We start from the raw sequence: 57,671 nt of genomic DNA, 5'->3' as shown, positions 1-57,671 counted from the left end.
CTTTGATTTTTCCCAGCTTAAATTGTTGTTACCGATATTAGCGATGGATGTACCGGGGGTAAGCACTCCGTTAAAGCTGTAATTGGTTGTTTGCGTGTTAGGTATAAAGCCATAGTTTTGAATGTTAAAGTTACCGTTAACACCATAACCTGCACGCAGTTTCAGATCGGATATTGCCGGGATGTTTTGCATAAATTGCTCCTGAGAAACATTCCAACCCACAGATACCGCCGGGAAATTACCATATTTAGTATTGGGCGCAAAACGGGATGAACCGTCTCTTCTGAATGATGCAGAAACCAGGTATCTATTTTTGTAGTTATAGTTTAAACGTGATACAAAGGATGCCAGCGACCATTCCTGGATGCTTGTTGTTGGCGTATTAAACTGTGTAGCAGCCGCCAGTGACGGTATATTATCGTTAGGAAAACCAAAGCCCGATTGGGAGTTAAAATCCTGGTGATATTTTTGGGCGGTATAACCTACCAATACGTCAAAATTATGATCGCCAAAGCTATGTTTGTAATTCAGGGTATTCTCTGCCAGCCATGAGTAGTAAATGTTACTATATGCACTTGCAGAAGCCTGATTTGGCGGCGGGGCAAACAAACCGCCCGATGTAGATGGGCTCCAGGTTTGGTTTTGCTCATTAACATAATCGATATTCAACGAAGTACGGAAATTCAGATCTTTGATAATCTGGATATTAGCATAACCATTAGATAACAAACGCCCTTTTTGTGTATTGTTTTTGTTTTCTGTTGCAACGCGGTACCAGTTTGGGTTACCAAAAAGGCCGGGCGACTGCGAGGTTAAAGTAAGCGAACCATCAGGATTCCTCACAGGCGATATTGGAGAGCTGGTAATCGCATTTTGAATGATACCACCTCCAAAAATATTACCGTCAGTGTTGGTGTTGGCAAGCTTTTCGTAAGTTGGCGCTACATTCAACCCTACCGTAATTTTACTGTTAAACTTGTACTCCGAATTGACACGCGCAGAGTATCTTTTGTAGTTGGAAGCAACCAGCACACCATCCTGGTTGAGCACACCTATTGTAGCGGTAGTTGTGGATTTTTCCGTTCCGCTGTTTAATGCCAGGTTGTAGCTTTGAATTGGTGCGTTTCGTAACAAAACGTTATACCAATCGGTACCCTTGCCTGCATATTGCGACGGGTTTTGGTACTCGACAGGGATGGCTACTCCTGTGCCTCCATTCGCACGGTTTATCCGGTCCTGCTCTTTAAATACATCTTGCTCATACTGCGCAAATTCAACGGCATTCATTACATCAGGCCGCCCTTTTTGCGGCACAGTTTGTACACCGTAAAATGCGTTGAAGGTTAATGAATTTTGCCCGGCTTTTGCATGTTTAGTAGTGATGATGATAACACCATTGGCAGCCCTTGAACCATACAAAGCGGTAGATGATGCATCCTTCAATATGGTGAACGTTTCAATTTCATCGGGGTTAATGTTGTTGATATCACTCACAAGTGGAACGCCATCAACTACATATAAGGGCTGAGAGCTGCCACTACCAGAAAATGTTACCGCTCCGCGGATACGGATAGACATGCCCTGGCCCGGTATACCTGTAGTTTGGTTTACCTGCACACCGGGGGTTTTTCCTTGTATCATTTGCGTGAACTGGGTTACCGGCGCATCTTTTACATCATCAGCTTTAATTGACGTAACAGCACCTGTGATGTCACCTCTTTTTTGTGATCCGTAGGCTACAACAACAACTTCGTTGAGTTTTCTTTCGTCGTTTGCCAATTTTATATTAATAACTGCGCTGTTGTTCACGGCCACCTCTTTGGTTTGAAAACCGATATAGCGTACCAACAGCGTTGCATTGCCATCGCGCACGTTTAATTTGAATTTGCCGTTAACATCGGTAGACACACCATTGGGAGTCCCCTTTTCGCTCACAGTTACACCAACCAGCACTTCGCCGGTTTCTGAAGTAACTGTTCCGGAAACTTCAAATGCAATTGGGTTTAGGTTGTGATTAGCTACCAATGCCTGGGCACTATTTACTATCAAAGATAAAAGAAGTAAAAAAGTACAGGCAATACGGATGCTTGCCCCCGTGTAGGGAGTTCTTTTTGTAAAAAAAATCATAATTTTGAATTAGGTTAATTAATGGATTAACTAAATGATTGCATTATCTATTCCAGCAGGCAATACAACTCATTGGATTAAGCAGGTATAACAATACCTGCTTATTTTTTTCCTTATTCCTTCCCCATACGTTAAATTAAATTAATAACATGTTGAATGATCAATTAAAATGGTGGCAATAAAATTTATTATAATTGGCTTACTAAAAAAGTGCCACTACAGATCGGGCTACTTCGTTCTTTTCAAATTTAAGATAGTGTAAAGGCAAAAAGGATATATAAAATGGCAATTCAATTGTATAAAATGATATAACTATTAAATTTTAACACCGATAGTGTATCCGCAGTACTATTATCACTCACCACAAACTACGCTCAAGCCCTAACCTCAATCTTAACAAACCTGTATCACATCAATATTAAGAAGCTGGCCAAGTTTGTGCAGCTTGCTGCCGATATGGCCAACACCCACGGCACAATGATGCGCCGGGCCGTAACTGTTCCAGTTATTTACAAATTTACGCGCCCCGATATCGAATTTATAACGGCTGTTGGTGTTGCCTATTTCCAAGATAGGCCCCGGTACCGATTCGCCCTCAGCAACCAGCAGCATGAGTTTACCGCCGGCCTGCTCTACTACAGATAGTAATGTAACCGGGCCATTCTTTACAGACATTTCTACCGATAAGCCCTTACCTACTTTACCGTGGTACACTTCTAATGGCCTTACCTTTGTTTTACCCTCTGCAATGGCGATGTGGCCGGGCCCATCATGACCCATTAGTACTACATCGGCAGCAAAATCCATGGCGTAATATTCTGTGAAAGATCCGCCCGCGCCAAAGCTGTCCATTATCTTCATGGCTTGTGCATTCTTTATTTCATACTCGCCTGCTACCGGGATGCCCCTGGCAGTAAGTAAAGAATTACCCAAAATAATGGAGCTGATGCTATCCTCATTATCGGCATTACCGGTGCCTTTATAATAGTAGGCCAACGACCCTAATTGATGATTTTCAACCAACTGATCGAGCGCCAGCGAGGTACGGGCGGCTCGTTCCAGTTCTTCCTGGGTACAGCCGTCCATTATTTCAAACTTATCGCCAAATAGTTGCACCCGTTCCCTGATAGCGGCATCACTGATATTACGGCGCAAAGCAGCCAGCTCATCTACTTCAAGTAATTCGATATGGCCGCCAAAAGCAGCGTATTGCTGGGTTAGGTCAGTATAAATATCCAGCATGCCGCTATAATAATGCCCCATGCAACCCAGGCGGTTAAAAGCCATGGTATGGGCCACGCGGGCAGCTTCTATCCATTCGGCTACTTCATCCCAGCATTCAGGATCGTGGTGCAGCATACCTGTAACCTGGTGGAATTTGATACCCGTTCGGTTAAAAACATTAGCCAGCTCTGGCACTGGGCAAGCCGAGCAATAGGCCAGCCACTCCCCTGTCATTTGCTTCCGATCATTCATGCTATTAAAGGCCTGGTAATCGATCGCGGCTTCGGGCGAAAGGTTTAGAATGATCACGGGTACTTTTGCCCGCTGCACTACAGGTAAAACCGTGGCAGATAGCGCGTAGGTGGTGACGTATAAAAATATGATATCAACGTCTTCCTTTTTAAATGTAACACCCGCAGCAAAGGCTTTGTCGGGCGAGTCTACCAGTCCCAGATTTACTACCGCCGGATGAACCTGGCTGATTTTTGCTTCCACAACGGCCAGATACCCTTCCAATCTTTCTTTCAACCCATTAAACTGTTCCCAATAAACCTCCAGGCCGATGCCGAACAATCCAATTTTTAAAGTACTTTGCTGCATATACGTTTATATATAATCCTTATTTGCGTACTCATCATTTTCAAACCGATAGCCTGATCTGAATGTGATGGCTTTACCAAGTGTTATTCTTTAATAGTAAAATTATAACTACCAGACTTTAGCTGATAAACAAGGACTCCTTTGTCCTTTTTCAGGAGGCTTATGCCCTCCGCACCTGCTATATTCCTATCGCCTTCCATTATATTTTTTTCGTTCGAAGTGGGCAGATAAATGGTTGCCAGTGTGTTGGGCGGTACGGTAACTGCTATTGTTACCGCATCATTAGCCCTTTTCCATTCGCATTTTATATCACCGCTTACAGCTGTATATGATCCTCTTACCCAATCCAGCTCTTTTAATAAAGCCGGTTTGATCACAAATTGCCTAAAGCCGGGGCCGGCTTCGTCTGGTCGGATCCCGATCAGATCGTTAAAGAACCATTCATTGATCTGGCCCGACATAAAATGATTTTGCGACCCAAAGTTACCCACCCCTGCATCCCACTTTTCGGTAAGGCTGGTGGCACCCATTTTTAACTGATAGCCGTAGCCGGGCCTGTCTGCCTGGTTGTTCATATCGAATACTACGTCAGACCGGCCTTCATCTGCCAGCGCCCGCAGTAAAAACCGATAGCCAACTTCGCCCGTGGTAAAACTGTTATTGTGGCTGCGGATATCCTTTACCAATGCATTTAACAGGTGCGGCCGGTTCTGCGGTTCTGCTATGTTAAAAAACAAGGGCATAGCCGCGCAAGTTTGCGATCCGGTAGCATAAACGCCGGTTTGCGCGTTGTAAAAGGTTTTGTTAAAGGCAGTCTTTATATTTTCTGAAAATGTTTTGAATGCTATAGCATCCTCCTTTTTATTTAACCGCTCTGCAATGCGGTACATTATCCAGTTATCGTAATAATAAACAGCGGTGCCGGTAAAAGAAACAGGTGTAAGCTGCGACCCCCAAGGTTCTTTTGGCCCTATATCATACCAATCGCCCAAGCCTATAGGTATAATATCGTCTTTGGCTGCTGCAGATAAGAAGCCGAGATACTTTTTCATCCGGCTGTAATAGCGTTCTAAAAGAGAGATATCTCCCGAAAAAAGATACTGCTGCCAGGGCACGATAATAAAAGAACTCCCCCACTCGGCCGAGTTACGGAAAGCATTGGTAAGCGCAGGCGAGCCCGCGATAAAATACTCAGGTGCAATATTAGGTACCAGGCCGTTATCCAGTTGCGCATCGGCCATATCATTCATACTTTTGCGAAACAGCGGGGCCATATCAAAATTATACCTTAAAGCAGGGCCGTTTAAATGATTCTCTTCCAGCCAGCCCATTTTTTCGCGCTGCGGGCAATCGGTCATAAAGCTCATCATATTACTGCGCTGTGCCCAGCGTACCAGGCTATATGTTTTATTAAACAGCTCGTTCGAGCTTTTAAAGCTACCGACAGGCGTTGACGCGGAGTGGACGATTACATCATTTAACTGTTCTATCTGAGGCAGGCCGCCATTTGCCGAGGGGTAAAGTTCTACCTGCAGATAGCGGGCACCTTGGTAAAAGAATTTGGGAAACCAGCTCTCGGCACCGTTGCCCGCTAAAGTGTACTGCCACCAGGCGGGCCGTACACCATCCTGCGTGGCCGAGCGGCGATCTGCCAGTCCGTCCGTGCCCAATAACTCCGTCGGGATCAGCCGCACGTATGACCGTTTTGGCCCACTAACTTTAAGTGATGGCATCATGGAAGCATTCTGGCCAAAATCGTAGATAAAAATGTTTGCATTTACCTTTGTGATCTTAAAAGGTTTTAAAGTATCTATTGCGGTTATTGGCGGTGCCGAGCAAGATAGCCCCTTTAACACACCGCCGGGGCCTTCAGTTTCTATCGCTTTACGCCAGCTGGTGGTTGTTTTAAAGCCGGGCTTATCCCAACCTTTCGGCTGTAAATTGGCGTTATAATCCTCGCCGCCATACAAATTGCTGTAGGTTACCGGGCCGGGTGTTACCTGCCAGGTTTTGTCGGTGTTTACCCACTGCACAGTTTTATCCGCATACTCCAATCTTAATTGGGCGATAGCCTTTGCCGGCCCGAACGTGTTGATGAACTTTACATAGCGCAAAGTATCGGGCTGAATATTGTACATACCGTTACCTAATATGATGCCCAGCGCGTTTGAACCACTTTTTAGTTGGGGGGTAACATTATAAGTGTCGTACAAGACCGTTTTTCTATAGTCCGTCCACCCGGGGCTGAATAAATTTTTACTTACCTTTTTGCCGTTAACCGTTAACTCAAAAGCCGACAGGCCGCTAACGCATACAACTGCACTTACCAAACGAGGCTTTACTTTAAAATCTTTACGTAACAGTATGGAGGAATAATTAGGAGAAGCTTTTTCATCCCGCACGCGGTCGGTAAGCCTGCTTTTATTAAACCCGTTACTTTCATCACTGTCTGTGGCTTTAATGGGCCGACCCGATGCGATATTCTGACCTGCGGACATCACCATTAGCTGTCTTAAGGCGAAAGCAAAGCCATCATTAATGCGGGCCAGTTTGGTCACCGCAACCCTAACGTACCGCGCCCTGGCATAGCCTTTATAAACATGCGCCGGCGCATACCGTGGTACGTTAAAATCGGCACCTGTAAAATCTGCAATGGTTTTTGCTGTTTTAAACTCAGGGTCATTTGCAACTAATATTTTAAACCGGCGAGGAAAGCCATAGCCACCCCTATCAGCATAAAAAAGCGGATACAATAAAATTTCAGAAAAGGCTTGTAAGCTACCCAGATCTACCTGTACCCATTTTTCAGCACCTTCAGTTGCAGCATCTGCCGATTTATACCCCACTGGGCTTAAAGCATATTTATCGGCACCGGCGGCACTTATCCAGCGTGCTTTCCATTCGGTACGTTGTAATATGCCCATTGTAAAGCTGGCAGGGCTGCTCCAGGCAGATATCCGGCCTTTCTCATCCCAGATACGCACCTTCCACCAGTACCGCAGGCCAGACAATAATGGCTTTCCCGCATAACGGATGTAGGCCATCTGATCGGTGTCGATCCTCTTTGAATCCCACATGTTGTTACCGGCTTTGAAATCAGGTGTACCGGCAACTATCACCTGGTAGGCTGTTTGTACAACGCCCCGGCGGTTGTCACCGGCTTTAATAACATAACTGAAGGTAGGATTTTCAACATCTATCCCCAGCGGCTCGTTACGCAGCTCGCAAGCCATCTTTACGGGAAGTAGCTGACCATAGGCCACAGCGCTAATCCCACAGAACAGGGTGCATAGTAAAAATATCTTTTTAGCTACTAAGCGCATTTGATTTGATAAAAGCCGGGCAATATTTGGTTGACATGCACCTATACCGGCAGGTAAAAATTTTCGATTAAATAATTTGATTCAGTGCAGGTTAAGCCCGGAAATACATTGGTTTACAAGATCAAATTTATTAAAATAGCTTGCGGGTTAAATATCCATTTTGATAAAACAATTGTACAAAATGACAATCTGTTAAAATAGCCGCGGGTATTTACCATATTTGAGCGATTTGCCTGTACACGGCTGTTATAATGTGCTTTTTTATAAATCGTGGTAACGGAAACCGGGCATAATAAGTGTCGCTAAAATATAACATTCAACCTAAACAATATCCCTAAAGAATGACGTATCACAGGTATAAAAACGTAGTTTGTTCCGGTGTCGGGCTCTTATTGTTCGCATTTTCGATGGTGGCAAACGCACAAGACAGGGTTTCAAAAATTCTGGATAAAAGTTATATCTGGAATGCAGTCGACACTACTAAAAGGGGGGATCTGCATGTAGTTTTTAGAAAAAGCTTTACCCTCACCGATACCAAAGCGCCTGCAACACTTAACCTATTCGCCTATAATCGTTTCGCAGTTTTTATTAATGGAGAATACCTTATGCGCGGCCCTGTCCGTTTTGAAAACAAAGGGCCACAATACGCCAACGCTAATATATCATCCTACCTTAAAAAAGGCACCAATACCGTTGTAGTTGTAGTACACCGCTTTGACCACACCGGGCAAATAATGGCTCATGAAGCTGGCTTTACCGCGCTGATAGAACTTAAAGGCGCTACCAACCGGCAAATAAAAACGGACGCGAGCTGGAAGGTAATGCCCGAACTATCTTACACCGAGCGGCCCTTTGCATGGTCATCAATCCGTGAGAATATTGATGCCCGTAAAATGCCTACAGGTTATACCTCAGGCACGTTTAACGATGAGCTGTGGGACAATGCTGTCAAAGTTAAAAACGTGGCTAATTTCTTTCCTCTTCGTAAGCAGGAACTCCCCTTTCAGCAGGAAACGGTAATCAGTAATTTGACTATTAATGGTAAACCAGCTAATGGCCAACTGCCGCTAACCATAAAAAAAGGCGATACGCTCAAAGTAACCCTGCCCGATTATTACCAGGCCTACCTGAATTTAGATCTGGATGCAAAAGAAGGGGTCGTTTTGCGCTTATTTGATAAAGATGGCGAGCTGAACAACTCATACACTACTCGCAACGGATTGCAAAATTATACCACCTACGATACATACGGCATCAAACACTTTACTATTTATACGGCCAATGGCGAATTAAAATTAAACAGGCTGAGCGTAACCGAGCGGCGGTATCCATTTAAACGTACCGGCAGCTTTACCAGCAGCGACAAAATGCTCAATACCCTTTGGGACAGGCTCACCCGGTCGTTACAGATATTGAGTGAAGATGCTTACGATGATTGCGCCGACCGCGAAAGAGTAGAGTGGATGGATTGCGACCCGCCTGCCTTCGACGTAACCCGCACAGCCATGCAGGGCCCCGATCTTAACGGAAAGAAAATGTATGCCGATGCCCGTTTGTTAAAAGAAATGCTGCGCCGTACCGCATTAACCCAAACGCCCGACGGACGGGTGAAAGCGCATACAGCATCAGACCGATGGGATATTCATGGTTATATGGAAGACAGGACCTGCGACTGGGTAGAAGGTGCCCGCAGATATTATGAAACTACGGGCGATAAAGCCTTTATAAAAGAATTATGGGTGCCCATAACCCGGCAGTTAAACTGGTTTTTGGCGCGCCGTACAGTACGCGGCCTAGTTAAGGCAAGGGAATGGGAAGTATCTACCAACCCCTTACGTTACCAGGTTTGCGAAGGCACGGGTTTAAATGCTTTTATATATAAAGCACTTGCAGATGCCGCCTACCTGGGCATAGTGATAGGAAAAAACAAAGAAGCTACGTTTTTAGCCAATGCGGCAACCAAACTTCGCGTGGCTATAAACAAGCATTTATGGGATAAAAGCAAAGGCACTTACTACAGTGGTTATATGGATGATGAGGCAGCTGCAAAAAAGCTATTCGCGGCGCAGCACATGAACATCAGCATAAAAGACGGTTACGCCGAGCCAACCTTTGAAGCAGCCGTTTTTGCTGTAGATCAGGCTGTTGTACCGGCGGCACGTTTAGATAGTGTGAAACAATTTATGAAAGGCAAATGGGATAAACCATATTGCTTTATGACCTATTACTACAGTTTTAAACAGATGTATGCCGAAAACAAGGTTAAAACTGATGAAAAGGTCCTGGATATGATACGTGAGCGCTGGCAGCCCGCGCTTGATTACGACTGGCAAACCGCCTGGGAACATTATTTTGAAGAAGGCAGTAAAGTTCATATATATGGTATCCACCCGGCCTATTTCCTGAGTTCGTATGTTTTAGGCGTAAGGCCCGATGGCCCGGTTTGGACCAAAAAAATAGTTATAGAACCACACCTGGGCGATCTAAAATATGCCAGTGGAAATGTGGGCACTGAATTTGGCAATGTAGCCGTTGCCTGGACAAAAACTGATACCGGAATGACTTTTACTGCAGATGTGCCAAAGGGCGTAACGGCCACGCTAAAACTTAACGGAGAGCATGAAATAGCCCGGCTTGAATTAAACCACAAAAAAGCAGCACTTAAAAAAGCAGGCGATCAGTACACCACCATATTAAGCGGCGGCAAATGGGTGGGTACGGTCGATTATAAAAATTAAATGGATAATCCCTTGAAAAAACTATTTACCTACGTTGAACTCCATTTATAGCGGTGCACTAAAGCTTTAATTACCTGATATACTGATTTAAAAAAATAACCAGCCCGTATTTAGCTTCTTTCCATTTTTGGTCAAGTTGCGGCGGTACGCTGCCGGGGCTTTGGGCAAAATTACCGGCGATAATATCCATATCGCCGTCGCCATCAATATCTGCCTTCTCGAGCGTTAGGCTTTTTAAGGGTACGTTGCTTTTTAAAATGTACGATTTAAAGTTATAATTAACCCCGCCCTTGTTTTCCAGGTAAATAAAAGATTCATCTATCAGCGGCCCAAAATCAGGAAAAAAGGCACTGGCGGCAAAATCAATATCTCCGTCTTTATCAAAATCGTCTGCTACTACTCGCGTTCCCCCATACATGGGGTAAAAATATTTTTCGGTAAAAACACCATTGCCCTGGTTAATATTCAAGCGGATGCCGTGATAAGATTTTAAAATATTGGAGTAGTCGGCATTATCGCCATGCACGGTTACAATATCGGTAAGGCCATCATGGTTATAATCTACCAAAACCATATCGGTAGTGCCGTAATTAGGCGGGAACCGTAAAACTCTTTTGGCCTTGAATTTCAGTCCGGGCTTCTGGTAAAAGATGTAAACACTTTCGTCGCCCTGCGAAAACATCGCGATGATATCTTTCTTACCATCACCATCCATATCCTGTACAAAGCACTTAATTGCACCTGCTACAGGCAGTAAAACCTCTTCAGTATATTTGCCGGTTTTTTGCTTCTTAAAAAGCGATAGCGAGCCCGTTTTATTGCCAAAATTGCAAATCACCACTTCGGGTACACCATCGTCGTCCAGATCGTCCATCACGGTATTTACAGGCCGGTGTAAGTTGTTCAGTATAGGCGTGCCAACCTGTCCATCCAGTTTAGCGTAGCTGCCGGTACTTAATTCGGTAGGATATAATTTTCCTATTTGGGTAAAGTAAGTATCGCCTTTGTAAAAATTAAAATCAACTACCGGGCTTTTGCTTTCGATGGTTTTGGTTACCCCCGCTTTGTAATCCCAGCAAAACACAGTATTGAAATAATTGCCTATCCAAAGTGTTTTCGTTTGATCGTTGTATTTTAACCCGGTGATCAACGACGGGCTTTGCAGATCAACCTGTACATCTTCCCTTGTGAATTGTGTTAAGGGAGCGTTTCTTGTAATCCGAGACGGATCGGCAATCACCGTATCGGGCGCGTTGCTGATCACGTATTGCTCCAGTTTGTGCCATTCCGCATCAGATAAAACGGGTTCGGTGGGGATGATGTTATTTTTATTGACGATCAACTTCTCGTCCGGCGATAAGCCCCGCAGCGGATCGTAATTAGGGTAAATGATGCCCATACGGCTGGCCATAACCGGCAACACATGCAATTTCCAGATCTGCTTGGTCAAGCTTGCCGGATCGGGCAGTAAATGGCATGACGAGCAATAGGTTGTAAACAACGCCTTGCCGTCATTGGCTTGCTTATGCTTTTTAGTTTTGTTGGTGAAAGCGTTAAGACCGATGAACCCGGTAGATATAAAAAGGCCTGCAAACAATATCTGTGTAAATCTCATACTAAAATTTGCAAGCCTTTATAAACGATGCAGTTAATTTACGGAGTGTGGCCTGTCCGCGGTTTGCGTGCCGAAACTGCCCGGCTTTGCCCCCATGGTAATCACCATTTCGCCGCCTGCTGTGATTGCAGTGTGTGCCAAATAATTATGAGTGTAAGCGCTGCCGTTCATGGTTATACTTTGAATATATTTATTAGCTGTGCTGTTGTTTTTAACCACGATGTGAAACTTTTTACCGGTAGGTAAAGTTATGGTAGCCTCGTTTACACGTGGGCTGCCAAACACGTAAGTACCATTTGCAGGGTTGACCGGGTAAAAACCAACGGCAGATAAAACATACCATGCCGACATTTGGCCGACATCCTCATTGCCAATTATCCCGTCGGGTTTTGTGGTGTAAAAGTTATCCAAAATATAGCGAACCTTGTCGGCAGTTTTCCAGGGCTGGCCCACGTAGGCATATAAATAAGCAATGTGATGGCTCGGCTCGTTACCGTGCGCGTATTGGCCGATTAACCCCGAAATATCCGGTGAGTGTTCTTTACCCAGATCGCCTTTGGCAATAAACAACGAATCAAGCTTATTGCTAAAAGGCTTTTCGCCGCCCTGTAAGGCAATCAGGCCTTCCACATCATGCGGTACCAGCCAGGTGTACTGCCAGGCGTTTCCTTCTGTATAATCATCCTGCTCGTGGCGCGATTCAAACGGACTAAACGGTGTGCGCCATTGCGTTGCCGATACCTTACCCCGCATAAAGCCGGTTTGCTTATCAAAATAGTTCTGATAATTTTTAGCACGTTTACTAAAATATTGGTAATCAGCTGTATTTCCCATTTTTTTGGCCATTTGTGCAATACACCAATCGTTAATGGAATATTCCAGTCCCATCGCTACCGATTCTACGGTACTATCGGCAGGTATAAAGCCTAATTCTTTTACAAATTTAAGGCCGCGCTTGTCCTGCATCTGGGTGGCTTTCACTGCCTCATAGGCAAGTTTAGCATCGAAACCTTTGAAGCCTTTCAAATAAGCATCCGCCACAACGGCTACAGCACTGTTGCCCACCATGGTGTTAGTTTCATTCGCCATCAAATGCCATACCGGGAGTTTGCCTTGCTCTTTGTAAATAGCCAGCATGGTATTGATCATATTACTCACGCGCTCGGGCTGCATAATGGTATAAAGCGGGTTTGCCGAGCGGTAAGTATCCCATAAAGAAAACGTAGTCAGATTGGTAAAAGATTCACCCTTGTGCACCTGTTTATCTGCCCCCCAATAATCGCCGTTTACATCATTAAAAGTTGATGGGGCAATCATGGTGTGATACAAAGCCGTATAAAACTTTTTGAGTTGTGATAAAGAATCCGTTTTGATCTCGATCTTTTGCAGCTCTTTGTTCCAGCTGTTATTGGCATCAGCTACAACTTTATTAAAATCCCATCCCGGTAATTCAGTATTGATGTTTAACAAGGCATTAGCTGTACTTACAGGCGAGATACCTACTTTGATAAATACTTTTTCACCTGCGGTAGTACTGAACGATAAAACACCCTTTACCTTTTGTCCTGTAGCTGTTAAACCCTTTTGCAGGGCAGTACTGTCGTAAACCGCAAATTTGGTAATGGGTTTAGAGAACACCGCTGTGAAATAGATGCGTTGCGCGCGCGCCCATCCCCTTGAATAGCGGTAACCTTCTACCGTGGTGCTGTTTACCTGTTTAATGTAGGTCTCCGTCGGGATATCGGCGATACCTTCTGCCAGGTCGATCAGGATATTGGCTTGCTTTGCAGCCGGGAAGGTATATTGATGAAAGCCCACCCGGTTCGTTGCTGTAAGCTGCGCCCTGATATCATACTTTTTTAACTTAACACTATAATACCCCGGCTTGATCACTTCATCTTTATGACTGAACAGCGAGAAGTACCCCGCCTGCGGGTTTTTAATATCACCTTTATTTACGTTAACCGCGCCGGTTGTAGGCATGATAGAAATATCGCCCAGGTCGCCAATACCGGTACCGCTGAGGTGGGTATGCTGAAAGCCAATGATGGTCGAATCGGAGATATGGTAGCCCGAGCACCAGTCCCACCCTTTTGAAAGTTGCGTGGGGCCTAACTGTATCGCACCGAAAGGTACATTAGCCCCAACAAAAACGTGCCCGTGAAAGCCTGTGCCAATGAGTTGATCTACATATTGTGTTAACTGCGGTTTAGCCTTATTTTGGGCAAACAACTGGCTTGCAGCAGTTGCTATGATCAGTGTAAAAATGAATTTGCGTTTCATTAAGTGTTATAGCTATAATTAGTTTTTTGATGCACCCAGTTCGGCTGCGCTTATGCCTTCACCCGAGATCACTTTGGTTGCCGTCAATTTAAAGTAGCGCGCCTTTACCGGCGATTTTAACGCTACCAGTTGCTCTACCGGGTTTGATTTAATATTTGAAAATTCGCCTTCGGCTACGGTTTGCCAATTAGCGCCGTCGGTGCTTGTTGCCCATGCGTAACCACTTACCATACCTTCAGTTTTCTTATCCTGCCTTGGCAAATAGGTGAAGGAAGAGATTAACTTCTCCGCGCCCATATCAACTATGATGGTTGAAGATGACGATGACAGGAACGTGTTATCATCCTCATCTACCGCGCGGTTACCGTTTGCTTCGTTAGTTTCTACCTTCCAGCCTTGTTTAGATAAACTGAACGTGGCTGTAGTGGCAGCACTCTGATTGCCCTCAAAACTTTTGGCTTTTACCAAGCCGCCATCAGGCAATAAAAACGGGGCTGTGAAAGCCGACGAATTAGTAGTTGGCTCGCTGCCATTGGTGGTGTAACGAATGCTGCTAACGGGTGCCTCGGTATAGATATTTACTTCGCCTTTGATATTCCTTTTAATAATCGGGGCAACCAAATGAGAAGGTTCTTTAAACACCCCAAAATCGCTGATGGCCACGCTTACCGGCGATTTGGTTATCCGTAATCGTAACTTGCTTGCTGTAACATTGTAGGGCAAGCGCACTAAACGGTTTGCACCAACACTTGGCACAGTTGCAATCTCTTTCCAGGCACCATCTATCCAGGCATCAAAAGCAGCGCCTTCTATCCGCTGGCCCAACTTTATATTCTCGCGCAGGCGAATTACGTTAAAAGTTTTGGGGGTGTGCATATCCACCACTAATTCCGGGGTGATTACCTTATCATCTGTTGCCCAATAGGTGTAGCGGCTATTATCTGTTAAAAAAGCCGTGCCGTATTTAGCCGCGTTATTACCGCGGAGGTTAGATGCTTTGAAACTTGCCCCCTTAGCCAGATTAACCGCAAAGGTTTGCTTTAAGATACTGCCGAATTGCTTTAGGATGTTCACATCCTCATTGGTGATCACTCCGTCCTTATCCGGCGAGAGGCCCAGATCCAACGCTGCCCCGCGGCCAACGCTTTTATAGTAAAGATCAACCAGTGTGTAAGCAGATCGTGACTGCCCATCCTGCGAGGCGTGATAAAACCAGCCGCGCCGTAAAGGCACATCGCATTCGGCAGGCATCCAGTATTGGCCATTGCGGGTGCCTTCCGTGCCTTCATAATCTTTTACGAAACCATTGGCCGGTTTCTTTCCCTCTTCGGGTGCATGTGGCGTGTACGTGGCCCAATAGGTTTCGCCGGCGTGCCCTTCTTCATTACCTACCCAGCGTACATCCGGGCCAACATCGCCAAAGATGGCTGCGCCGGGCTGCATTTTACGGGTAATGGCCCAGGTAGTGTCCCAGCCATAGTAGGTGGACCGATCTATCTTGCGTACATCGTGGCTGCCGCCGTAATAGCCATCGCCACCGTTAGCACCGTCATGCCATGACATAAACACGGGTCCATAGTTTTTATACAGTTCCTTCAATTGCTCGCGGTACACCTTGGTTACGTATTCCGGCTTGCCGTACAGGGCATTGTTTCTGTCCCAGGGCGAGCAGTAAACCGCCATTTTCATACCGAGTTTCTGGCAGGCTAATTGGTAATCTTTCAGGATATCGCCTTTGCCGCTTTTGTAAGGGCTTTTGCTGATATTATGATCTGTAGTTTTGGTTGGCCACAGGCAAAAACCATCGTGGTGTTTGGCAACAACAACTATGCCCTTAAAACCGCCGGCTTTTGCCGCACCAACAATTTGCAGTGCGCTAAAGTTCTTCGGGTTAAAGATCTTCGGGTCTTCATCACCATAGCCCCATTCCTTATCAGTAAAGGTAGCCATGCTAAAATGCACGATACAGTACATATCCGTTTCCTGCCAGTTGAGTTGCCGTTGGGTCGGCAACACCCCATATGGCTTTGGTGCAACCTGCGCCGTTACACTTAAAGCCGAAGCCAGAAAAATGGCCGAAAGAAAAATATTTTTCATAAGGTATATTATTTTTTGAACCAGCTTGCCGGGATCTCTGCCGGTTCGCTGCCATTTAAACTATATTTCAGGATCAGCTTGAAGCCGCCGCCTCCCTCAATAAAATCAAGGTCGAACTTCTGCAAGCCCTTGCGTAAGGCAACCTGCCCGTTCTTTTCTATGGCCGAGTGGTTACCATCGTTATCAACTACCACACGGTCGGCAATTTTCAATACGCCGCCGTCATCGCAGGTAAGGTAAAAACTATAAACGCCATCCGCAGGCACATCAATATAACCGCGGTAAGTAATGGCAAAAGATGGTGCCGTTACAGTTGAAGGTACACTGATGCTATTGCTAATAAATATACTATCGCCTTTGGCTTTGCTGATTAAACTGGTTTGTTTAAAAAATGCCTTATAATAAGTGCTGTTTAAACCTGGTGTAACCGTTCCCGGCTTTACAGGTTCTGCATAGGTTTGCTTTTTATAGTTTATAGTATAAATATCCCCGCGCGAGCCGATTGGTGTAAAGGCAGCTACCTTAATAGTCTCTGACTTTGCAATCACCAGCGGAGTTTTTAATTCTGTAGAATTTGCCTGCGGCAAGGTACCATCTGTAGTAAACCTGATCTGCATATCCGCCATCGGCTTGTTAATGTTCAGAGTGTCGGTTGCTATAAAAACACGCTCTGTGATCATATTCGGCAGATCGGGCAGGCGGTAGTGCACCTTTAAATTATCCAGCCGCTTGTATTGCTGTGTTAAACGGTTTAGGTAGGATTGATAATCATCGGTATTGTTCGTCCAAAGGCGCTCTGCCAGGGCGGTCATCCTGGGCATAAACATATAATCGGCCCGGTTTTCTGATGGGATCATTTCTGACCAGATGTTGGCCTGCGCACCGATAATCGCCTTAGCTTCCTGTGCGTTGAGCTTTTTAGGGATCGGGTTAAAATGGTAAACGTTGTAAATAGAATTTTTATCTGGCAGGTTATCAAAGTAAAGCGGTTCGCCCGGCGTCATGATCACGGTGTTACCATTCTTAGCCGCCTTAACCGGTGCATCGGGCACCCAGCCGCGCCAGTACATTACAATAGCTGTAGGGCTAATACCGCCCTCGATGATCTCGTCCCAGCCGATCAATTTGCGGCCTTTTGAATTGAAGAACTTTTCCATCCGGTTAATGAAATAACTATGCAGGCCGGCCAGATCTTTTATCCCGTTCTGTTTCATAAATTCCTTAACTGCTACCGATTTCCCCCAATCAGTCCGGTCTACTTCATCTCCGCCTATGTGGATGCATTTAGACGGAAAAATATCCATGATCTCGGTAAACACATTCTGTGCAAATTCGTAGGTGCTTTCGTTAGCCGGGCAAATAGGTAAAGAAAAAAGCTCGCCAAACTTATTTTCGCCGTTGCAGGTCAGGAAAGGGTACGAGTTAATAGCTGCCATCATATGGCCCGGCATATCAATTTCGGGGATAATATCGATGTGTTTGGCAGCCGCATAGGCTACCAGGTCTTTCATTTGCTGTTGCGTGTAAAAACCGCCGTACATAGTCTTACCATTTTTTTGCACGATATGTTGCGGGTCGATCACAAAATCGGGGTTATCCTTTGCCTTTTTCATACAGGCCGAATCCTGGGAGTTGAACGTACGCCAGGCGCCCTCGGTGGTCAGCTTAGGGTATTTCTTGATCTCTATTCGCCAGCCCTGGTCGTCGGTTAAATGCAGGTGGAACTTGTTCATCTTGTACAGCGCCATCACATCAATAAACTTGCGCAGGTAACTGATAGAAAAGAAATGCCGCGATACGTCCAGGTGCATGCCCCTCCAGGCGTAAGCGGGCTGGTCTTCGATATTAACCGCAGGTAAAGTTAAAGCTGTTAGTTTTTTTGCACCTGCATCCTCTATCCCGGCAGGCAATAATTGCCTTATCGTTTCTATCCCTCTAAAAATCCCTGTTGGAGTTTTAGCCGCTATCGTTAGCCCTTTAGGGGTGATGATCAGTTTATAACCTTCTTCCGCACTAATCATAGCGTCGTATTTTAAAGCAATACTCCCGGTTTTTGCCGGTGACAAGCCAACACCCATACCCTGCTTAAAAAGCTTATTGAACTGCAAAACCTCGTTCCCAAAACGATTATCGGCACTAATTTTTGTAGCAGCCGTAATTTTAAAAGTTCCTGCACCTGCTGTTAACGATGTTGGGTACGGGATTATTGGGAAACGTCTGTCTGCCGTTTGCGCCTGCGTTTTCAGCGTACCCCATGTGCAAACACACATCCCTATCGCTACCGTTACCTTATAGATCTTGATCATTTTTTAAAATTATTTATTCGGCGGGGACTAAAACATCATTCACTTTACCCTTGTTCAACCCGGCCTTGTGGCCCGAAAGCGCATAATACAAAATAAACAAATAACATGGAACTAATAGCCAATAAGCTAATCTTGGTGAAACGGCATCGGCCAGGCGGCCATAAATTAAAGGCAATATCGCACCGCCGGATATAGCCATAATCATGAACGAGGCGCCAATCTTAGTAAATTTACCTAAACCTGTGATTGCCATAGGCCAGATAGCAGGCCACATTAACGAGTTGGCCAGGCCCAGCATGGCAATAAAGAAAACAGATGTATAGCCTGTCGTAAACACGGCTGCAACGGTAAATACCGCACCGAAAAACGCCGACACCTTTAAGGCAGCCTCCTGCTTAAAATATTTTGGGATACAAATGATACCCACTATGTAGCCTATCGTCATCCCGATGAGCGTAAAGGTGGTAAAAAACTTTGCGGTAGATAAGGGGATGCCCTGGCTCGACCCATAGCTGATAATGGTATCGCCGGCCATTACCTCTACCCCTACGTATAAAAACAACGCAAGTACACCTAACAGTAGATGCGGGAACTGGAACACGCTGGTTTTGGCTGTGATGCCATCGACCACCGCATCATCCTCGGTACTTTCTATTTCCGGCAGGCCAGAAAAGTAAATGAAGATCGTTAACGCAAGCAACACTACAATGATAATAATGTAAGGCATAATTACCCTGCTGGCCAGTTCATTTAATTCTAAAATTTTCTGCGCGGCTGCCATCGTTAACAACCGCTCCTTTAACCCGTCGACATCTTTTAAGGCTATGGCCCCTAATGCTATCGGCGCAATGGCGCCGGCCACCTTATTACAAATGCCCATAATACTGATCCTTTTGGCGGCACTTTCTACAGGGCCTAAAATAACGATGTATGGGTTAGACGCCGTTTGCAACACCGACAACCCCGTACCCTGGATAAAAAGACCCAGCAGAAACTACGGGTAGGTACGCGTCATAGCCGCAGGTATAAACATCAGCGCGCCTAAAGCCATGATGGCCAAACCTATCGACATGCCGTTTTTAAAGCCGGTTACCTTTAACACCCAGGCCGACGGGATGGCCATGACCAGGTACGACAAATAAAAGGCGGTGGTAACCAAATAGGCCTGGAAGTTATTAAGCTCGCAGGCCAGTTTCAAGTACGGGATCAATACGGAGTTCATCCAGGTTACAAACCCGAAAATGAAAAACAGGATGCCTATAATAAATATGGCTTTGTTGCTTTTACTTTGAACAGGAGTTAGGGTACCGGTCATTAAGTTAAGGGTTTTGTGATGATTTAAATTTACTACTGTTAGTTTGCGATATTGATAAGGCGATTGTTTGATGCGCCGTTCCACCCGTCGATATCAATCGCCAGGTTTTTTCCGAATAAGGCCGGGTTATAATCAACGATGATCTTTTTTTGCTGTCCCGGTAAAACCGATACGTAATTATCACTGTAAAATGCAGGCAGGATGCGCTCCTTGGTATCGGCGTTCACCAGCGAGATGCGATTAAAAAATGCCACCACCTTATTTTGAGGGTTGGTTAAAGTAACTTCCACCTTACCCGATTGCAGGTATCTGGCAGTGGTTACAAGACCATTGCTTTTCATTTTTTGCAAGCCGCTATAATCGCCCTTTGCATCGGGCAGCCAGTATAGGTTATCAGAAAAGATCTTTTTATCGGTATCTAATAACTGAAGAGATAAAAATACGCCCTCTTTAGCACTCATTTCATCCAGGATCTTCTTTACTGACAGGATCTTTTTGGTAGATGCCGGTACAATATCAACAAACACCTGGGTAAGCAGGCTATCCTTACCCGCCATATCATAGGCCTTAATCACCAGCATAATGCTGCGTTTGGCCTTGAAGGTATTGTTGGCCAGCATCACCATCCCGTCAACCGGGTTATACATCACGTGCATGGCCTCGCTGCCGTTGTGTAAGCCGTAAAGGCAGGCGTTCGGGTCTAAATAATAGTCATACATCTGCCCGCGCATTGCTGTCCATGGATTTTGCGTTTTCCAGATAATAAAGCCTGTGTACCAGTCCCACATGTGTGCGGTAAAACCTTCGGCAAGGCCACGGTACTGGTCATAGTTTACCAACTGGGCTTTTGCTGCAAAGTCTTCGGCATTTTTCACTTTACCGTATTTGGTAATGCTGGTATCGTAACCGATGTATTTATGATATTCCCAAACGCTGTCGGTTTTGTTTTTATGGGTATCATCATTATAAACAGGCGGCACCATATTAGCTTGGGGAATAAATCGTTTTAATGATTCATAATCGCCTACGCCTACCGACCCGACTTCGGAATTGAAGGGATAAGTTTTGTGCTGCCAGAATACCGAAAGCGGCTGGATGCCGTACGGCCCGTCACCGTTGCCGCCCAGTTCGTTACGCGACATCTCTTCGGAATTAGAGTAGTCCACAAACCAGCGTGTGTTATCCAACCTCGGCAAAATATCGTTTTTAAGGGCAACCAGTATATCCTCCGGCGGGGTGATCTCATTGCCGCCACACCATATAGCTAACGAGGCATGGTTACGCACCATTTTTATCTGATCTTCGGCAGAGCGTAAAAATAAACCGTGATCGTCCGGATATTTGCGGCGTGTCCACTGGTCTTCCAATTTCATCGGGTCTATCCAGCGACCGTTACAATCACCAGATCCCCACAGGTCCTGAAAAACCAGCATGCCATACCGGTCGCAGGCATCGTAAAACTCCGGACGCTCGATGATTGATCCACCCCAAATGCGGATCAGGTTTAGGTTCATATCCCGGTGAAACCGTACCTCGGCATCGTAACGGGTATCCGTAAAGCGCAGCATGGCGTCAGATATGATCCAGTTGCCACCTTTGATAAATATCTTTTGGCCGTTTACAGCAATTTGCCTGCTGCCCGTATGGTCGTTCCATTCCGACTGGATCTGGCGCACGCCCACCTTCAAATTCTGCGCGTCCGAAACCGTTTTGCCCGCCACGAACTTCACCTTAACATCATATAAATATTGTTCGCCATAACCATTGGGCCACCAAAGCTTAGGGTTTTGCAGGGTATAATCATCAAGTTTTACGGTTACAGTCGAATTAGGCTTTAACACAACACTTTTTGAAACCATTTTACCGGCAATTTCATAAACCACGGCACCGCTTACAGCTGCATTGGTAGGGTTACTCAATTCGGCATCTACCTTTACTATGGCAGGTTGCTGTACGCCTTCGGGCAGCCTTTTACCGGGCACCAAAGTAATTACGTGCGTATCGTTAATTTTAACAGCACCTGTTTTTTGGATGGCCACCTTATCCCAGATACCGGTATTTCTGTCCCGCACCGGTTGGATCCAGTCCCAGCCCGCGGTGTATTGCAGGCCAACATTTTTAGCTATGGTACCGTCGCCACCCTGGCCGCCGTTAGCATTGCCCAAAACATCCGGCGGATGCACCAGCACCGCCATCTTGTTGCTGCCTGTTTTATTTAAAAATGGGGTGATGTTATAAGAGAACCTCAGGAACATCCCTTTTTGAAGCTCCTTGTTCAACTTGTGTCCGTTCAGATAAACGTCGCAACTGTAGTTAACTCCCCTGAAATTCAGGTAAACCTGGTTACCCGGCGTAGCTACTTCCTTAAATTCCTTTACAAACCAGTAGGTATAATAGTCGGCACCTGTTTTATAAATATCGGGGATCCGCTCATTGTTCATCCCATAAAAAGGATCAGGTACTTTTTTGTTGTTCAGTAAGGTTGTTAAAACCGTACCGGGCACGGTAGCCGGCATCCAGCTTTTTATATCGAAAGCCTGGCCGCTTAATTTGTAGCCATCGGCCACCACCTCTTTTACAGGTGCACATTTCCAGCCGAAATTTAACTCGTAACTCGTTTGTGCATATAAGCGATTGGTAAATACGACTAATGCTAATAACAACAGGAAGGTTTGTTGTAGCTTTTTCAAATATAGTTGCGGCATATATGTTAGTGTGTTATTAGTATTTAATTTTATAAACGGCGGCATTTAACAAACCGCTTTGCGTTAATGTTCCCGGCGAGTTCTGAATAACAACAGTACCCGCTTTGTCGGCAGTCCATTTTAATTTTTTGTTAATGCCCAGCAGGCTGATCTTTTTAACCTTAGCCTTATCGTTCAGATGCAAGGTGATGGTTGCCGGTAAAGTCAGGCTTTCTTTATCGGACGTGAAGAAAGCGTAGGTAGCGTTGTTTTTAACCGATTTGGTGTAATAAATATTATTTTCTGAATAAGGGGCAACAGCGGCTGAACGGTAAATACCTTCGCCGTTTATTTTTATCCATTTACCAATTTGTTGTAAACGGCTATAGGCAACAGGGTCCCAGTCGCCATCAGGGCCCGGGCCAATGTTCATGAGCAAATTACCACCGCGCGATACGATCTTAACTAACAGGGAGATGATCTCATTAGCTGATTTGTACTTATCGCCGGGAACGTAGCTCCATGAATTACCCATGGTGATGCAGCTCTCCCAGGGATGATCGAGCGATGCGGCCGGTACCTGCTGTTCAGGCGTGGTGTAGTTTTCGTATTGCCCGGCAACAGTGCGATCAACCATTATTAAACCGGGTTGTTTTTTACGTGCCATAGCGGCTATTTTAGGCATATCGATATCCTGGTTAAAGGTGATCGCTTTTTGCCAGTCGACTGCCGTGTCTATCGTGCTTTTGGGCCTCACCCAACCGCCGTCCATCCAAAGTATATCTACCTTACCGTAATCGGTCATTAACTCACTGATCTGGTTGTAAGTGAAATCTTTAAACTTTTGCCATTGCTCCGGGTGTTTGGCAGGGTCGTAATTAACGTTCCTATCCTTCGGCGGGAAGTATGGCCACCAGTAGTTCTCAGAATGCCAATCGGGTTTAGAGAAATAGGCCCCTATCATGAAATTTTCTTTAGAGAAAGCTTTGAAGATCTCTTTGGTTACGTTGCTTTTAGGGTTAGCAGAAAAAGGTGTTTTTGGGCTGGTAATTTTGTAATCGGTCTGCTTAGTATCAAACATGCTGAAACCATCGTGGTGCTTGGTGGTAAACACCACATATTTCATCCCGGCATCCTTTGCGGCCCTTACCCATTTATCGGGGTTAAATTTGGTAGGGTTAAAAGTGGTTTGTAAATTTTCATAAGCCTTTTTATATCCGGAATAGGTAGCGCCATAGGGACCTTTTCGCTGCGTCCATCCTTCATCCTCCGGGCAAATGCTCCAGCTTTCTACTACGCCCCATTCGCTGTAAGTACCCCAATGCATGAACAGGCCGAACTTAAGGTCTTCCCATTTTTTTATCTTTTGCTGCACCAGCGTATCCTCCGGAACAACGTAGCCCTTAGACATTTGATGCACCTGAGCAAATAAACAGGTTAAGCTTAATTGCAGAACCAAAACCAATGCGAGTTTTTTCATAGGGATTTTTGTTAGAAATTTAACGACTTCCATTCATAGTTATGACAATCTTGAAAGGGAATTTGCCTACAAACTATTTAAAAAAATTTAAAATCTTTTGCGTGTTTAAATCTTTTTTTGCGAAAGTTAAATAAAATCGCTATTTATGTTACGTAATTGTTACATTGCGAATGAATTGTCAGGCACACAATTAATATTTAAACTTTTGAATATAAACAGACCAACCGCGGCAGATTTATGGAGGCAAATATGTTTAGATGATGATCTGAAAGCGTTTGAAACGCTTTTTCATACACTAAACACCCGGCTTATAAAGTTTTGTATTTACTATATCAAACAAAAAGAAGCAGCAGAAGATATCGTGTCGGGCGTGTTCATCAAATGTTGGGAATCAAGAAAAAGCTTACTTGATATTTCCAATCCCGAAACTTACCTGTTTGTAGCGGTAAAAAACCAATCGCTCAACTACCTTAAAAAATTCAGCAGCATCCATCTGGTGGAGATCGAATCTTCTAACCAAATTGAGTTTATAGACACGTTTGACCCTCAACGGGAACTGGAACGTAAAGAACTGAATTTTTTATTAGACAAAGCCATCTCATCGTTGCCTAACCAGGCCTGTATCATTTTCAGGCTCATTAAAGAGGATGGCATGAAATACAAGGAAGTTGCCGAAATTTTAAATATTTCGCCAAGAACTGTGCAAACCCAACTATTCAGGGCTATTAAAAAACTGAGTATTATACTTAATGGGCACCAGTTACCCGGCAAGCGCCTTAACAAACCATTGAATAACGATCTGCACGAAGTTTAATGTTTATCAGTTTTTAACTTTTTTTTAAATGCTTGTAGGCAATTTTCAAAAAGAAGTTGTCCTGTATAAAAACCCAAGCTATTTAAGCCCTAATGGTTAACGACGCATTCATAGAACTTCTTACCAAAAAGCTATCTGACGAGCTTAACGCCGGCGAGCAGGTAATGTTTAATGACCTGCTTAAGAGTGACGAAGATTTCAGGAAACAGTACGAATTTTTTAAAAGTTACTGGGTGCAGGAACAGGAAAAATATTCTAATTCAAACGCTATGTTTGAAAACATCCTCACCAAAATAACTATTCTCGAGCCTGCCGAAGTTGCAATAAAAGAAGAGCCAAAATACAGGCGGTTTTATTTCTTTCTTAAAACCATAGCAGCGGTATTGGTGGCTGGCGTGAGTTGTGCGGCGCTTTTTTATGCAGCAAACTTAAATGAAAAAGCTAATACAACAGCCAAGCTTGATCTTACTGCAACACCAAGCCGCATGAAATCAAAAATAACATTAAGTGATGGCTCCGTAGTAACCCTAAATTCAGAAACCACCTTAAAATACCCGCTGTCCTTTACAGGCAAAACAAGGGAAGTTTATTTAAACGGCGAGGCTTATTTTGATGTCGCAAAAGATCACAAACATCCCTTTATTGTACATACAGGCCAAATGAGAGTTAAGGTATTAGGTACTGCATTTAATATTAAATCGTATCCTAACGATGTTACAAGCGAAACAACTTTGATAAGAGGGGCCATTGAGGTAACCCTTACCGACCGGCCATCTGACAGGATAATTTTGAAACCCAATGAAAAGCTTATTTTAAAAAGTACGCATTTAATAAAGCACAGGGTAAGAACACCTTTAGCCAAAGCAAAAATGGATAGCATTAACACCAGCTATTCACTTACTAATTTAACGTACTTCAAAACTAACGATACCACCGTTGTTGAAACATCATGGGTTAATAACAAACTCATTTTTAAGGATGAGCCCTTTGAAGCCCTAGCCAGGAAAATGGAAAGATGGTACGGCGTAAAAATCAAATTTAAAAACGACAGGGCACAAGATTATCATTTTACCGGTGTTTTTGAAAAAGAAACCATGCTGCAGGCTTTCAAGGCGCTGCAAATGATAGAGCCTTTTGATTACAAGCTAAAAAACGGAACTGCATATATTACTGACCCCATTAATTTAAACTGAGCCTATGAAATAAAGACAACGACTCTACAAAAAAAACGGAGACTACCCGTGGTAATCCCCGCTCACAAAAAACTGTTAGTTAATCACGCAATAATCTCTGGAACAGAAAATTGCATTTTAATCAATCAACTTTAACTTAATAAAAGTATGAATTATTTTAAACACCCAAAGGGTGTAAAGGATAAATATTGGCTACTAAAGTCTATATTAATAATGAAATTAACATTTATTTTAACAGTAATGTTTAGCCTACAATCTGTAGCTAACGTTTACTCGCAACAAAAGGTTACACTTAATTTGAAATCGACAGATTTTAATAAGGTTATAACTGCAATTCAAAAACAGACCAGCTATCACTTTGTTTTTAGTGAAAGCAAGATCCCTGCTTCAAAAAAAATCAACTTCAAGGCTGATAATGAAGAGGTTTCTTCCGTGCTTAAAAAGTTATTGGCAGGGTCTGATTTTACATTTACACAGTTAGAGAACAACCTGATCGTGATCACATCTAAAGATGAGGTGATCAACTTTGCGGTTGTGAGCGGTAAAGTTGTTGATGATAAAGGAATGGCAGCACCGGGTGTAACCGTTAAAGTTAAAGGCACCAGTGCAGGTACCGTAACAGATCAAAACGGTAACTATTCTATCAACGTACCTGAAAATGGCACAATCGTATTTTCTTACATCGGTTTTGAAAGCCAGGAAGTTACGGTAGCCGGTAAATCGGTTATCAACGTATCCCTGGTAGCTTCGAGCAAAGGCCTTAACGAGGTTGTTGTTACAGCATTAGGTATCAAAAAAGACGAAAGGAAATTAGGCTACTCGGTAACTACTGTAAAAGGCGACCTTTTAAATACAGCGAAAGAAACCAACGTTGCCTTATCATTACAAGGCCGTGTTGCAGGTTTAAGCGTAAGCGGTACAAACGGTGGCCCTGGTTCATCAGCACGTATCTTGTTACGCGGTGTTACCAGCTTAGGTACTACACAGGGCCCGCTATTTGTAATCAACGGCGTACCAATGGATAACACCCAACGAGGCCAGTCTGGCGAGTGGGGTGGTGCCGACTTTGGTGATGGTATCTCTAACATCAACCCTGATGACATTGAAACCATGACTGTTTTAAAAGGCCAGTCTGCATCTGCGTTATATGGTACACGTGCTGTTAACGGTGTTATTTTGATAACTACCAAATCAGGCAAAAAGAATTCAGGCTTTGGTGTTGAATACAATACCAACTACCAGGCAGACAAGGTTTATGACAACACCGATTTTCAAACCACATATGGCCAAGGCTTAAACGGTGCTAAACCTACAACAGCTGCCGGTGCCTTAAGTTCTGGCAACCTGGCCTGGGGTGCAAAATTAGACGGATCGCAGGTGATACAGTTTGACGGTAACAGTTATGCTTACTCAAAAACCAGCGATGACTATACTAAATTTTACAAAACCGGTAACACCTTTACCAACACGGTATCATTAACCGGCGGTAACGAAACCGGTGCATTCCGTTTATCATTGTCAGATCTGAACAACCACGCTATTACTCCAAACAGCGGTTTAAACAGAAAAACATTCAACTTTAACGGTTCACAAACTGTAATTAAAAACCTGGATATAAACCTGGTAGCTAACTACATTTTAGATAACGCTAAAAACCGTTCAGGTTTAAGTGATGGCCCGGGTAACCCTAACAACGTACAGTTTTTAGCACCTAACGAAGGCCAGAGCATATTAGCACCGGGCACTAAGACCAATGGTACCGAGCAATCATTTACAGATGATATTTATGTTACCAACCCTTACTTTGCTGCTTACAACTTTGTAACCAACACCAGCAGGGAGCGTTTAATATCATCGGTATCTGCTAAATACAGCTTAACCCCATGGGCTTACGTTCAGGGCCGCGTGGGTTATGACAAAATTCATGATACCCGCCTGGCTATTACCCCAACTGGTACCGCGTTTAATAGCAGTAATGGCAGTATGCAAACCCAAACAACTGCAATTACTGAATTTAACTCTGACGTTTTGATCGGAGCGAAGCATGATATCGTAAAAGATTTGCTAAACCTTGATCTATCTGTTGGTGGTAACATTCGTAAAAGTGATGCATCAGGTACATTTATCAATGCCAACAACTTTATTATCCCTTATTTCTATGATCTGTCTAACGGCAGAACAAGAGATGCAGGTAATCAAGGAGTTTCTAAACAACAAGTGAACTCCGCTTACTATACAGCCGACTTCAGCATTAAGAACTTCTTAGTTTTAAGTACATCTGGCCGTTATGATGCCTACACAAGTATTGGTAGTGATATTGGCAATGGCATATTTTCTCCATCTGTTTCAGGTAGTTTCATCTTCTCTGAATTAACCCATATTAATGGATTAGATCTTGGTAAATTAAGGGTTTCGTTCGCTAAAACAAGCGCAGGAGCAAATCCATATACCAACAGGGTATACTATAATGTTAACAACACCATTAACGGAGTAAGCGCCGGTAGTTTTGATACATCATTACCGAACTTATTCCTGAAACCGTATACTCTTACGGAGTTTGAAGTTGGTACTTCATTAAAATTTCTGAACGATCGCATTGGATTGGATGTAACGTATTTTGACAAGAAGACGAAAAAGGAAATCTTAAACGGATCACTTGATATCTCCAGCGGTTACACCAGCTATTTTGTACCAACAGGTTCAACGCAAAACAGAGGTTTAGAGGTTGAAATACACGGTTCGCCTGTTAGAAGCAGTGATTTTAATTGGACCTCTTCTTTTAACTTTACTTACGTAAATAACAAAGTTCTGTCTACAGATGCCAATAATGCTAATATTGGCTTAGGTACTTATCGCCCGCTTAATGCAACAACTGCTTTTGTGGTTGGTATGGCAGGCCCTCAGATCCTTGCTAATGATTACCTGCGTAATGCGCAAGGCCAGATCATTTTTGATGCACAGGGTCTCCCAAAGGCAACAGATCGTAAGGCAATGGGTAGCGTTATACCTAAATTTTATGGTGGTTTTAATAACGATTTCAGCTACAAGAACTTCAACTTTAGCTTCCTGATCGATTACCGTTATGGCAACAAGGTTTTATCAGCAACCAACTACTACAGTATCTTCCGCGGTTTAAACAAATCTACCCTGCCGGGCCGCGAAACCGGTGTGGTTGGTGTAGGTGTAAACGAAGCCGGTGCGCCGAATACAGTTAATGTACCTGCTCAAACTTATTACCAGGCTTTGGCACGTAACATATCTGCATTAAACGTACTTGATGGTAGCTTTATTAAACTACGCCAGGTAACATTAGGTTATGCTATACCAAAAGCAAGTATCAACCGTACACCATTTAATTCTATAACCGTATCATTAGTGGCCCGTAACTTATGGACTATTATGAAACACACTGACAACATTGATCCGGAATCAAACTTTGCACCGGGCATCAACTATGCTGGTATAGAAGGTACAAGTGTACCAGCCGTAAGGACTTATGGATTAAATGTGAACTTTAAATTTAAAAAATAACAAAGATGAAAAAACGACTTATATATAGTTGCCTTATTGCAGGCGCTACCTTTATAGCGGGTTGTACAAAAAACTTTGATGCGATAAATACTAACCCTAATAAGGTTAATGCGGATATATTTCCTCCAAATTTTTTGTTAGCGCAATCACAGATCAAGTTTTCTAACAGCGGGTACGATCAATTACTTTTTCAAAGTATGTGGTCGCAGTCATTAGCCTGTACTTATGATTACTATGGTAACGGTGATAAATATATTTACGCTGGTAGCGGACGTGGTTATTTAGAGCGCACCTGGAATACCAGCTATGGCGCATCTACCTTAGTAGACGAAATGAAAAATCTGATCAAGGGTAAGGCTGGATTTTCCAACCTGGATAACGTAGGTACCATTATGCGCATAATGATCTTGCAACGGATCACTGATGCTTATGGCGATATACCTTTCTCTCAGGAAGGCCAGGCAAAAACAGGCGTTACCACTCCAGTTTTTGATAGCCAGCAAGCGATATACACTTCTATGCTTAGCCAGCTGGAAACAGCTACTGCGGCTTTAGATGCTTCTAAAGATGTACCATCATCAGATCTTTTCTATAATGGTAACATTGCACAATGGAAAAAACTGGGCTATTCTTTAATGTTAAAGGCAGCAATGCGTTTAACCAAGGTTGACCCTGCTACTGCCCAAAAATATGCCGAAAAAGCATTTGCAGGCGGTACTATGTCGTCAATTGATGATAATGCAAAAGTAAAGGCAGATGAGGCTAACGGTAACAGCAACAGTGACGTGAACGCGTTATTGGTTACTGACGATTTCAGGGAAGTAAGATGGTCAAATACTTTGATCAGCTATATGAAATCAAATACCGACCCTCGTGTTAGCGCAGTCGCAGAAATTGCTTCAGGAACAGGTAAGGCTGCTAATGAAGTACGTGCGGCAGGCGATAACACTTATGCTTTACAAGTTGGCATGCCAAACGGTTACGACCTTAAAGGTGGTACTACTGATATCTCTAAGGCACCGGGTTACCCGGGCACCTCACCTGCTAACGCTGCCGTTGCAGGCGATGTTGCAGCACCGGTTGGTAAATACTCACGCCCGCGTTTTGCAGTATATGATGATCGTAGCCGTATTAACATGCTGTATACTTATGGCGAAAGCGAACTGCTATTGGCAGAAGCGGCAACCAGGGGCTGGAACACAGGTTCAGCTGCTACTCACTACGCAAATGCATTAACTGCAGATATGCAATCTATCGCCCAGTTTAACGCTGCAGGTACCGTACCAACAACAAGCATTACCGCTTACGTTGCAACACACCCCTTAGTAGCTGCTACTGCTTTACAGCAAATCAACATGGAGTATTTTGTAGTAACGTCAACCACGTTTAATTTTAATGAAACATGGGCTAACTGGAGAAGATCAGGCTTCCCCGTTTTAACACCTGTTAAATACATTGGCCAGTTTACAGATGGTTCTATTCCAAGAAGGAACCCTTATCCACTTGGTGTACCGTCAACAAACCCCGTAAATTATGCTGCTGCTGTAGCAAAACTTACAGGTGGTGATATCTTTACCGCCAGGGTTTACTGGGATAAATAATCCTACAACTTAAATGAATAAGGAGACAATTTGTCTCCTTATTCATTTTTACTTATCGTAACTTCCCCTTCTGATAATTATCCTACATTTCATAAGTACCAACAAAAAGCTTATGCCTTTAATTAATTACTTCCCGTTTAAAAATTTATTTAAGGCATTAATAATTAGTTTTCTTTGTCCTTTTTTTGCCGGAAAAGTTAAAGCGCAGCAAACGCTTTTCAAATTATTGGATGGCAAACAAACCGGTGTTAATTTCAGCAATGATATTGTTGAGAACGAATCACTGAACGTACTATCGTACGAATACTTTTACAATGGCGGCGGTGTTGCCGTGGGCGACATTAATAACGATGGCCTGCAGGACCTGATGTTCACAGCCAACATGAAACCCAATAAATTATATCTAAACCTTGGGGGACTAAAATTTAAAGATATTACTACAGAAGCCAGCCCGGACATGGCAGGGCGACCAAATGCCTGGAAAACAGGCGTTACCATGGCTGATGTTAACGGCGATGGTCTTTTAGATATTTATATCTGCTACTCGGGCCGCACAGATAACGCCACCCGCAGTAACCAGCTTTTCATCAACAAAGGCAATAATAAATTTAAGGACGAGGCTAAAGCCTACGGCCTTGCCGACCCCGGATACAGCACTCAGGCTGCTTTTTTTGATTATGATAATGATGGCGATCTGGACATGTTCCTGCTAAACCACAACATCAAAAAAATTGACAACATGGAGCTTGCCCGGTATAAAAATGAAACCGACCAGCTGGCAAGCAATAAACTTTTTAGAAATGACAATGGCCACTTTATCGATGTATCAAAAACAGCCGGCATTGTTCAAAACCCCTTAACCTTCGGTTTAGGCGTTGCCATAGCCGACATCAATAATGATGGCTGGCCCGACATTTACGTAACAAACGACTATAACGAACCCGATTATATCTACATCAATACGCACGATGGCAAATTTGCCGAGCGCTCAAAGGAAATGCTAAGGCACATGTCGCATTTCTCGATGGGGGTTGATATTGCCGATTTTAATAACGACGGACTGCCCGATATCATGACCCTTGATATGCTGCCCGAAGATAACCACAGACAAAAGTCGCTGCAACTGGAAGAAAACTACGAGTCCTTCGCCCTCATGCAATCGCAGGGATTGTATAAACAACACATGCGCAATATGCTGCAGTTAAACAATGGCGATGGCACTTTCAGCGAGATTGGCCAACTGGCAGGTGTATCGAACACCGACTGGAGCTGGTGCCCTCTTATAGCCGATTTGGATAACGACGGTTACAAAGACATTTTTATCAGCAACGGTTATTTAAGGGATTACACCAACAAAGATTTTTTACGCTACTGGGGCGACTACAAGATCAAAAAGGCCATGGCGCGCGAACCATTCCTTTTAATGGATCTGGTGATGGCCATGCCATCAACCGCGTTACCCAACTACGTTTACCGCAACAATCACGATCTTACCTTTACCAATAAACAACAGGATTGGGGTTTAAACCAGCAAAGTGTCTCGAACGGAGCAGTCTATGCCGATATGGATAATGACGGCGACCTTGATCTGGTGGTGAACAATATTAATCAGCCCGCATTCATTTATCAAAACACCAGTCGCGAAGCTAATAATACATCTTACCTGGCCGTAAAACTAAAGGGCAAAGGCAAAAACACCAATGCCATAGGCGCTAAAGTAACCGTGTATACGTCAGGTATTTTACAGTATCAGGAAGTTAACCCGAACAGAGGTTACTTATCCGGAGTATCAACCACATTAAATTTTGGTTTAGGTGATAAAAAAACCATCGACTCTGTGAAGATCATCTGGCCGGATCAAACATCTCGGTTATTACTTTCCGTTAAAACAAATCAATTGCTAACTGTTGAGCAAACGGCTACAGAAACAGCAGCCAAACCTATATCTAAACCGTTAAAAACAGTGTTTACAAAAGCCAATGCGGCTATTAATTTCCAGCCCGAACTGTTAACAATTAATGATTTTAAGCGGCAGTTGCTAATGCTCTCCATGTATTCGAGCACGGCACCTGTCATCGTCAAGGAGGATGTAAATGCCGACGGGTTGGAAGATCTTTTCATCAGCGGAGATAGCGATAGCCCTGGCAAACTATATATTCAGCAAGCCGGATCAAAATTTAAGGTGACCGATTTGATCGGCTTCAACAAAGAAACGGTTGGCACCACCTCGGCAGCTGCATTTTTTGATGCCAATGGCGATGGTAAGCCCGATCTGTACGTAGCTAAAGGAGGGTATTCACTTTATGAACCTAACACCCCCTTTTTGCAGGACGAATTGTACCTGAACGAAGGTAACGGCCGCTTTGTATTTGACCCTACTGCCCTGCCCGTTGTAAATGCAAGCAGCAAAGCATGTGTAAAGCCTTGTGATTATGACGGCGATGGAGATATCGACCTTTTTGTCGGCGGAAGGGTAATTCCCGGCCAGTACCCCTTGGCCCCCGAAAGTTATTTATTGGTAAATGATGGTAAAGGTGTGTTTACCAAGGTAGCCGTACCGTTCAGTGCAATTGGCATGGTAACCGATGCCCAGTGGATAGATCTGAACGGCGATAAACGAAAAGATTTGGTGATTTGCGGGGAATTTATGCCGGTAACGATATTAATTAATACCATCGGTGGGTTTAAAGATCAGACGGCTGATTACTTTGAAAACCCGGCAAAAGGGTTTTGGTATAAAATAACTTTTGCAGATGTAAATGGTGACGGTAAACCCGACCTGATTGCCGGCAACATGGGTTCAAATACACAAATGCATATCACTGATAAAGAACCCGGTGAGATGTATTTTGCCGATCTGGATAAGAATGGTTCTATCGATCCCTTCTTTAACTTTTATGTACAGGGCAAAAGTTATCCTTTTGTAAGCCGCGACGAATTGAACGAACAAATCTATCCCATGCGCCGCAAATTCAACTCTTACAAAATGTATTCGGATGCTACGGTGACTGATATTTTTGGCGCAGAGGAATTGGCTAAAGCAGCCAAGCTTACCGTTAACGACACCAAAACAACGGTTTATTTAAACAAAAACAACAAGTTTATTGCTGCTGATCTTCCTATCCAGGCGCAGTTTGCACCGGTTACCCAGATCCTGATCAGTGATTTTGATCATGATGGCAAAACAGACTTACTGCTATTAGGTAATAAATCAGATAACCGCTTAAAATTAGGCAGTATGGATGCTAATTACGGCTGCCTTTTAAAAGGCGATGGTAAAGGGGGGTTCAGCTATCAAAGTCAATCTATATCCGGCCTTTCGGTAACGGGCGATATTAAATCGGCCCTTGAAATAAAGATCGGTAGCATAAATTATCTTCTAATCGGCACTAATGACGGGCCTTTACAATTTTACAAGCAATGAGTAAGCTCTTTAAATTATTGCTTTTAACAGGTTGCCTTACTACGGTTAATAGTTTCGCGCAGAAAGCCTCAAAGGCATACCCCGATTATTTACAGCCGGATCATGCGGTAAATGCTGTAACAATGGTAATGGTGCACGATGTTACCAGCCCGCCTGTAGCAGCACGTTATTACGCCTATTGCATGTTAGGCGCCTATAATATTGTCAACACAAATAACAAAAGCATCCCGGCATTAAATTCTTTCATAAAAAGTTATAAACCAGGCAACGGATTAGATACGGTTAAATCGAAATACGATTATAAAATTGCGGCTTATTACAGCATTTTAGAAACGGCCAAATTACTATTACCCTCAGGTTTTATGCTGAAGGACGATGAGGATGCCTTCATTCAGCTTTTGTTAAAAACAGGGGTCAAGCAATCGCTCATCACGCAATCCGTTAAAGTGGCCGAAGATGCGTCGGCAGATATCGTCAGGTACTCAAAGGGCGACAATTATAGCAGATTGAGCGCCTTAAAACGCTACACACCTTTAAAAGACGAAAGCAAGTGGTACCCTACCCCACCTGCATATTTAGAAGCCGTTGAGCCTAACTGGAAAACTATCCGCACCCTGGTGATAGATTCTGCACAGCAATATAAACCCGCACCGTTCATCCCCTTTAGTAAAGACACCTCTTCGGCGTTTTACAAACAGGTAAAGCAGGTTTATAATGTATCCAAAAACTTAACACCCGAACAGATCAATATGGCTTTGTTTTGGGATTGTAACCCGTTTGCCATCACCACGTCGGGCCATATGGCTATTGGTTATAAAAAGATCAGCCCAGGCGGGCATTGGATGCACATAGCCGGACTGGTTGCGAAACAGGCGGGCTTAAATTTTGATCAGTCGGTACAAGTGATTACACTGGAGGGCGTAACCATCATGGATGCCTTTATCAGCTGTTGGGAAGAAAAGTTCACCAGCAACCGCATAAGGCCCGAAACTTTTATTAACCGTTACATGGATGTTAAATGGCAGCCGGTATTGCAAACCCCGCCCTTCCCGGAATATACCAGCGGCCATGCCGTAATTTCAAACGCATCTGCAGAATTGCTGACTTACTTATTGGGCGACAATTTCGCCTACACAGATAACACAGAAATTCCATTCGGCAGTAGCCAGCGCGATTTTAAATCGTTCCGGCAGGCAGCCGCCGAGGCATCCATGTCGCGCCTTTACGGTGGCATCCACTATATCGAGAGTATAGAAAAGGGTAATATACAAGGTAAACTGGTGGCAAGCGGTATCATCGCAAAAATTAAAGCGGCGGGTATCAGGCCGTTAAAAAAACAATAGAGCATCTTACTTATCAACAATAAAACATTAATTCTAAAAATGAAATATTCTATCGGCAATTTAACTTTCATAATCCTGCTGGGGTTGTTACTGATTAACCAGCAACCTGTATCCGCTCAAAAAAAATCATTCGGGGATGCCACGCAACCTATAGATACACGTGTAAAGCAATTGGTAGCCGAATTGACGCTGGCCGAGAAAGTATCCTTACTGGGCTATCGCAGCAAGGCGGTGCCGCGTTTGGGCATCCCCGCCTACAACTGGTGGAACGAAGGTTTGCACGGTGTAGCCAGGGCTGGCGAAGCTACCATTTTTCCCCAAGCCATTGCGCTGGCTGCTACATTTAATGAAGACTTGATCCAATCCGTATCTAACGTTATATCTACCGAGGCGCGTGCCAAATATAATTTATCTGTAGCGCGCGACAGGCGTTTACAATACATGGGCCTAACCTTCTGGACACCTAATATCAATATTTTCAGGGACCCGCGCTGGGGCCGCGGCCAGGAAACTTACGGAGAAGATCCTTTTTTAACAGCGCACATCGGTACGGCATTTGTAAAGGGCCTGCAAGGGACAGATCCTGCTTACTTAAAAACAGCTGCAGCGGCTAAACACTTTGTCGCCCACAGCGGCCCCGAAGCCACCCGCGATTATTTTGATGCTATTGTTGATGAAAAAGACCTGCGCGAAACCTACCTGTATGCTTTTCATGCCTTGGTTAACTCAGGGGTCGAGTCGATCATGACGGCTTACAACCGGGTTAATGGCGTACCCAACTCAGTCAATAAATCGTTAGTGGCCGATGTGTTACGCAAAGAATGGGGCTTTAAAGGCCACGTCGTAACCGACTGCGGCGCACTCGACGATGTATTTTCTACCCATAAAACCATCCCTACGGCAGTACAAGCCGCAGCTGCCGCAATAAAGGCGGGTATAGACCTGGACTGTTCGTCCGTTTTGCAAAATGACGTAATTAAGGCTGTACAGCAAAAGTTATTGACGGAGAAAGAGGTGGACGTGGCACTTGGCCATGTTTTAAAAACACAATTCAAACTGGGCTTTTTTGACGATGCCGCTAAAAGCCCGTACTATAGCTACGGTGCTGATAGCGTTCACAATACGCAACATATCGACCTGGCCCGCAAAGCGGCACAGCAAAGTATGGTGCTGCTTAAGAACAGTAATAACTTGCTCCCACTAAAAGAAAACAGCTTCTCCAGCGTTATGGTCCTCGGCCCCAACGCGGCATCGTTAGACGCCATGGTAGGTAGTTACCACGGGGTAAGCAGTAAGGTAGTGAACTTTGTGGAAGGTATAACTGCCGCGGTAGATAAATCGACCCGGGTTGAATATGATATGGGCTGCGATTACCGTGACACTACCCATTTTGGCGGTATATGGGGTGCCGGAAATGCCGATTTGACCATTGCCGTAATAGGTTTATCGCCGGTTTTAGAGGGAGAGGCCGGTGATGCTTTTTTATCAGAAAATGGTGGCGATAAAAAGAATTTGAGCCTGCCTGCAAGCGAGATCGCTTTTATGAAGGCATTAAGAAAAGGCGTTAAAAAACCTATCATCGCGGTTATCACAGCGGGTAGCGATGTGGATGTAGCTGCAATTGAGCCCTATGCCGACGCCATTATATTTGCCTGGTACCCCGGCGAGCAAGGCGGCAATGCATTGGCTGATATTGTTTTAGGAAAGGTAAGTCCATCCGGCCATTTACCGCTTACCTTTTACAATTCGGTTAACGATCTGCCCCTGTACACCAGTTACAGCATGAAAGACCGTACTTACCGTTACTTTAATAAGCCGGTACAGTATCCTTTCGGCTTTGGGTTAAGTTACACCAGTTTCGCTTATGAGGCACCTGCCCTCCCGGTGAAGTCCTATACGCAAAAAGACACAGTTAGCGTAAGCGTAAATATCAAAAACACAGGCAACTTTGATGGCGATGAGGTAGTACAGGCTTATATTAAATACCCAAATATGGATAGGGTGCCTGTGAAAGAAATGAAGGCTTTTAAGCGCATCAGTTTAAAAAAGGGCCAGGACGGCACCGTTAATTTAAAGATCCCTTTGACAGAACTGCAAAAATGGAATCTTAAAACCCACAGCTGGAAACTTTATCCGGGTAGTTATCAATTGCTGTTAGGCAGTAATTCGGCAGATGAAAGAATTAAGATGCCATTTGCGGTACATTAGGCACCATCATAAAGCCTGAACTTGATAATTGTAAAGGGAATTGAAAACTTAAAGTTTCAATTCCCTTTTTTATTCTTTTACATTCCAACCGCTTTCAGCCTGATCACTTTAAAAGTTAGGGGTTCTACAGTAACGTTTACTGCTTTTCCATCAACGTTAATCAAGCTTTTTACCGGGCTTATGGCCGTTGGTGCAGCTAAAGAGTTTTCGGCAGCTTTATCTGCACTGCGCAGGGTTATAACTGTCGCCGTTTTTCCATAACTCTTCCCGCCCTCGATATTAAATTTTACCGGCTGCGCAGTCGCCCCGCTGTTCACAAATTTGATGATCAGTTCGTTGGTGCCTTTATCAATACTGGCTGTGGCATAATAACCATCCTTCCCGCTTACCATTTCGCCTTTTTGTAAAAGCGGCACTACATCTGTCCCCTTATTTAGCGAAAACAACTGCTGTACATAATAACTCGGCGAGCCGTACGACCTCAGGTTATCGAACCAAATCAGATCGGGCCGCCACTGCCAGGCATCTACGTGGGCAAAAAGCGGGGCATATGATGCCATGTGCACTACATCGGCATTGCGTTCCAGTCCGGTCATAAAGGCTGCCTCAGATAAGGCGCAGTCCCAGTTGTTTTTATTTTCGGGGCTGCCACCACCAACGCTTTGCGCTGCATATTCACCAGCAAATATCTTGGGGCCGTTACGGTCATAGTTATCGTATCGTTTAGCGTTATCAAAGAACCATTTAGGCGATTGGTAATAGTGCTCGTCCAAAATGTCGGCATGCTGCGCTCTAAAAAATTTATCCAACCGGGTAAACTCCTCGCCGGCGGCAAACGGCCCAACGCTGGATATGATCTTGATGTAGGGATACTTATCTTTTATTGCTTTGGTGAAAATTTTCCAGCGTTCAATGTATTGCTCGCCCCATTGCTCGTTACCCACACCCATCATTTTTAAATTAAAGGGCTTTGGGTGGCCTAAGTCTGTACGCAGTTTACCCCATTTGGTATCAGGGCCGCCGTTGGCAAATTCTATCAGGTCCAGGGCATCCTGTACATAGGGGTCTAACTGATCAACCGGTACCAGTTGCCCGGTATTGAACTGGCAAGCCATCCCACAATTTAAAATGGGCAGCGGCGAGGCACCGATATCCTCGGCCGTCATAAAATATTCCATAAAACCCAACCCAAAGGTTTGGTAATAATCGGGCGTTGGGCGATGTTTAAATTCCATGTTCCAGCGGTTGATGATGGTCTCGCGTTTATCAATATCGCCAATGCTCTTTTTCCATTGGTATCGGTTAGCCAGGTCGCGGCCCTCTACGATACATCCACCGGGGAAACGTAAAAAACCGGGTTTCATATCGGCCAGTTTCTGCACCAGGTCGGCGCGTAATCCTGCCGGGCGATTCTTCCAGGTATGCTCCGGGAACAGCGAGATCATATCCAGGTCAATCGCGCCTGTTCCTTTTAGCCAAACATATAACGATGCTTTATCTTCCGTTGCGGTAGCGGTAAATTTAACAGCGTACTTTTTCCATTGGGTGGCAGTCGGCGTTAGGCGACCGGTGCCTATCACCGCGCCTTTGGCGTTGTGCAACTCTATCAGCATGGTTATAGGGCCTGTACCGGGCTTGCGTGCATTTACTGAAAAACTGTAACGCTCATCCTTTTTAATGCCCATACCCCGGAAACCCTCATTCGACAATCCGAAATACCCAGTCGTGGCGTTTACATTTACCTTAATGATATGCGCGTTTTCAGGCCGTTCGGCGGTGCGGTCAACCACCTCGATACTGCCTTTGCCGCCGCCTTTTAGCCGCTCTGTCCACGCAGCTAAAGGCGAGTTAAACTCAAATGAACGGTTCTTTACAAGTTCGGCATATACCCCGCCGTCTGCCGCCATATTGATATCCTCAAAAAAGATCCCGTACATATTGGGCTCGATGTGCGCCTTAATTTTATCTGCGGCTATGGTAAAGATCATTGGGGTGATTTGTGCACGCGCGGTTACCATCGCCGCGGCAGCAAATCCGGTTAAAAGTATTTTTTTGATGAACATTGGGTTATTATTTTTGTGATGACGGTTAGCGGCCGCATTATTTTACTGTAAATTTATAGGTGGTACTGGTACGATAGGTAGCGCCGGGCTTCAAAACCGTAGAAGGAAACGATGGCTGATTGGGCGAATCGGGGAAATGCTGGGTTTCCAAACAAAAAGCCGAACGCAGTCCGTAGGCCTTACCGCCTTTGCCATCGTGCGTTGCACCGGTTAAAAAGTTGCCGCTGTAAAATTGCAGGCCGGGTTCGGTAGTATATATTTCCATAGTGATTCCTGTTAAGGGGCTGCTTACCACAGCTACAGGTTTGGTACCGTCGTTTTTATCCAGCACAAAGTTATGATCGTAACCCTTACCATTGCTTAACTGGGTGTCTTTAGCCTCAATATCCTTACCAATAGGTTTAGCGGTAGTAAAGTCGAACGGGGTACCTTTAACCGGCTGTATCTTTCCTGTCGGGATCAGGGTGGTATCTACGGGAGTAAAGCCCGTGGCATTTATCACTAGGTTGTTATCCAGTATGCTGGGATTGCCTTCGCCATTGAGGTTAAAGTAGGCATGGTTGGTTAAATTAATAACCGTTTCCTTATTCGTGGTAGCCGTGTAAACAATCTTCAGGGCGTTATCGTCGGTAAGGGTATAGGCAACCTTTACCACAAGCTTGCCCGGGTAGCCGCCTTCACCATCCGACGATGTATAGGATAAATTCAGGGTCTGCCCATCCTGTACCGCATCAAACACCTGCGCATAAAAACCTTTAAAGCCGCCATGCAAGGTGTTCACGCCGTCGTTAATATCTGCCTGGTAAGCTTTGCCGCCCAATGTAAATTTGCCTTTTGCAATCCTGTTGCCATAGCGGCCAATAATAGCTCCCAAAAAAGGTTCTTTTGGTTTTCGGTAAGTTTGTACGTTATCATAACCCAACACCACATCAACCAGTTTACCGGTTTTATCGGGCACCATCAGGCTTACTATTCTGCCGCCATAATTGGTAATTCTTGCGCTGGCCCCGGCCTTGTTGGTGAGTGTGTACAACCTTACCTGCTTACCGTTTACTTCGGCTTCAAAGTTTTTTGAGGCTGGTGCGGCGGGTGCAGTACGGGCTGTTGCCGAATCGGCTTGACTTTCGTTTTTTGCAGCCGGGCTGTTGCAGGCAGTCGAAAATGCCAGCGCGCAAACAATAAAAAATTCACAGGAGTAATTTTTTGTTCTCATATTCTATTGTCGTGAAAAGTATCTTCAAAAATTGGAATTTGAAGATCAAGCTGATTTATAATTGAATTTGTTCTGACTTCAGTCCTTTTATGAATTTTGGGATCGAACTACCCGCAATTATCGACACTTTCTGCCATCATCAAAACCGAAGGTAAAATTTAATTTTATTAATTGTGAAATAAACACTTAAAATATTTGATGTAATCATCAAACCTTTAATAATGTTTAATTAGCTGAAAAACCTTTTTAATCATGAATTTTAAAGAAATATCTTTTTAATACCCGCTTAAACTATATTTGTCCGCGACACTTGTAAATCTAAGCCGCCTCAAATGCAAAAATATTCTAAACAGACCAGGTTTTTAATTGCGGTAGATTGTATTGTATTTGGTTTTGATGGCGAAACACTAAAGCTCCTGCTCATTAAAAGAAGCTTTAACCCCGAGAAGGACAAATGGAGCCTGATGGGTGGTTTTGTACAATCTGATGAAAGTTTAGACCAGGCCGCAAACCGCATCCTAAAACAGCTAACCGGTTTAGAGGGAGTTTACCTGGAGCAGATGTATTCGTTCGGTGAAACCAACCGCGACCCCATAGAACGCACATTATCTGTAAGTTACTTTGCGCTTGTAGACATCCACAAGTATGAAAAACAGATTAGTACGGATTTTCATGCCGAGTGGGTCCCGCTTAAACGCATCCCCAAATTGATCTTCGACCATCAGGAAATGGTTGAGATGGCCAAAAAAAGCATCCGTTATAAAGCTGCCCTGCACCCTATACTTTTTGAATTGCTCCCCTCCCGCTTCACTATTCCGCAGTTGCAAATACTTTATGAAAGCGTTTTTAATACCAGCATCGATAAACGGAATTTTAGTAAACGAGTATTAGCCACCGGTTTATTGATCAAGTTGGCTGATAAAGACAAAGCCGGATCTAAACGCGGAGCATACTACTACCAGCTAAACATGCAAAAGTATTACGCAAACTTCCAGGCGTTTATCAACATTATCCCTAATCCCGATTCTTTACAGGCTTAACTGGTTTTGCCATTGTCGACAAAATAATTAACTGTTTTCAGTAAAATTTCTTTTTGTAAAAAAATAAGTGTTATTTACACACTCAATTATAAAACCATTTATGAGTAAGGACCAGTATGTGATTGGGGTCGACTATGGGTCAGATTCTGTTCGCTCCGTGATTGTTGATGCAGCAAATGGCCGGGAAGTGGCCTCTTCGGTATTTAATTACCCACGCTGGCGGCAAGGTTTATACTGCGATGCCGCCCTTAACCAGTTCAGGCAACACCCTTCAGATTTTATTGAAGGCCTTGAAACAACTATAAAAGACTGTATTCAAAAAGCGGGCGGGGCAACAATAGCTGATGCGATAAAAGGCATCTCGATAGATACTACCGGCTCTACCCCCGTAGCGGTAGATGCAACCGGCACACCTTTAGCCTTGCTACCGCAGTTTGCAACCAACCCTAACGCAATGTTTGTGTTATGGAAGGACCATACTGCCATTAAAGAAGCAGCCGAGATCAATGCACATGCTGCTAACTTCGATATTAATTATTTGAAATACGTTGGCGGGATTTACTCGTCAGAATGGTTTTGGGCAAAACTGTTGCACATCGTACGGGTTGATGAGGCCGTTAACCAGGCCTTGCACTCCTGGGTGGAGCATTGCGACTGGATCCCTTTTCTGCTTACAGGAGGCACCCGCGCTGCCGATATCAAACGCGGCCGTTGCTCTGCCGGCCACAAAGCCTTATGGGCCGAAGAATTTGATGGATTACCCCCGGACAGCTTTTTCAGTTCGCTTGATCCTCTCCTGACCGGGATAACCGGTAAACTTTATAAAGAAACTTTTACTGCCGACCAATCCGCAGGCCTTTTAAGCGCAGAATGGGCAAAAAGCCTAGGCCTTAACAGCAATGTGGTGGTAGGTACCGGTGCGTTTGATGCGCACATGGGTGCCGTGGGCGGCCAGATAGAACCTTACTATTTAAGCAAGGTAATGGGTACCTCTACCTGCGATATTTTAGTAGCGCCATCGGCAGAGATAGATGGCAAACTGGTTAAGGGTATTTGTGGGCAGGTAAATGGTTCGGTTATACCCGGTATGACGGGGCTGGAAGCGGGCCAATCAGCCTTTGGCGATACGTACGCGTGGTTTAAAAGCTTAATATCATGGCCTGTAAATACCCTACTTTCACAATCTACCCTGGTGGATAAAGCTACCGCAGATGCTTTGAGAGATGAACTGTCCGATCTGATCATCCCCGAGTTGAGCCGCCAGGCCGCATTGCTACCTGTTAATGAAAGCAGCGAACTGGCGGTCGATTGGTTTAACGGTCGCCGCACGCCCGATGCTAATCAGGCTTTAAAAGGCGTAATCAACGGGCTTAACCTGGGCAGCGATGCGCCGCGTGTTTTCCGTGCGCTGGCAGAAGCTACCTGCTTTGGTGCCAAAAGTATTGTAGACCGCTTTATCAGCGAAGGCATCCCGGTGAAAGGCATTATCGGGATTGGCGGCGTTGCAAAAAAATCGCCCTTTATTATGCAAATGATGGCTGATGTGTTGGGCATGCCTATCCGTATCCATCAATTTACCCATACCTGTGCTTTGGGTGCAGCTATGTTTGCCGCTGTTGTGGCCGGTATTTATCCAAATGTAGAGGAGGCCATGAGCGCAATGGGTGGTGGTTTTGATGCAACCTATGAGCCTAACCCGGCGCTGCAGGCGGTCTACCAAAAACGTTATCAGCAATATCAAAAGCTTGGCGGGCATATTGCCGGGCAAACCGGTGTATTAAACAGCAATCAATTACAAACAGCTTAATATGAGCCAGTATCAACATATTAAAAAGACGGCTTATCACGCCAATATGCAGCTGCCAAAACTTGGCCTGGTGCTTTTTACCTTTGGTAACGTAAGCGCTGCCGATAGGTCGTTAGGTGTTTTTGCCATTAAACCCAGCGGTGTACCTTACCAGGATCTTGTGCCCGACAACATGGTGATTGTAGATTTTGACGGTAACACCGTAGAAGGTGATCACCGGCCGTCATCAGACACAAAAACCCACGCCGTTCTATACAAAAATTGGCCAAACATCGGCGGCATCGCGCATACCCACTCCACCTTTGCAACGGCCTGGGCGCAATCGCAACGCTGCATCCCCATCTTCGGCACTACGCACGCCGACCACTTAACAACCGATATACCCTGCGCCGCCCCCATGAGCGACGAAATGATCCGGGGCAATTATGAATACCAAACCGGTTTACAGATAATCGACCATTTTAAAGACGCGGGCTTAAGCTATGACGAAGTGGAGATGATATTGGTGGGTAACCACGCCCCTTTTACCTGGGGCAAAACTGCCGATAAGGCGGTTTATAACAGCGCGGTTTTAGAAAGCGTAGCGCACATGGCCTATTTAACCGAACAGATCAATGCTAAGGCCCCCCGGTTAAAAGATGCACTGATCAAAAAACATTACGAACGCAAACACGGACCGGACTCGTATTACGGGCAGAGTTAGTTCATTTGTTTATCGATTCAATAGTTTATTAATTAAATTTTACAGAGAATAAATAGCATGAAATTCCGCCAACTTATCATAATTGTTGCTTGCCTTAGGTTTTGCTTTAACGCATCTGCACAAACTAAAATCGCTGCTACCCCGCCAATGGGCTGGAACAGTTATAATTGTTTTGGCTCGGCAGTGCATGAGGATGAGGTAAAGGCCAATACCGATTATATGGCGGCAAACCTGAAAGCCTTTGGCTGGGAGTATATTGTGGTTGACTTTCTGTGGAGCTACGATAACCCGCCGGGCAGTAACATTGGCAACCCGTTCCAATTGCGTTTGCCCGATGGTGCCTATGTGCCCTGGTTAACAATGGATAAATGGGGCCGGTTAATGCCGCAGCCCAACAAATTCCCGTCGGCTATAAATGGTGCCGGGTTCAAACCCCTGTCGGATTATGTACATGGCAAGGGCCTGAAGTTTGGCATTCATGTAATGCGTGGCATCCCGCGCCAGGCGGTTTGGTCTAAATCACCGGTTAAAGGCACCAACGGAATCACTGCGGATATGATTGCCGATACCAACTCCAAATGCCCATGGATGAACCACATGTACGGCCTCGACATGAAAAAGCCCGGCGCACAGGAATATTTGAATTCGATACTGGAGCTATATGCAAGCTGGGATGTAGATTTTATTAAGGTAGATGATCTTTCCCGCCCTTACAGCGCTGCCGAAGTGGAGGGCTACCAAAATGCCATCAAAAACTGCGGCAGATCTATGGTTTTAAGCCTTTCACCGGGCGAAACACCTGTGGCACAGGCAGCACATGCTACCAATTACGCCAACATGTGGCGCATGGCCGACGATTTTTGGGATAACTGGAAGGAGATATTACACATGTTTGATTATGCAAAAAGCTGGGAAGGCGTTGGCGGCCCCGGTCACTGGCCCGATGCGGACATGATCCAGATTGGTAAACTATCCAAACGCGGCCCGGTTGGCAAAGAACGTTACAGCCGCTTTACCGAAGACGAACAATATACACACATGACCTTTTGGAGCATATACCGGTCGCCGCTGATGATAGGCGGCAACCTGCCCGAAAACCGCGACCTGGAACTAAAACTATTTACCAACGCCGAAGTATTGGCTGCCAACCAAAAAGGCGAAAACCCCAAACAGCTTTATAAAAAAGATGGCGCAATGGTTTGGTACTCGCATGTGCAGGGCAGTAAAGACCTGTACGTAGCTTTGTTCAACATCAGCGATAGCGATAAAAGTATAGCTATTGATTTAGCCAGCCTGGGCTTAAAAGGCAAAGTAAAAGTGCGCGACCTGTGGAAGAAACAAGGCGCAGGCACTTTTAAAAACAGCTATCAACAAGCCATCAACCTGCACGGCGCCGCCTTGCTCAGGATATCACCCATCAATTAAAACTATACAAATCACTAATCCGCTAATTCAATAATTCACTAACTAAATACATGATCGATCTTAAAGAATTTGAAGTTTGGTTCATCACCGGGAGCCAGAACTTATATGGAGAGGAAACCCTTAAGCAGGTGGCCGTACACTCACAGCATATTGCCGATGGCCTTAATAACGCCGGACAGATACCTGTACGTATTGTTTACAAACCGGTAGTAAAAAGCACCGACGAAATTTACAATACGTTACAAGATGCTAACATCGCGCCAAACTGTATCGGTATCATCACCTGGATGCATACATTTTCGCCCGCCAAGATGTGGATCCGTGGTTTGAACATCCTGCAGAAGCCAATGCTGCACCTGCATACGCAATACAACCGCGATATCCCCTGGAGCAGCATCGATATGGATTTTATGAACCTGAACCAAAGTGCCCACGGCGACCGCGAGTTTGGCTTTATGGTATCGCGCCTGCGCAAAAACCGCAAAGTAGTAGTGGGCCACTGGCAAGATGAAGAAGTGCTTGGCCAGATCAACGGATGGGCACGTGCCGCAGCAGGCTGGCACGATTGGCAGGGTGCTAAATTTGCCCGCTTTGGCGATAATATGCGCTTTGTTGCCGTTACCGACGGTGACAAGGTGGAGGCCGAAACCAAATTCGGTTTCTCGGTAAACACCTACGGCATAGGCGACCTGGTAGCGGTGATCGATAGCATCAGCGAAGCGGAAGTAACCGCCCTTACCGATGAGTATGAGGCAAGTTATACGATGGATGCCAGGCTGAAAAAAAGCGGTGATAACTACACTTCTGTTTATGAAGCTGCAAAGATAGAACTGGGTTTGAAGAAATTCCTGGAAGATGGTGGCTTTAAGGGCTTTAGCGATACATTTGAAGATCTGCATGGAATGGTGCAGCTGCCGGGCATTGCATCACAACGTTTAATGGAAGCCGGTTATGGCTTTGCCGGCGAGGGCGACTGGAAAACAGCTGCTTTGGTACGCGCCTTCAAGGTAATGGGCAGCGGCCTGCCGGGTGGTAACGCCTTCATGGAAGACTACACCTACCACTTCGACCCGAATAATGAGTTGGTACTGGGTTCGCATATGCTGGAGATAGATTCGTCGTTAGCCAGTGGCAAGCCTGCCTTAGAAGTGCACCCGCTGGGTATTGGCGGCAAGGCCGACCCGGCCCGTTTGGTATTTAACGTAGCCGGTGGTAATGCGTTGAATGCATCGCTGATTGATATGGGCAACCGCTTCCGCCTGCTCATCAATGAGGTGGAAGCCGTTGAGCCGCAAAACGACCTGCCGAAATTGCCGGTAGCCCGTGTGCTCTGGAAACCACTGCCCGATATGAAAACAGGCTGTGCGGCCTGGATCTACGGTGGGGGTGCGCACCATACCGCTTACAGCCAGAATTTAACGGCAGAACAATTACAGGACTTTGCCGATATGGCAGGTATAGAGTTTCTGCGTATTGGTAAAGGCACAACTATCGAACAATTCCGTAACGAATTACGCTGGAACGATGTTTCGTACCGGTAAAACACATAAAGCAGGCGGCCGGATGGGACCATTGCTGCCTGCTTTATCAAAACAATTAAACCAGTTAGCAATCAAATTATGAATAAATTTACGCATATAGATTACATCATCTTTGTGATCTACTTTGTTGTAGTATCCGGTTATGGTTACTGGGTGTACAGCCGCAAAAAGATCAAGGGTGTATCAGACAGTAGGGATTTCTTCCTTGCCGAAGGGTCGCTTACCTGGTGGGCCATCGGGGCTTCGCTAATTGCCTCCAATATCTCTGCCGAACAGTTTATCGGCACCAGCGGGCAGGGCTTTGCAGTAGGTTTGGCCGTTGCCGCCTACGAGTGGGTGGCCGCTATTGCACTTATTATTGTAGCGGTATGGTTTATCCCCATTTTTCTTAAAAATAAGATCTTTACCATGCCGCAGTTCCTGCACACCCGCTACAACGAAACGGTGAGCTTTATCATGGCCATTTTTTGGCTGCTGTTATATGTGCTGGTGAATTTAACCTCTATATTATATCTGGGTGCGTTGGCTATAAACAGCCTTGCCGGGGGTGGTTACCTGCATGAGATCATTATCGCCTTAGCCGTATTCGCCTTGTTTATAACACTTGGCGGCATGAAGGTGATCGGTTTTACAGATGTTATACAGGTATTGGTATTGGTAGTAGGCGGTTTAGCCACAACCTACATCGCCCTTACCCTGGTAAGCGAAAAATTTGGTTTGGGCCACGATGCCATAGCGGGTTTAAGCGCCATGTTTAAAGATGCGCCCGAGCATTTTAAAATGATAATGGCTAAACCACAACCCGGTGCACCACAGGCCGAGATCAACAAGTACCTGGCCCTGCCTGGCATTGCCATGTATTTTGCCGGCCAGTGGATTGTAAACCTTAACTACTGGGGCTGTAACCAATACATCACCCAACGTGCTCTAGGTGCCGATCTGAAGACCGCCCGTACCGGGATCCTGTTCGCCGGTTTAATGAAACTGGCTATGCCGATCATCGTAGTATTACCGGGTATTGCTGCTTATGTACTATACAAAAATGGCGGGCTTCAACAGGAGATGTCGTCGGGCGGGCACTTCAATTCAGATAACGCCTATTCTGCTATACTCGGCTTTTTACCAACCGGACTTAAAGGGCTTTCTGTTGCTGCACTTACCGCCGCCATTGTTGCATCGCTGGCAGGTAAGGCTAATAGTATCAGTACCATCTTTACGCTCGATATTTATAAAAAACACATAGACAAAGGCGCAAGCGAAAAGAAAATGGTGATCACCGGCAAGATCGTGATCCTGGCGGCACTGGTATTCTCCATCATCCTTACCTGGAAAGATCTTTTAGGCATTAGCGGCGAGGGGGGGTTTACCTACATTCAAAAATATACGGGCTACATTAGCCCCGGCATCTTTGCCATATTTATATTAGGATTCTTCTGGAAACGCACCACAGGCGCAGCGGCCATTGCCGGGATCTTAACCAGCTTTGCCATGTCGGTGTTGTTCAACAATTTTGCGCCGGCCTTATTCGGGCACGAAACACTGCTGTATACGGCCTTCCCTACAGGGGATGCCAAAGGCACCTGGCAAATTCCATTTTTGATCTGTATGGGCTTGTCGTTTTTCTTTACCGTTTTAGTAATGGCCGTAATCAGTCTTGCCGGGCCTAAAATTAACCCTAAAGCGCTGGATATCCCTAAACACATGTTCAAGGTTGATAAGGGCACGTTGGCACTCATCATCGTAACCTTAATGCTGCTTACCATGCTTTATGTTAAATTCTGGTAAGTTTTAAAATGTCTCTTCTGTAATTAATGGTAATATTAAATGCTGCACGGGCGCCCGCCCGGCAGCATTTTTTTTGATGTGTCTACTAAAAAAAACAGGGTAAAAGTACTTTCATATTGCAGTAATAATTTGCTTATCACTCGTGTTACCAATCATTGCATCTGTACAGTTACAAAACAACTCAGTATTAAATTGTTTAATCTTCATATGATAAAAGCCTACTACCTCCCAGCATCAAGGGCTATTGCCGCCGGTATCATCCTCGTGTTGATGGGCTTATTTCCGTTATACTTTGTCATGCTCACAGATCATTCGGTAACAGCAGGGTTTCAGTTTTTCCTGGAAACATTCACCGGATTCCCGGAAGTTATGTTGGGGATCATCTTCCTTGTAATCTTAATATCGGGCATACTTTATTTAAAAAATGCCCGGAAAATTCTTCGGCTAAAGTTAGATGAGCAGGGTGTTTATTACTTTCCGTTCGGTGAAAACCGACCTTCTAAATACAAGCCGCTTTTTAACCTTTTCTTCCTGAAAGAAAAACTGCTATTTATCGCCTACAAGGATATCATTAAGGCTGAATTGATTTACGATAAATGGCTGGGTGACGTAGTAATACTACAACTGAAAAACGGGCAGGCAAAACGAGTGCTTGCGGCAACCTTGAGTCTGGCAGATAAAAAAGAAATAACAATACTCATCAACAGTAAAACACAAACAAATTGCTTATGAAAAAAGGGGCAACTGTTACCCTAAAGTAACAGCCGCCCCTTTTTATTATTGAACTTAAGCTTGCATATTAATTAGCTCAACTTCCAGTCGGGCCGTTCAAAGTGGCAGGTGTAACCGTACGGGTTTTTCTGTAGGTAGTCCTGGTGTTCTTCTTCTGCATTCCAAAAATCAGTTGCAGGCACAACCTGGGTAACTATTTTACCGGGCCACACGCCGGATGCATCCATCTCTGCGATCAAAGCATTGGCGGTTTCCTGCTGGGTTTCGTCCAGGTAAAATATAGCCGACCTGTAAGATTCGCCGATGTCATTACCCTGCCTGTTACGGGTGGTTGGGTTATGGATCTGGAAAAAATATTCCAAAAGTTTGCGGTACGATAATTTTTCGGGATCAAATACGATCTCTATCCCTTCGGCATGCGAGCCGTGATTGCGATAGGTGGCGTTTGGTACATCGCCGCCGGTGTAACCAACTACAGTTGATATAACGCCCGGGTAATGCCTAAACAATTCTTCGACCCCCCAAAAGCAACCGCCGGCCAAAATGGCTTTTTCAGTATTCATATTATTCTGTTTTTATAAAGATACGGCCATTTTCCCAAACTCATAAACAGAAACCGGCTCCTTTCCTTTAATCAACCATATCTATAATTTGTTTTACCAAATGATTACAAAACGATCCACACCCCACTTACAATACTTGAAAGCCGGCAAAATATAATTTGCTAAATCAAAATTTATCTATTTACTTTGCATTACAAAGTACTTTTAATAAATAAATAAAATGGACGTTCATCGTTTATTATCACAAACAAAAACCTGCATCTGGATCATGATCTTTGGCCTTGCATTAAGCGGACTCACCGCGTTCCCTATCGAAAGTGAATTGCGATGGTTGGTGAAGTATTATAGCCTTTACCCAACGGTAATGACGAATTGGCTGCAAACCATTTATGCTGCAATTGTAGCCACTAACCAGCAATACCCGTACCTAAGTTATGGCACCGATTGGCTGGCCTTTGCGCACCTGATGCTGGCGGTGTTATTTATCGGCCCGTTAAAGGATCCGGTTAAAAATATTTGGGTAATTGAATTCGGCATGATCGCCTGCGTGTGTATTATCCCGCTGGCATTCATTGCGGGCAGCATCAGGCAGATCCCAATTTTTTGGCGGCTGATAGATTGTTCCTTTGGCGTGATTAGTATTATCCCGCTCGCGTTTTGCTATCATAATATTAAACGGTTAAACTCTTTTAAAACCAATTCGCTGTAGCGCATTATGCTTAAATTTAACCCTGTTTATTTTGCGGTAACCATATTGCTTTTTGTTATTGAGGTGCTGATTGGTATGTACATGCACGATGATTTTATCCGCCCATTTGGGGGCGATTTCCTGGTGGTGATCCTTTTGTATTGTTTTGTGAAGACTTTTGTTAACAGCAATATAAACCACGTGGTAATTGGCGTGCTGTTATTTGCCTGCCTGATAGAGGCCCTGCAATATTTTCATTTTATCAATTTAATAGGGTTGCAAAATTCTGGTGCTGCGCGTTTAATAATGGGCACGGATTTCGCATGGATGGATATGTTAATGTACACCCTGGGCATAATGCTGGTATGGATAACAGAAAGTATGATTAAATGCCTGTAAAATACTTTGTTGATGAAAGTTCGATAGTGCGGAAGATTTGGGGAAAGGCCGATACCGTGCTGTTTATTTTTGCCGGGGCAGCGGCAGAATTTGCGTTGAATAAAGCGGTAGACTGGCTGTATTTTACCGGCAAACTCCCCGCCGACCCATTGGGCAGGCTATTCGCTACTGTAACCTACTCCCGCAAAATTTTATTTTCGACGGAAAACAATGCGTATGCCGCAATAGACCAGATAACGGCCATACACCAATACGTAGAAGCCGCACGTGGTGCGCAGATCCCCGACTGGGCTTACCGCGATGTGCTTTTTATGCTGATAGATTATACGATAAGGGCTTACGAATTGCTGGAACGTAAGCTAACACCCGAGGAAAAGAGCGAAGTTTTTGATGTTTTTTATAACGTAGGTAACCGTATGGGGTTGAAGGGATTACCGGGCAATTACAACGCTTGGTTAATTATGCGTACCGAACATTTACAGCAAAATATGGCCTTTGGCAGCCTCACTGCCGATCTTTTTAAACAATACCGAAAACACCTGGGCGGCCCGCGTTATTGGCTGCTGCTCAAGGTGCAAGGCTTGGTAACGCCACCAACGGTGCGTAAAATGTTGCGCCTGCCGGATGCTCAAGGTTTGATGCCTGTGCTTGCTGCTTACAAACTAACAAGCAAAATTGGTTTACAACATTTGCTGCGTGATATGCTGCTGCCGGCCAAATATAAAGCACAGATCCGGGAGTTAGACCGGCCTCTATAGTTTACAATTAAATCATCCGGCTTACCGGTCGTTTGAAATTACTGGCATCATATTTATTGTAGTTGGGCTAAATACTTAAACTATGACACCACATATCACCAGCGGCACTTTTGACCAGATGGAACACGCTGAAGACGCACAGGAATACCTTTTAGGCAACGAATTTGAAGAAGATCAACTGAAGCTGGAAGGGCTTAAGCTATACGTTTACACCCAAACAGCGTTGGAAGCACAGGAAGCGGTAGATGTGCTAAGAAATTATGGCGCCAGCGATATTAGTATGGCAGAGGTGGCGAAATAATTAAATATATTAATGTTAAGTTGTTTCTTGCATGAGGAGCTAGACCTCGAATCAATAGCGAACTATTTACGTGTAAAATATAAAAGCTAATTTGCTACGTTAGTAGCTTTCGCTTTGTAGCCAAACACAAAGCATAGTTTTGCCTCTTTAGAGGCTACCCTTTTCGCCATCCATGTATTCGTTAGGGTTGCACCTACGGCGCAAAGGATCTCGTTATTTATTCTACAAAGCGGTAACCCCTAAAGGGGTAAGGTTCGCTAAGAAGATATGGGTCGTACGTCCGTTTCAGCGCTTGAATATTCAAATTTGCTCCGTTAGGAGCTACCGCTTTGTAGCAAACACAAAGCGTAATTTTGCCTCGTTAGAGGTTACCTCTCTTAAGCATGCATTCGTAGGGTTGCACCTACGGCGCAAAGGGTCTCTTTATTTATTCTAAAAAGCGGTAACCCCTAAAGGGGTATGGTGCGCTGCGAAGATTTTATCACCGCACTACTTTTACCTCTTTTAAAGTTTAGCCAGGTTGCCTTCAACATGCCGCTTAAATGAATGCAATACTGCCTGGCAAAAAGCCGACTGCATCTCTATAGGGTCGCTGTTATTGGGTTCAAAAACTTCCGTTACACGTACAGTTTCGCCATGAGCTTTAAAGGTTATGGTAGATTTACGGCCGTCATCAAGCGTATAGCTGATTAACTCGTAAGCTTTTACCTCGTCATAAATACCTTCGAAATTAAAATTAAAGCTGCCATCTTTAAGCCCCATTACATACAGGAAACGAGCGCCCGGGCGCAAATCATTTTCCACCGTTGGCGTGTGCCACTCGTCAGTAACGTTGTTCCATTGCATAATATCGCCGGGGGTATTCCATGCAGCCCAAACAGTCTCTAAAGGTGCGTGCACGTCAACAATCGCGGTGATGGAAGCTTTTCCTGATGTATCCATAATATTAATTAACACACAAATATAATGCTACTTGAGCATTGTATGGCCCTTGTTCTGCATTGCTTCTTTAATATCGCCGCACCTACTTATCCTTATCCAGCACTGTGAAATTTATCCTGACGGTATTGCCATCCCCATCAACAAGGGTCAGTTTATGACTGCCGGGTGCAGGGTTAATAGATAACTGGTGAAAATCTTTAGTGGTTCCGACAAAGGTATCATCTAACGACCAAAACACTTTGGTACCCGCTTGCCTGTGCGCGGCGTTGCAAATGATACGTCCGCGACTTTCGTCGGCCTCTAAGGGGATATAAACCTTCGCGCCATCCTTGGGGTAGATCAATTCCAGCGGTTGGGCCTTATCCGCTTCCGCGCAGCCGGGTTTAAATGGCGGTAGGGTTTTGTACTGGTAATTTTTGGGCTTATAATAATACTCCATCGAGGGTGGCAGCACAAACCAATTTTGGTTGATGATCTGGTCGGGTGCCAAACAATCGCTGTTCACCTGGTACTGTTTATTCCTGTCCAGGTGTACTAACTGATGATAAGGGCATACTGGCGACCGCAACCCGCTTTGCGGTACATACATTTCGTCCGGGTTATCGCAATATTCTCCTGCCCGGAAACCACTTTGGTGGCAAACCTTTATTTTCACCATTTCGCCAATGGGTTTCTCAAACCATTCGCGCGATACGGGCAACAACCTGAAGATCTCGAACATGGCGGGCGCGGCGGTATTGATACCCGTTAAATTCGGCCTGCCCTCGCCGGAGGTATTGCCAACCCAAACGCCCACCACGTACTTAGGCGTAATGCCTATTGCCCATCCATCCCTGAAACCAAAACTGGTGCCGGTTTTCCAGGCCACGCGCTGGGTAGATCCAAACTGCTGCCAAAGCATTTCTTCGCCGGGGCGCATTACCTCTTCCATAGCCTCTAAGGTATAGTAGATGGATCCTGCGTCAAGCAGCCCGGTCCTTTCCAGTTCCGGCTTTTGGTAAACAACTGGCGCATATACTGGAGCGTGATAATCTGCCGGATCGTACTGGCCATCGTATTTTTTGTAGTGATTAAGCACCCGTGCCATATCCGCATAAGTACCGGTCAGTTCCCAAAGTGAGTTTTCGCCACCACCTAAAATCAACGAAAGCCCATAATAATCTGCCGGTTGTTTAAGCGTGGTGATACCTGTCTTCTTTAAAAAATCATAAAAACGTTCATACTTAAATTTCTGTAACAGCTTAACGGCGGGTACATTCAGCGAACGCGCCAAAGCCTTCGACGCAGGAACCGCCCCATCATACCCCAGGTCGAAATTCTCGGGGTGGTATCCTGCAATTTGTGTGGGGATATCAGGCACTAAACTTTGCGGCAGTATCAAACCGTCGTGCAGCATCGCGGCATACATCAGCGGTTTTAAGGTGCTGCCGGGGCTACGCGGGGCATCTATTACATCTACACTGCTCTCCATCAACGGGTCATTACTGTGGTAGATGTTCCCTGCGTAAGCTAATGCCGCGCCGGTTTCTACATCCAGCACAATAGCCGCGATGTTATTAATATGATTAGCCTGCAAAACCATGTGGTGCCGCTGAATAATGTCCGTTACCTGCTGCTGTAAATTGGCCTTGATGGTAGTGGTTAAACGGGTGTTTGTTTGCGGATCATTTTTATGATCGCTTACAAAACGGGCCAGCAAATGCGGCGCGTATTGCGGCAGGGGTACCGGCTTATCGGGCATGGGTTCCAATTTGGATAAGTCGGCGGTACTTTTATCGATAACTCCTTTGGCCCTTAGTTTATCTAAAAGTTGATTGCGTTTCTTTAATAGTACCGACCGGTTTTTACCGGGATGCACCAGCGAGGGCGAGTTAGGCAGCACCGCCAATGCCGCCATCTCTCCCCAGGAAAGCTTATCCGGGCTGCGGCCAAAGTACCGCCACGATGCCGCATCCAACCCCACCACGTTACTGCCAAACGGCGCATTACTGGCATACAGGGCCAGCACTTCGTTTTTATTACGGGTAAGTTCTAAGCGCAGGGCCATTACCATCTCTAAAAGTTTATTCCAAAAGTTGCGGTGGTGATGCGTGGCCAGCCTAATCACCTGCATGCTGATGGTACTGCCGCCGCTGGTCACATGGCCGGCACTCAGGTTTTGTTTAATAGCCCTGCCGAAAGCCAGCATATCCACGCCGGGGTGGTGCTCAAAGCGTTTATCTTCAAAGGCGATTATACACTGTTTAAACTTATCGGGCACGCTGGCATTGTACGGGAACCGCCACTGACCGTCGGCAGCGATAGATGCACCCAAGAGCACGCCGTCTCTATCTTCGATCACAAAAGATGTAGGGCTGTTAAAAAGCCGCTTTGGCAGGCAAAACAAAAACAACAGCAGTAGTACCGCCATCATTAACAATACTGCTGCCTTCCGCCTGGTCATCCACCGCTTGAACGGAACGATGATCCGGCTGCCTTTATCATTTAACCACTTCAACCCAGCTGCCCTTTTCTAACGCGTTGATAGATGAATTGTACATGGCCTCGCAATAGGTGGCCGGTAAATAATACCTGCCCGTGTAGGCCGCGGTAAGCATTACATAATAAGTTACGGTCTCGCGTTCAGCCAGGCCGAAATAGGTATTCACCCTATCGTCGCGGATGTCCTGGTAATTGGATGGCGACGATTTATAAACCTCGTCATTATTCAGCATCCTCGTATTCAGTATTTCCCATCCCGATGGGAAGATCTGTGTAAGCGCCATATTATCGTACCGGCCCCTGCTCCCCGGGTTTCGTACAGTTACCTTAGCAATAAAATCCGTGCCTTGTTTAAGCGCGGCTACATTTACCGGTTTGCCGCCCATACTCATGTAGCTAACGTTCATTTCTAATACATCCGGATTATTGGCAATTACGGTTTCCTGGCCCGGTGTGGGCTGGCCCTGCTGGATCAACCTCAGATACAATACATTCCTGCCGATATTTTTCACTATGGCTTGCCCACCGCTGCCGTTAACCGGCAGCTGCCACAATGCAGAACCCGATTTTATAGTTCCCGTTGCCTTACCTGCCTGGTAATTGAACAGCAATTTATCGGGGGTGCGGTTTTGGCCGCTGTACTGGGCAATTGCTAATAAAGAGTATGCCGTTGTTTGTGTACTGTACCAGCTATCCTGTGAAAGATCTGCAGCTACGGTTTGTAGCAAGCCCGCTGCTTTTTGTCGCTGGCCCAGCAGGGTAAGTGCTTCCAATATCATTGCCTCGTCCCGCAGATCTGACCCATAGGTGCCGTACATTTGATTATAAGGTTTCACGCTTGTGCTTAACCCTCTGATCATTTGCAAGGCAACCTCCGGCTGACCGGCCAGTTTGTAGGCGGCTGCCAAACGCCATTTGCCCTGTTCGCTCAGAAATTTATATTCTTTCAACCGGTTCATCGCGCCCAATTCGGGTACGCGCGCCATAGCCAACAGGTATAGGCGGTATGCCTGAGTAAGATCGGCGCCATAATAGGTTTTTGCATCTGGTGCCCAGTTGAGCGCCTTTTGTTTCTGAAATTTCTTCCAACCCTCTAAAAACCCAACGGGCAGCGTATAACCTTTGGCCTGGGCCGCCAGCATAAAGTGCCCGGCGTAGTTGGTGCCCCATTCATCGGCATCACCCTCGCCCGGCCAGTAGCTTAAGCCGCCATTAACCACCCGGAAGCCGTTGAGCCTGCCAATGGTCCGCTTGATATTCTCTTGCACCTCGGCACGTTTGCCTGCTGACAGGTCCATCAACTGATCCAAATAAAGTTGCGGGA

The 57,671-nt window shown here is 45.1% G+C and carries 36 protein-coding genes (2 of these 36 running past the window's edge); 19 read left to right on the top strand and 17 right to left on the bottom strand.

What is annotated here, in order from left to right:
• The 3 genes from IDJ76_RS09785 to IDJ76_RS09775 all read right to left on the bottom strand — a co-directional run.
• On the bottom strand, positions 1 to 2,127 hold the 5' portion of the coding sequence (locus IDJ76_RS09785) for a SusC/RagA family TonB-linked outer membrane protein (RefSeq protein ID WP_191163115.1). Its footprint begins 1,014 nt before the window's first position; the window shows 2,127 of its 3,141 coding nt (coding positions 1-2,127); its start codon is at positions 2,125 to 2,127; the stop codon falls past the left edge of the window.
• Between the two features lie 393 nt (positions 2,128 to 2,520).
• A complete protein-coding gene (locus tag IDJ76_RS09780) occupies positions 2,521 to 3,951 on the bottom strand; it encodes an arabinose isomerase (RefSeq protein ID WP_191163114.1) in 1,431 nt (476 codons plus the stop codon).
• A gap of 83 nt (positions 3,952 to 4,034) precedes the next feature.
• Complete coding sequence (locus IDJ76_RS09775; protein ID WP_191163113.1) at positions 4,035 to 7,274, bottom strand: family 78 glycoside hydrolase catalytic domain; 3,240 nt, start codon at positions 7,272 to 7,274, stop codon at positions 4,035 to 4,037.
• 341 nt (positions 7,275 to 7,615) lie between these two features.
• Here IDJ76_RS09775 and IDJ76_RS09770 point away from each other — a divergent pair, with 341 nt between their 5' ends.
• Positions 7,616 to 10,012, top strand: a complete 2,397-nt coding sequence (locus IDJ76_RS09770; RefSeq protein ID WP_191163112.1) for an alpha-L-rhamnosidase-related protein — start codon at positions 7,616 to 7,618, stop codon at positions 10,010 to 10,012.
• A 70-nt stretch (positions 10,013 to 10,082) separates the two neighbouring features.
• Here the strand turns inward: IDJ76_RS09770 and IDJ76_RS09765 are convergent, their stop codons facing one another.
• Genes IDJ76_RS09765 through IDJ76_RS09735 form a run of 8 tightly spaced genes read right to left on the bottom strand, consistent with a single transcriptional unit; the run spans position 10,083 to position 23,792 of the window.
• Positions 10,083 to 11,627: an FG-GAP repeat domain-containing protein gene (locus IDJ76_RS09765; RefSeq protein WP_191163111.1), complete on the bottom strand. Its 1,545-nt coding sequence runs from the start codon at positions 11,625 to 11,627 to the stop codon at positions 10,083 to 10,085.
• Positions 11,628 to 11,660: 33 nt separating this feature from the next.
• Entirely contained in the window at positions 11,661 to 13,910 is a 2,250-nt protein-coding gene (locus IDJ76_RS09760) for a GH92 family glycosyl hydrolase (protein ID WP_191163110.1), read from the bottom strand.
• An 18-nt stretch (positions 13,911 to 13,928) separates the two neighbouring features.
• Entirely contained in the window at positions 13,929 to 16,007 is a 2,079-nt protein-coding gene (locus IDJ76_RS09755; RefSeq protein ID WP_191163109.1) for an alpha-L-fucosidase, read from the bottom strand.
• An 8-nt stretch (positions 16,008 to 16,015) separates the two neighbouring features.
• Entirely contained in the window at positions 16,016 to 18,313 is a 2,298-nt protein-coding gene (locus tag IDJ76_RS09750) for a family 20 glycosylhydrolase (protein ID WP_224746271.1), read from the bottom strand.
• Between the two features lie 13 nt (positions 18,314 to 18,326).
• Complete coding sequence (gene gluP / locus IDJ76_RS09745; RefSeq protein WP_317173959.1) at positions 18,327 to 19,301, bottom strand: glucose/galactose MFS transporter; 975 nt, start codon at positions 19,299 to 19,301, stop codon at positions 18,327 to 18,329.
• Between the two features lie 6 nt (positions 19,302 to 19,307).
• On the bottom strand, positions 19,308 to 19,628 hold the full coding sequence (locus tag IDJ76_RS21140; protein ID WP_317173958.1) for a hypothetical protein: 321 nt from the start codon (positions 19,626 to 19,628) through the stop codon (positions 19,308 to 19,310).
• 38 nt (positions 19,629 to 19,666) lie between these two features.
• Positions 19,667 to 22,333, bottom strand: a complete 2,667-nt coding sequence (locus IDJ76_RS09740) for a glycoside hydrolase family 2 protein (RefSeq protein WP_191163108.1) — start codon at positions 22,331 to 22,333, stop codon at positions 19,667 to 19,669.
• Between the two features lie 16 nt (positions 22,334 to 22,349).
• A complete protein-coding gene (locus IDJ76_RS09735) occupies positions 22,350 to 23,792 on the bottom strand; it encodes an alpha-L-fucosidase (protein ID WP_191163107.1) in 1,443 nt (480 codons plus the stop codon).
• 205 nt (positions 23,793 to 23,997) lie between these two features.
• Between IDJ76_RS09735 and IDJ76_RS09730 the strand changes: the two genes are divergently transcribed.
• The 7 genes from IDJ76_RS09730 to IDJ76_RS09700 all read left to right on the top strand — a co-directional run bounded on the left by IDJ76_RS09730 (position 23,998) and on the right by IDJ76_RS09700 (position 37,906).
• Positions 23,998 to 24,606: an RNA polymerase sigma-70 factor gene (locus IDJ76_RS09730; RefSeq protein ID WP_191163106.1), complete on the top strand. Its 609-nt coding sequence runs from the start codon at positions 23,998 to 24,000 to the stop codon at positions 24,604 to 24,606.
• Positions 24,607 to 24,698: 92 nt separating this feature from the next.
• Positions 24,699 to 25,799, top strand: a complete 1,101-nt coding sequence (locus IDJ76_RS09725) for a FecR family protein (RefSeq protein ID WP_191163105.1) — start codon at positions 24,699 to 24,701, stop codon at positions 25,797 to 25,799.
• A 240-nt stretch (positions 25,800 to 26,039) separates the two neighbouring features.
• Complete coding sequence (locus tag IDJ76_RS09720; protein ID WP_191163104.1) at positions 26,040 to 29,330, top strand: SusC/RagA family TonB-linked outer membrane protein; 3,291 nt, start codon at positions 26,040 to 26,042, stop codon at positions 29,328 to 29,330.
• A 5-nt stretch (positions 29,331 to 29,335) separates the two neighbouring features.
• Positions 29,336 to 30,931 (top strand): SusD/RagB family nutrient-binding outer membrane lipoprotein, encoded by a 1,596-nt coding sequence (locus tag IDJ76_RS09715; RefSeq protein ID WP_191163103.1) that lies wholly within the window; start codon positions 29,336 to 29,338, stop codon positions 30,929 to 30,931.
• Between the two features lie 112 nt (positions 30,932 to 31,043).
• Positions 31,044 to 34,355 (top strand): VCBS repeat-containing protein, encoded by a 3,312-nt coding sequence (locus tag IDJ76_RS09710; protein WP_191163102.1) that lies wholly within the window; start codon positions 31,044 to 31,046, stop codon positions 34,353 to 34,355.
• Positions 34,352 to 35,698: a vanadium-dependent haloperoxidase gene (locus tag IDJ76_RS09705; protein ID WP_191163101.1), complete on the top strand. Its 1,347-nt coding sequence runs from the start codon at positions 34,352 to 34,354 to the stop codon at positions 35,696 to 35,698. The genes IDJ76_RS09710 and IDJ76_RS09705 overlap by 4 nt, the downstream gene beginning before the upstream one ends.
• Positions 35,699 to 35,737: 39 nt before the next feature.
• A complete protein-coding gene (locus IDJ76_RS09700) occupies positions 35,738 to 37,906 on the top strand; it encodes a glycoside hydrolase family 3 protein (protein ID WP_191163100.1) in 2,169 nt (722 codons plus the stop codon).
• A 77-nt stretch (positions 37,907 to 37,983) separates the two neighbouring features.
• Here the strand turns inward: IDJ76_RS09700 and IDJ76_RS09695 are convergent, their stop codons facing one another.
• Both IDJ76_RS09695 and IDJ76_RS09690 read right to left on the bottom strand, forming a co-directional pair.
• Positions 37,984 to 39,969 (bottom strand): alpha-L-arabinofuranosidase C-terminal domain-containing protein, encoded by a 1,986-nt coding sequence (locus tag IDJ76_RS09695; RefSeq protein WP_224746270.1) that lies wholly within the window; start codon positions 39,967 to 39,969, stop codon positions 37,984 to 37,986.
• 37 nt (positions 39,970 to 40,006) lie between these two features.
• The gene (locus IDJ76_RS09690) at positions 40,007 to 41,182 is read right to left on the bottom strand and encodes an aldose epimerase family protein (protein ID WP_191163099.1); all 1,176 of its coding nucleotides are present in this window, start codon (positions 41,180 to 41,182) and stop codon (positions 40,007 to 40,009) included.
• Between the two features lie 332 nt (positions 41,183 to 41,514).
• Between IDJ76_RS09690 and IDJ76_RS09685 the strand changes: the two genes are divergently transcribed.
• The 7 genes from IDJ76_RS09685 to IDJ76_RS09655 all read left to right on the top strand — a co-directional run bounded on the left by IDJ76_RS09685 (position 41,515) and on the right by IDJ76_RS09655 (position 50,215).
• Positions 41,515 to 42,222, top strand: coding sequence for an NUDIX hydrolase (locus IDJ76_RS09685; protein WP_191163098.1), 708 nt, complete (start codon positions 41,515 to 41,517; stop codon positions 42,220 to 42,222).
• Positions 42,223 to 42,322: 100 nt separating this feature from the next.
• On the top strand, positions 42,323 to 44,029 hold the full coding sequence (locus IDJ76_RS09680; RefSeq protein ID WP_191163097.1) for a ribulokinase: 1,707 nt from the start codon (positions 42,323 to 42,325) through the stop codon (positions 44,027 to 44,029).
• Between the two features lies 1 nt (position 44,030).
• Entirely contained in the window at positions 44,031 to 44,732 is a 702-nt protein-coding gene (locus IDJ76_RS09675; RefSeq protein WP_191163096.1) for an L-ribulose-5-phosphate 4-epimerase, read from the top strand.
• 57 nt (positions 44,733 to 44,789) lie between these two features.
• Complete coding sequence (locus IDJ76_RS09670; RefSeq protein WP_191163095.1) at positions 44,790 to 46,157, top strand: glycoside hydrolase family 27 protein; 1,368 nt, start codon at positions 44,790 to 44,792, stop codon at positions 46,155 to 46,157.
• 50 nt (positions 46,158 to 46,207) lie between these two features.
• Positions 46,208 to 47,698, top strand: a complete 1,491-nt coding sequence (araA, locus tag IDJ76_RS09665; RefSeq protein WP_191163094.1) for an L-arabinose isomerase — start codon at positions 46,208 to 46,210, stop codon at positions 47,696 to 47,698.
• 78 nt (positions 47,699 to 47,776) lie between these two features.
• Positions 47,777 to 49,483 (top strand): sodium:solute symporter family transporter, encoded by a 1,707-nt coding sequence (locus IDJ76_RS09660; protein WP_191163093.1) that lies wholly within the window; start codon positions 47,777 to 47,779, stop codon positions 49,481 to 49,483.
• Positions 49,484 to 49,690: 207 nt separating this feature from the next.
• The gene (locus IDJ76_RS09655; RefSeq protein WP_191163092.1) at positions 49,691 to 50,215 is read left to right on the top strand and encodes a hypothetical protein; all 525 of its coding nucleotides are present in this window, start codon (positions 49,691 to 49,693) and stop codon (positions 50,213 to 50,215) included.
• A 71-nt stretch (positions 50,216 to 50,286) separates the two neighbouring features.
• Here the strand turns inward: IDJ76_RS09655 and msrA are convergent, their stop codons facing one another.
• Positions 50,287 to 50,778 (bottom strand): peptide-methionine (S)-S-oxide reductase MsrA, encoded by a 492-nt coding sequence (gene msrA, locus IDJ76_RS09650; RefSeq protein WP_191163091.1) that lies wholly within the window; start codon positions 50,776 to 50,778, stop codon positions 50,287 to 50,289.
• Between the two features lie 220 nt (positions 50,779 to 50,998).
• Here msrA and IDJ76_RS09645 point away from each other — a divergent pair, with 220 nt between their 5' ends.
• The 4 genes from IDJ76_RS09645 (at position 50,999) to IDJ76_RS09630 (ending at position 52,924) form a co-directional block, all read left to right on the top strand.
• Positions 50,999 to 51,487, top strand: a complete 489-nt coding sequence (locus tag IDJ76_RS09645) for a hypothetical protein (RefSeq protein WP_191163090.1) — start codon at positions 50,999 to 51,001, stop codon at positions 51,485 to 51,487.
• Between the two features lie 6 nt (positions 51,488 to 51,493).
• Positions 51,494 to 51,865, top strand: a complete 372-nt coding sequence (locus IDJ76_RS09640) for a ribosomal maturation YjgA family protein (RefSeq protein ID WP_191163089.1) — start codon at positions 51,494 to 51,496, stop codon at positions 51,863 to 51,865.
• A complete protein-coding gene (locus IDJ76_RS09635) occupies positions 51,856 to 52,623 on the top strand; it encodes an oxygenase MpaB family protein (RefSeq protein ID WP_191163088.1) in 768 nt (255 codons plus the stop codon). The genes IDJ76_RS09640 and IDJ76_RS09635 overlap by 10 nt, the downstream gene beginning before the upstream one ends.
• A gap of 82 nt (positions 52,624 to 52,705) precedes the next feature.
• Complete coding sequence (locus IDJ76_RS09630; RefSeq protein ID WP_191163087.1) at positions 52,706 to 52,924, top strand: hypothetical protein; 219 nt, start codon at positions 52,706 to 52,708, stop codon at positions 52,922 to 52,924.
• Positions 52,925 to 53,428: 504 nt separating this feature from the next.
• Here the strand turns inward: IDJ76_RS09630 and IDJ76_RS09625 are convergent.
• The 3 genes from IDJ76_RS09625 to IDJ76_RS09615 form a co-directional block, all read right to left on the bottom strand.
• Positions 53,429 to 53,866, bottom strand: coding sequence for an SRPBCC domain-containing protein (locus IDJ76_RS09625; RefSeq protein WP_191163086.1), 438 nt, complete (start codon positions 53,864 to 53,866; stop codon positions 53,429 to 53,431).
• An 82-nt stretch (positions 53,867 to 53,948) separates the two neighbouring features.
• Complete coding sequence (gene pbpC / locus IDJ76_RS09620) at positions 53,949 to 56,363, bottom strand: penicillin-binding protein 1C (RefSeq protein WP_224746269.1); 2,415 nt, start codon at positions 56,361 to 56,363, stop codon at positions 53,949 to 53,951.
• A protein-coding gene (locus tag IDJ76_RS09615; RefSeq protein ID WP_191163085.1) for an alpha-2-macroglobulin family protein crosses the window boundary here: on the bottom strand, positions 56,347 to 57,671 show its 3' portion. 4,285 nt of this gene lie beyond the right edge of the window; 1,325 of the gene's 5,610 nt are visible here — the last part of the coding sequence; its start codon lies beyond the right edge, outside the window — the gene reads right to left on this strand; it ends in the stop codon at positions 56,347 to 56,349. Before IDJ76_RS09615 ends, pbpC begins: the two co-directional genes overlap by 17 nt.

The organism is Mucilaginibacter glaciei (assembly GCF_014773245.1).
Taxonomy (GTDB): domain Bacteria; phylum Bacteroidota; class Bacteroidia; order Sphingobacteriales; family Sphingobacteriaceae; genus Mucilaginibacter; species Mucilaginibacter glaciei.
The sequence above is the reverse complement of the archived record's forward strand: the minus strand, read 5'-3'. Positions and strand labels throughout refer to the sequence as shown.

Coding starts and splice junctions, on each gene's coding strand:
- IDJ76_RS09750 (WP_224746271.1), bottom strand. CDS start 18,313: ATGATCAAGATCTATAAGGTAACGGTAGCGATAGGGATGTGTGTTTGC.
- msrA (WP_191163091.1), bottom strand. CDS start 50,778: ATGAATACTGAAAAAGCCATTTTGGCCGGCGGTTGCTTTTGGGGGGTC.
- IDJ76_RS09675 (WP_191163096.1), top strand. CDS start 44,031: ATGAGCCAGTATCAACATATTAAAAAGACGGCTTATCACGCCAATATG.
- IDJ76_RS09780 (WP_191163114.1), bottom strand. CDS start 3,951: ATGCAGCAAAGTACTTTAAAAATTGGATTGTTCGGCATCGGCCTGGAG.
- IDJ76_RS21140 (WP_317173958.1), bottom strand. CDS start 19,628: ATGACCGGTACCCTAACTCCTGTTCAAAGTAAAAGCAACAAAGCCATA.
- IDJ76_RS09765 (WP_191163111.1), bottom strand. CDS start 11,627: ATGAGATTTACACAGATATTGTTTGCAGGCCTTTTTATATCTACCGGG.
- IDJ76_RS09710 (WP_191163102.1), top strand. CDS start 31,044: ATGCCTTTAATTAATTACTTCCCGTTTAAAAATTTATTTAAGGCATTA.
- IDJ76_RS09755 (WP_191163109.1), bottom strand. CDS start 16,007: ATGAAAAATATTTTTCTTTCGGCCATTTTTCTGGCTTCGGCTTTAAGT.
- IDJ76_RS09660 (WP_191163093.1), top strand. CDS start 47,777: ATGAATAAATTTACGCATATAGATTACATCATCTTTGTGATCTACTTT.
- IDJ76_RS09725 (WP_191163105.1), top strand. CDS start 24,699: ATGGTTAACGACGCATTCATAGAACTTCTTACCAAAAAGCTATCTGAC.
- IDJ76_RS09670 (WP_191163095.1), top strand. CDS start 44,790: ATGAAATTCCGCCAACTTATCATAATTGTTGCTTGCCTTAGGTTTTGC.
- IDJ76_RS09740 (WP_191163108.1), bottom strand. CDS start 22,333: ATGCCGCAACTATATTTGAAAAAGCTACAACAAACCTTCCTGTTGTTA.
- IDJ76_RS09645 (WP_191163090.1), top strand. CDS start 50,999: ATGGACGTTCATCGTTTATTATCACAAACAAAAACCTGCATCTGGATC.
- IDJ76_RS09685 (WP_191163098.1), top strand. CDS start 41,515: ATGCAAAAATATTCTAAACAGACCAGGTTTTTAATTGCGGTAGATTGT.
- IDJ76_RS09715 (WP_191163103.1), top strand. CDS start 29,336: ATGAAAAAACGACTTATATATAGTTGCCTTATTGCAGGCGCTACCTTT.
- IDJ76_RS09720 (WP_191163104.1), top strand. CDS start 26,040: ATGTTTAGCCTACAATCTGTAGCTAACGTTTACTCGCAACAAAAGGTT.
- IDJ76_RS09775 (WP_191163113.1), bottom strand. CDS start 7,274: ATGCGCTTAGTAGCTAAAAAGATATTTTTACTATGCACCCTGTTCTGT.
- IDJ76_RS09695 (WP_224746270.1), bottom strand. CDS start 39,969: ATGTTCATCAAAAAAATACTTTTAACCGGATTTGCTGCCGCGGCGATG.
- IDJ76_RS09625 (WP_191163086.1), bottom strand. CDS start 53,866: ATGGATACATCAGGAAAAGCTTCCATCACCGCGATTGTTGACGTGCAC.
- IDJ76_RS09705 (WP_191163101.1), top strand. CDS start 34,352: ATGAGTAAGCTCTTTAAATTATTGCTTTTAACAGGTTGCCTTACTACG.
- IDJ76_RS09635 (WP_191163088.1), top strand. CDS start 51,856: ATGCCTGTAAAATACTTTGTTGATGAAAGTTCGATAGTGCGGAAGATT.
- IDJ76_RS09640 (WP_191163089.1), top strand. CDS start 51,494: ATGCTTAAATTTAACCCTGTTTATTTTGCGGTAACCATATTGCTTTTT.
- IDJ76_RS09770 (WP_191163112.1), top strand. CDS start 7,616: ATGACGTATCACAGGTATAAAAACGTAGTTTGTTCCGGTGTCGGGCTC.
- IDJ76_RS09735 (WP_191163107.1), bottom strand. CDS start 23,792: ATGAAAAAACTCGCATTGGTTTTGGTTCTGCAATTAAGCTTAACCTGT.
- IDJ76_RS09760 (WP_191163110.1), bottom strand. CDS start 13,910: ATGAAACGCAAATTCATTTTTACACTGATCATAGCAACTGCTGCAAGC.
- IDJ76_RS09700 (WP_191163100.1), top strand. CDS start 35,738: ATGAAATATTCTATCGGCAATTTAACTTTCATAATCCTGCTGGGGTTG.
- araA (WP_191163094.1), top strand. CDS start 46,208: ATGATCGATCTTAAAGAATTTGAAGTTTGGTTCATCACCGGGAGCCAG.
- IDJ76_RS09690 (WP_191163099.1), bottom strand. CDS start 41,182: ATGAGAACAAAAAATTACTCCTGTGAATTTTTTATTGTTTGCGCGCTG.
- IDJ76_RS09680 (WP_191163097.1), top strand. CDS start 42,323: ATGAGTAAGGACCAGTATGTGATTGGGGTCGACTATGGGTCAGATTCT.
- IDJ76_RS09630 (WP_191163087.1), top strand. CDS start 52,706: ATGACACCACATATCACCAGCGGCACTTTTGACCAGATGGAACACGCT.
- IDJ76_RS09655 (WP_191163092.1), top strand. CDS start 49,691: ATGATAAAAGCCTACTACCTCCCAGCATCAAGGGCTATTGCCGCCGGT.